Origin of the sequence: Paenibacillus oleatilyticus, assembly GCF_018998565.1 — a bacterium.
In the GTDB taxonomy this organism is placed as follows: Bacteria; Bacillota; Bacilli; order Paenibacillales; family NBRC-103111; genus Paenibacillus_G; species Paenibacillus_G oleatilyticus.
The window spans coordinates 1-46798 of record NZ_JAHNZO010000047.1; the positions used below are offsets into that span (position 1 = coordinate 1).

At 53.2% G+C, this 46798-nt stretch carries 50 protein-coding genes; 20 read left to right on the forward strand and 30 right to left on the reverse strand.

Annotated elements, in window-relative coordinates; all coding sequences use genetic code 11:
• The coding region (locus KQX66_RS34580; RefSeq protein ID WP_253957637.1) for a DNA polymerase III subunit alpha at positions 1-3398 on the reverse strand (3398 nt) is incomplete at its 3' end.
• Positions 3399-3540: 142 nt separating this feature from the next.
• Between KQX66_RS34580 and KQX66_RS34585 the strand changes: the two genes are divergently transcribed.
• The 3 genes from KQX66_RS34585 (at position 3541) to KQX66_RS34595 (ending at position 4747) form a co-directional block, all read left to right on the forward strand.
• A complete protein-coding gene (locus tag KQX66_RS34585; protein WP_025852692.1) occupies positions 3541-3873 on the forward strand; it encodes a YtrH family sporulation protein in 333 nt (110 codons plus the stop codon).
• Complete coding sequence (locus KQX66_RS34590; RefSeq protein ID WP_216798087.1) at positions 3870-4397, forward strand: sporulation membrane protein YtrI; 528 nt, start codon at positions 3870-3872, stop codon at positions 4395-4397. Before KQX66_RS34585 ends, KQX66_RS34590 begins: the two co-directional genes overlap by 4 nt.
• A gap of 62 nt (positions 4398-4459) precedes the next feature.
• Positions 4460-4747 carry a YtpI family protein gene (locus tag KQX66_RS34595; RefSeq protein ID WP_216798131.1) on the forward strand — a complete coding sequence of 96 codons (288 nt, stop codon included), beginning with the start codon at positions 4460-4462 and terminating at the stop codon, positions 4745-4747.
• Positions 4748-4843: 96 nt separating this feature from the next.
• Here the strand turns inward: KQX66_RS34595 and KQX66_RS34600 are convergent, their stop codons facing one another.
• From KQX66_RS34600 to KQX66_RS34610, 3 genes are all read right to left on the reverse strand, one after another.
• Entirely contained in the window at positions 4844-6190 is a 1347-nt protein-coding gene (locus tag KQX66_RS34600) for a DRTGG domain-containing protein (protein ID WP_216798088.1), read from the reverse strand.
• Positions 6191-6324: 134 nt separating this feature from the next.
• On the reverse strand, positions 6325-6606 hold the full coding sequence (locus KQX66_RS34605) for a hypothetical protein (protein ID WP_216798089.1): 282 nt from the start codon (positions 6604-6606) through the stop codon (positions 6325-6327).
• 83 nt (positions 6607-6689) lie between these two features.
• Entirely contained in the window at positions 6690-7796 is a 1107-nt protein-coding gene (locus KQX66_RS34610) for an acyltransferase (protein WP_308647314.1), read from the reverse strand.
• 211 nt (positions 7797-8007) lie between these two features.
• Between KQX66_RS34610 and KQX66_RS34615 the strand changes: the two genes are divergently transcribed.
• On the forward strand, positions 8008-8781 hold the full coding sequence (locus tag KQX66_RS34615; protein ID WP_216798091.1) for a DeoR/GlpR family DNA-binding transcription regulator: 774 nt from the start codon (positions 8008-8010) through the stop codon (positions 8779-8781).
• Complete coding sequence (locus KQX66_RS34620) at positions 8778-9590, forward strand: HAD family hydrolase (RefSeq protein WP_216798092.1); 813 nt, start codon at positions 8778-8780, stop codon at positions 9588-9590. The genes KQX66_RS34615 and KQX66_RS34620 overlap by 4 nt, the downstream gene beginning before the upstream one ends.
• Here the strand turns inward: KQX66_RS34620 and KQX66_RS34625 are convergent.
• From KQX66_RS34625 to KQX66_RS34635, 3 genes are read right to left on the reverse strand one after another with little or no spacing between them, the layout of a single operon-like run.
• Positions 9587-10723: a Ger(x)C family spore germination protein gene (locus KQX66_RS34625; protein WP_216798093.1), complete on the reverse strand. Its 1137-nt coding sequence runs from the start codon at positions 10721-10723 to the stop codon at positions 9587-9589. The genes KQX66_RS34620 and KQX66_RS34625 overlap by 4 nt on opposite strands.
• On the reverse strand, positions 10720-11823 hold the full coding sequence (locus KQX66_RS34630) for a GerAB/ArcD/ProY family transporter (RefSeq protein WP_216798094.1): 1104 nt from the start codon (positions 11821-11823) through the stop codon (positions 10720-10722). Before KQX66_RS34630 ends, KQX66_RS34625 begins: the two co-directional genes overlap by 4 nt.
• The gene (locus KQX66_RS34635; protein WP_216798095.1) at positions 11820-13235 is read right to left on the reverse strand and encodes a spore germination protein; all 1416 of its coding nucleotides are present in this window, start codon (positions 13233-13235) and stop codon (positions 11820-11822) included. Before KQX66_RS34635 ends, KQX66_RS34630 begins: the two co-directional genes overlap by 4 nt.
• Positions 13236-13462: 227 nt before the next feature.
• Here KQX66_RS34635 and KQX66_RS34640 point away from each other — a divergent pair, with 227 nt between their 5' ends.
• The 5 genes from KQX66_RS34640 to KQX66_RS34660 all read left to right on the forward strand — a co-directional run bounded on the left by KQX66_RS34640 (position 13463) and on the right by KQX66_RS34660 (position 20033).
• Entirely contained in the window at positions 13463-14833 is a 1371-nt protein-coding gene (locus tag KQX66_RS34640) for a YheC/YheD family endospore coat-associated protein (protein ID WP_216798096.1), read from the forward strand.
• 124 nt (positions 14834-14957) lie between these two features.
• Positions 14958-16136, forward strand: a complete 1179-nt coding sequence (locus tag KQX66_RS34645; RefSeq protein ID WP_216798097.1) for a YheC/YheD family endospore coat-associated protein — start codon at positions 14958-14960, stop codon at positions 16134-16136.
• Positions 16137-16295: 159 nt separating this feature from the next.
• Positions 16296-17663, forward strand: coding sequence for a YheC/YheD family endospore coat-associated protein (locus KQX66_RS34650; protein WP_216798098.1), 1368 nt, complete (start codon positions 16296-16298; stop codon positions 17661-17663).
• Positions 17664-18854, forward strand: coding sequence for a YheC/YheD family endospore coat-associated protein (locus KQX66_RS34655; RefSeq protein ID WP_216798099.1), 1191 nt, complete (start codon positions 17664-17666; stop codon positions 18852-18854).
• 24 nt (positions 18855-18878) lie between these two features.
• Entirely contained in the window at positions 18879-20033 is a 1155-nt protein-coding gene (locus tag KQX66_RS34660) for a YheC/YheD family endospore coat-associated protein (protein ID WP_216798100.1), read from the forward strand.
• Positions 20034-20374: 341 nt separating this feature from the next.
• Here KQX66_RS34660 and KQX66_RS34665 read toward each other — a convergent pair whose 3' ends face one another.
• From KQX66_RS34665 to KQX66_RS34725, 13 genes are all read right to left on the reverse strand, one after another.
• On the reverse strand, positions 20375-21055 hold the full coding sequence (locus KQX66_RS34665) for an HAD family hydrolase (RefSeq protein WP_216798101.1): 681 nt from the start codon (positions 21053-21055) through the stop codon (positions 20375-20377).
• A gap of 679 nt (positions 21056-21734) precedes the next feature.
• Positions 21735-22304 (reverse strand): manganese catalase family protein, encoded by a 570-nt coding sequence (locus KQX66_RS34670; protein ID WP_216798102.1) that lies wholly within the window; start codon positions 22302-22304, stop codon positions 21735-21737.
• Positions 22305-22337: 33 nt separating this feature from the next.
• Positions 22338-22601: a spore coat protein CotJB gene (locus KQX66_RS34675; RefSeq protein ID WP_216798103.1), complete on the reverse strand. Its 264-nt coding sequence runs from the start codon at positions 22599-22601 to the stop codon at positions 22338-22340.
• Between the two features lie 19 nt (positions 22602-22620).
• The gene (locus KQX66_RS34680; RefSeq protein ID WP_216798104.1) at positions 22621-22824 is read right to left on the reverse strand and encodes a spore coat associated protein CotJA; all 204 of its coding nucleotides are present in this window, start codon (positions 22822-22824) and stop codon (positions 22621-22623) included.
• 331 nt (positions 22825-23155) lie between these two features.
• Positions 23156-24040 (reverse strand): YitT family protein, encoded by an 885-nt coding sequence (locus tag KQX66_RS34685; RefSeq protein WP_216798105.1) that lies wholly within the window; start codon positions 24038-24040, stop codon positions 23156-23158.
• Between the two features lie 58 nt (positions 24041-24098).
• Complete coding sequence (gene ytvI, locus KQX66_RS34690) at positions 24099-25148, reverse strand: sporulation integral membrane protein YtvI (RefSeq protein WP_216798106.1); 1050 nt, start codon at positions 25146-25148, stop codon at positions 24099-24101.
• A gap of 15 nt (positions 25149-25163) precedes the next feature.
• Positions 25164-26531: a hemolysin family protein gene (locus KQX66_RS34695; RefSeq protein WP_216798107.1), complete on the reverse strand. Its 1368-nt coding sequence runs from the start codon at positions 26529-26531 to the stop codon at positions 25164-25166.
• 46 nt (positions 26532-26577) lie between these two features.
• The gene (yfkAB, locus tag KQX66_RS34700; RefSeq protein ID WP_216798108.1) at positions 26578-27714 is read right to left on the reverse strand and encodes a radical SAM/CxCxxxxC motif protein YfkAB; all 1137 of its coding nucleotides are present in this window, start codon (positions 27712-27714) and stop codon (positions 26578-26580) included.
• A gap of 110 nt (positions 27715-27824) precedes the next feature.
• Entirely contained in the window at positions 27825-28181 is a 357-nt protein-coding gene (locus KQX66_RS34705; protein WP_216798109.1) for a winged helix-turn-helix transcriptional regulator, read from the reverse strand.
• Positions 28182-28340: 159 nt separating this feature from the next.
• Complete coding sequence (locus tag KQX66_RS34710) at positions 28341-29435, reverse strand: HD-GYP domain-containing protein (RefSeq protein ID WP_216798132.1); 1095 nt, start codon at positions 29433-29435, stop codon at positions 28341-28343.
• A gap of 192 nt (positions 29436-29627) precedes the next feature.
• Positions 29628-30434 carry an undecaprenyl-diphosphate phosphatase gene (locus KQX66_RS34715; RefSeq protein WP_216798110.1) on the reverse strand — a complete coding sequence of 269 codons (807 nt, stop codon included), beginning with the start codon at positions 30432-30434 and terminating at the stop codon, positions 29628-29630.
• Positions 30435-30538: 104 nt separating this feature from the next.
• Positions 30539-31993: a bifunctional metallophosphatase/5'-nucleotidase gene (locus KQX66_RS34720; RefSeq protein WP_438804223.1), complete on the reverse strand. Its 1455-nt coding sequence runs from the start codon at positions 31991-31993 to the stop codon at positions 30539-30541.
• 49 nt (positions 31994-32042) lie between these two features.
• Positions 32043-32510 carry a molybdopterin-binding protein gene (locus tag KQX66_RS34725; RefSeq protein WP_216798111.1) on the reverse strand — a complete coding sequence of 156 codons (468 nt, stop codon included), beginning with the start codon at positions 32508-32510 and terminating at the stop codon, positions 32043-32045.
• A 197-nt stretch (positions 32511-32707) separates the two neighbouring features.
• Here KQX66_RS34725 and moaD point away from each other — a divergent pair, with 197 nt between their 5' ends.
• The 3 genes from moaD (at position 32708) to KQX66_RS34740 (ending at position 35723) form a co-directional block, all read left to right on the forward strand.
• Positions 32708-33424: a molybdopterin converting factor subunit 1 gene (gene moaD / locus KQX66_RS34730; RefSeq protein WP_216798112.1), complete on the forward strand. Its 717-nt coding sequence runs from the start codon at positions 32708-32710 to the stop codon at positions 33422-33424.
• The gene (locus KQX66_RS34735) at positions 33421-34497 is read left to right on the forward strand and encodes a ThiF family adenylyltransferase (protein ID WP_216798113.1); all 1077 of its coding nucleotides are present in this window, start codon (positions 33421-33423) and stop codon (positions 34495-34497) included. The genes moaD and KQX66_RS34735 overlap by 4 nt, the downstream gene beginning before the upstream one ends.
• A gap of 155 nt (positions 34498-34652) precedes the next feature.
• Positions 34653-35723: an HD-GYP domain-containing protein gene (locus tag KQX66_RS34740; protein WP_216798114.1), complete on the forward strand. Its 1071-nt coding sequence runs from the start codon at positions 34653-34655 to the stop codon at positions 35721-35723.
• A 62-nt stretch (positions 35724-35785) separates the two neighbouring features.
• Here the strand turns inward: KQX66_RS34740 and KQX66_RS34745 are convergent, their stop codons facing one another.
• Positions 35786-36949, reverse strand: coding sequence for a C40 family peptidase (locus KQX66_RS34745; RefSeq protein ID WP_216798115.1), 1164 nt, complete (start codon positions 36947-36949; stop codon positions 35786-35788).
• Positions 36950-37325: 376 nt separating this feature from the next.
• On the opposite strand from KQX66_RS34745, the gene KQX66_RS34750 reads away from it, so the two are divergent.
• A complete protein-coding gene (locus tag KQX66_RS34750; protein WP_216798116.1) occupies positions 37326-37700 on the forward strand; it encodes a hypothetical protein in 375 nt (124 codons plus the stop codon).
• A gap of 72 nt (positions 37701-37772) precedes the next feature.
• Here KQX66_RS34750 and KQX66_RS34755 read toward each other — a convergent pair whose 3' ends face one another.
• From KQX66_RS34755 to KQX66_RS34780, 6 genes are all read right to left on the reverse strand, one after another.
• On the reverse strand, positions 37773-38627 hold the full coding sequence (locus KQX66_RS34755) for a DNA alkylation repair protein (protein ID WP_216798117.1): 855 nt from the start codon (positions 38625-38627) through the stop codon (positions 37773-37775).
• Positions 38628-38639: 12 nt separating this feature from the next.
• Entirely contained in the window at positions 38640-39293 is a 654-nt protein-coding gene (locus KQX66_RS34760) for a peroxiredoxin-like family protein (protein ID WP_216798118.1), read from the reverse strand.
• Positions 39294-39392: 99 nt separating this feature from the next.
• Complete coding sequence (locus KQX66_RS34765; RefSeq protein WP_216798119.1) at positions 39393-40076, reverse strand: Crp/Fnr family transcriptional regulator; 684 nt, start codon at positions 40074-40076, stop codon at positions 39393-39395.
• Between the two features lie 304 nt (positions 40077-40380).
• Positions 40381-40689: a hypothetical protein gene (locus KQX66_RS34770; RefSeq protein WP_216798120.1), complete on the reverse strand. Its 309-nt coding sequence runs from the start codon at positions 40687-40689 to the stop codon at positions 40381-40383.
• A 9-nt stretch (positions 40690-40698) separates the two neighbouring features.
• Positions 40699-41082, reverse strand: coding sequence for a hypothetical protein (locus KQX66_RS34775; RefSeq protein ID WP_216798121.1), 384 nt, complete (start codon positions 41080-41082; stop codon positions 40699-40701).
• Positions 41083-41733: 651 nt separating this feature from the next.
• Complete coding sequence (locus KQX66_RS34780) at positions 41734-42240, reverse strand: accessory gene regulator B family protein (RefSeq protein ID WP_216798122.1); 507 nt, start codon at positions 42238-42240, stop codon at positions 41734-41736.
• 915 nt (positions 42241-43155) lie between these two features.
• Between KQX66_RS34780 and KQX66_RS37675 the strand changes: the two genes are divergently transcribed.
• From KQX66_RS37675 to KQX66_RS34790, 3 genes are all read left to right on the forward strand, one after another.
• A complete protein-coding gene (locus tag KQX66_RS37675) occupies positions 43156-43275 on the forward strand; it encodes a putative holin-like toxin (RefSeq protein WP_253957638.1) in 120 nt (39 codons plus the stop codon).
• Positions 43276-43584: 309 nt separating this feature from the next.
• Positions 43585-44139 (forward strand): lipoprotein, encoded by a 555-nt coding sequence (locus tag KQX66_RS34785; protein WP_216798123.1) that lies wholly within the window; start codon positions 43585-43587, stop codon positions 44137-44139.
• Positions 44140-44204: 65 nt separating this feature from the next.
• Positions 44205-44468, forward strand: a complete 264-nt coding sequence (locus KQX66_RS34790) for a hypothetical protein (RefSeq protein WP_216798124.1) — start codon at positions 44205-44207, stop codon at positions 44466-44468.
• A 31-nt stretch (positions 44469-44499) separates the two neighbouring features.
• On the opposite strand, the gene KQX66_RS34795 is transcribed toward KQX66_RS34790, so the two are convergent.
• The 3 genes from KQX66_RS34795 to KQX66_RS34805 are packed head-to-tail and all read right to left on the reverse strand — an operon-like array spanning position 44500 to position 45421.
• A complete protein-coding gene (locus tag KQX66_RS34795) occupies positions 44500-44919 on the reverse strand; it encodes a hypothetical protein (protein WP_216798125.1) in 420 nt (139 codons plus the stop codon).
• Positions 44920-44960: 41 nt separating this feature from the next.
• Positions 44961-45209, reverse strand: coding sequence for a hypothetical protein (locus KQX66_RS34800; protein ID WP_216798126.1), 249 nt, complete (start codon positions 45207-45209; stop codon positions 44961-44963).
• 5 nt (positions 45210-45214) lie between these two features.
• Positions 45215-45421, reverse strand: coding sequence for a transcriptional regulator (locus tag KQX66_RS34805; RefSeq protein WP_216798127.1), 207 nt, complete (start codon positions 45419-45421; stop codon positions 45215-45217).
• A 449-nt stretch (positions 45422-45870) separates the two neighbouring features.
• Here KQX66_RS34805 and KQX66_RS34810 point away from each other — a divergent pair, with 449 nt between their 5' ends.
• From KQX66_RS34810 to KQX66_RS34820, 3 genes are read left to right on the forward strand one after another with little or no spacing between them, the layout of a single operon-like run.
• Positions 45871-46077, forward strand: coding sequence for a hypothetical protein (locus KQX66_RS34810; RefSeq protein ID WP_216798128.1), 207 nt, complete (start codon positions 45871-45873; stop codon positions 46075-46077).
• A 44-nt stretch (positions 46078-46121) separates the two neighbouring features.
• The gene (locus tag KQX66_RS34815) at positions 46122-46292 is read left to right on the forward strand and encodes a hypothetical protein (protein ID WP_216798129.1); all 171 of its coding nucleotides are present in this window, start codon (positions 46122-46124) and stop codon (positions 46290-46292) included.
• Between the two features lie 18 nt (positions 46293-46310).
• Positions 46311-46517, forward strand: a complete 207-nt coding sequence (locus KQX66_RS34820; RefSeq protein ID WP_216798130.1) for a hypothetical protein — start codon at positions 46311-46313, stop codon at positions 46515-46517.
• Positions 46518-46798: the final 281 nt, after the last annotated feature.

Sequence of the window (46798 nt, forward strand, 5' to 3'; positions counted from 1 at the left end):
GCCTTGCGCTCCGCCCTGCCCGGCGAGGGCCCGGACGCTTGATCCGCCGTCGGGGAGGCCGCCGCCGCGTACCGGCTTTGCGTCTCGCGCGCAGCCGCCGCCGAAGCTGTGCCTCGGGGCGTGAAGCCGGAAGCGCGCCGCTGACCGCTTCGCGAGGAGCCTGCCGGGAGCGGAGCCGGCTTGACGGCCTTCTGCTCCAGATGCGGATCGTCCAGCGCAATAAGCTGATCGGCCAGCAGCTTGTAGTCTTCGTCCCCGAGCTGAAGCTTGGCGACGACCAGCACCGGCTTGCCCTTCTGCACCAGTGGGGCGTACTTTTTCCATGTTTCCGGAAACAGCACGACCTCCGCCTTGCCGACACGGTCCTCCAGCTCCATGAACGCCATCGGCTGGCCTTTTTTCGTGACAATCGTCTTGTTCGAGATGACCAGACCGGCAACCATGACGTCGCTGCCGTCCGGGTACTCCTGAAGCCGGGACAGCAGGTCCGTCTCCAGCTTCTGCAGCACCGCATCGAAGTCGTCGAGCGGGCTGCCGGAAATGTACAGGCCGAGCAGCTCCCGCTCCAGCTCCAGCTTTTGCGTCAGTGTGAACGGAGGGATCTCGGGGTACTCGACCTCCCAGCTGACCTCCTCCGTGAAGCCGTCGAGCACAAGCTGCAGATCTTCGCGGTCCTTGCGCCACTTGACCGCCGCATCGACGGCGTCTTCCAGCATCGCAAGCTGCTGGGACCGGTGGCCCGGCAGCGAATCGAGCGCTCCGCCTTGAATCAGCGACTCCATCACGCGCTTGTTGCAGACGCGCAGATCAACGCGCCTGCAAAAGTCGATCAAGCTGGCATAGGCGCCCGTACGTCGCTCCGCGATGATCGATTCGATCGCGTGCGTCCCGACGTTCTTGATCGCCGCGAGGCCGAAGCGAATCGCGCCGCCGCTCTCCGCCGCAACCGGCGTAAACAGAAAGCCGCTTTCGTTCACGTCGGGCGGAAGCACGGCGATGCCCATGCGGCGGCATTCGTCGGCGTATTCCGCGATTTTATGATGGCTGCCCGTCACAGCGGTCAGCATCGACGCCATGAACGGCACGGGGTAATGCGCCTTCAAATACGCCGTCTGGAACGCGAGCACGCCGTAAGCCGTCGCATGCGCCCGCGGATAACCATAGTCGGCGAAGCGCACGATCATGTCGTATACCCGGTTCGCCTCGGCTTCGCTGTAGCCCTGGCTGAGGCTCCCTTTCACGAAGTGGTCGCGCTCCTTGTCCAGCACTTCCCGCTTCTTCTTGCTGACCGCCCGGCGCAGCAAATCCGCTTCGCCGAGGCTGAATCCGGCCATCTTCGAAGCGATCTGCATAATCTGCTCCTGATAAATGATGATCCCGCACGTGTCCCGAAGAATCGGCTCCAGCGCTTCATGCGGGTATTCCACCGGCTGGTGCCCGTGCTTGCAGGCGATATATTTCGGGATGAATTCCATCGGGCCCGGCCGGTAGAGCGCGAGCACCGAGATGATGTCCTCGAAATTCGACGGCCGCAGCTCCTTCAGCACGCGGCGCATCCCGGCCGACTCCAGCTGGAAAATGCCCGTCGTATCGCCCCGGCTGAGCAGTTCGTACGTCGCCGGATCATCGTCCGGCACCTTCGTCCAGTCGAACGGCGCTCCCGTCTGCTCGCAAATCCATTCCAGCGTGCGCTCGATGATGGACAGCGTCCGCAGTCCGAGAAAATCCATCTTCAGCAGGCCGATCGCTTCCAGATGCTCCATCGTATACTGCGTCAGCGCCGTCTGCTCGGTTCCCTCCTGCAGCGGCACGTACTGCGTCAGCGGCTCGCGCGAAATGACGACGCCCGCGGCGTGGGTGGAAGCGTGGCGCGGCATCCCCTCCACCTTCATCGCCAGCTCCAGCAGCTCCGCCGTCTTCGGCTGCTTGGCGGCGAGCGCCTTCAGGTCGGGACTCGTGCGCAGCGCCTCCTCCAGCGTGATGCCAAGCTGATGCGGGATCAGCTTGGCGGCGCGGTCCACCTCGCCGTAAGGCAGGTTCAGCACCCGGCCGACGTCGCGTACCGCCCCTTTGGCGGCCATCGTTCCGAAGGTGATAATCTGCGCCACCCGGTCCCGGCCGTACTTGCGCACGACATAGTCGATCACCTCGTCGCGCCGGAGGTCGCTGAAGTCGATATCGATATCGGGCATCGATACCCGCTCGGGGTTCAGGAACCGTTCGAACAGCAGGTTGTAGCGGATCGGGTCCACATCGGTGATGCGGAGCACGTAAGCGACGATGCTCCCCGCCGACGACCCCCGTCCGGGTCCGGTCGCGATCCCCTGCTCGTGCGCGAAGCGGATGAAGTCCCATACGATCAGAAAATAATCTGAATATCCCATCCGCTCGATGACGGACAGCTCGTAATGCAGCCGTTCTTCCAATTTGTTCCGCCATTCGGCGTCGTTCCATTCCTCAGCCGCACCGTACCGCTGCTCAAGGCCCTGCCGGCAAAGCTGGGCAAGATACGTCCCGGCCGTCATGCCGTCCGGAATCGGGGCGAATTCCGGTAAAATCGACTGCCCGAAGTCGAGCTCGAGGTCGCACCGCCGAGCTACCTCCAGCGTATTGGCGAGCGCTTCCGGCGCATGGGCGAACAGCTCTGCCATCTCGTCCGGGCTTTTCAAATAAAGCTGCGACGTATGAAACTTAAGCCGCCCTTCGTCCTCGATCGTTTTGCCCGTACCTATGCAAATAAGGATGTCCTGCACCGCATGGTCCGGCTCGCGAACGTAATGCACGTCGTTGGTCGCGACCAGCGGAATGCCGGTGTCGCGGGCAAGCCGGAGCATGTCCTGCATCACTTTCTTTTGCTCCGTCAGGCCGTGATCCTGCAGCTCCAGAAAGAAGTCGTCTCCGAAGATCGCCCGGTAGCGCAGCGCCGCCTCCTTCGCCTCGTCGTAACGCCCGTGCAGCAGGTGCTGCGACACCTCGCTGCCAAGGCACGAGCTGGTGCAGATCAGCCCTTCCGCATAGCGCTCCAGATGCTCCGGATCGATTCGCGGCTTATAGTGATAGCCTTCCAAATGTCCGATGGAGCACAGCTTCATCAAATTTTGATAGCCGGTTTTATTTTTGGCGAGCAGAATCAGGTGATAGATCGGCTGCTCCTGACGGCTGCCTTTTTGCCGGATGGAGTCCGAAGTGAAATAAACCTCGCACCCGATAATCGGCTTGATCCCCCGCTGCTTGCACGCTTTATAAAAAGGAATGGCGCCGTACATCACCCCGTGATCCGTCAGCGCCAGCGCCTTCATGCCGAGCTCGGCCGCACGGCCGACCAAATCGTCGATGCGCGCGGCACCGTCGAGCAGACTGTATTCGCTGTGCACATGCAAATGTACGAAATCGCCCATCCGGGCCGCCTCCCCGCGTTTGAAATATTTATCCATAGTTTAGCATAATGCGAACAAGTGTGCCATATATTTAGTAAGGCGAAGTCGGCCAAGCCCCGAACGGCTGGGAACGGCTCAACAGGTCCGGAAAGGATGAGGAACGATGTCTCCATTTGTATCCAGATGCTTTCTTGATTTTTTCGTGGCGTTCGGAGTCGTGCTCGGGGGGACGATGCTGGCCGGCATCAGCGCCGTATTGACGCTCGAACCGCCGGTGTACCGGATGACGAGCGTCGCGGAGCAAATCAAAGTTTGGGCGATCGTCGCCGCCATCGGCGGGACGATCGATCCGATCCGCGCAATTGAGACGCATTTTATCGAGGGACACATCTCCCCGGCGATCAAACAAATCTTGTACATCGTCTGCGCCTTCGTCGGCGCGCATATGGGCTCGACCCTGATCCAGTGGATCTGCAAAGGAGGTAGCGAAGGGTGAAGGCGCCCGCTTCCGGTTCGTCCGGCGGTTTTTTGCGTGCGGCGGGCCTTCTTATGGCCGGAATGGTCATCGGCGCCGCCCTGTTTCTGAGCGTGTACAATCAACGCTTGAATATGATGATCGAGCAGAACCGGGAGCTTCTCGCCGCCAAGGTGGATCTGGAGGTCAAGATCGCCGATTTGACCAAAACGAAAAATCAGCAGACGACGATCAATCTCCTGAACATTTATATTGAGCCCGGTGAGCACACGACGCTCGACAAGGTGACGGAAAGCGAGCTGAAACGCCGCATTCACAGCGATTTGAAAAAAATCGTCGTCGGCCGCAAAATATCAGATTTTGCCGCCATGCCCGACGTGTACGAGCAAATTTTGACGGAGAAGCCCTACGTCGGCGTGCTGGATAAGGATTATATCGTACAGGCCGTCAAATGGATCGTGCTGACGCAAACGGAGCTCAAGGTATGGGTCACGGTCAAAGAGTGGAAGCGCATCCCGCTCTCGTATTCTCCCGCTGCCGGTTGATTTCCCGGGCGGAAATCGCTAAAGTGGAAGCAGAACCCGTACATAAGGATGTGCCGCTCAAGATGCAAACCATTCAATGGACGCTCAGCGTGCTGATCGTCATCTTCCTCGTATTGTCTTTATATTTCAGCGTGCGTTACCGCCGGGAAGCGGAACCGAAGCAGCGCGGCCTGTACTCGGCCCGGATGAACATCTGCATGGGACTTATGCTTGTCGTCATCGCCGTATCCCAACTGTTCTTTTTCGAAGATTCCGCAACCCGGCGCATCTTCGGAACCGTCTGCCTGCTGCTCGGCTTGTTCAATCTGTTTGCGGGCATCCGCAATCACAATCTGTTCAGCCGGAAATAAACCGGACGCCCGCAAAGCCCGTGAAACCCATGAAGCCGATTCAACTCAGCCGTGTTTTCGCGGGCCCGAACGGCTTCGCAGCCGCTCTCTCCCCCTCTAAGGCTCGAATACTTGCGCCGTCAGCATCGCCTTGGCCACCAAGACCCCGTCGAGATGCATCTCGACATCGATTTTTCCGAATTTGCGGCTCACCTCGATGATGCGAGGCCGAATTTCCACCGCGCTGTCAATCTGCACCGGCTTGATAAAATACGAAGCCATGTTGTCAAGCACCAGATCGCCCTTCTTGACATCCTGCACCGCGTGATAAGCAGCCTGTGTCATCAGCACCGTCAGCACGCCTTCGGAGACGGTGCCGAGCCGGTTCGTCATCTGCGGGGTAATCGTTCCGCGAAAAACGGTATGCCCGTCCCCATCCTTCTCCTCACAGAAGCCCGACCAGATCAAATCCTCGAACGTCTCCCCGTGCTGCGGCTGGCGCTGAATATGCTGCATCGCCTTCAACACGTCCTTGCGGCTGATGACGCCGGTCAGCTTGCGGCTCATGTCGATGATCGGCAGCAGCTCGATGCCCTCCCAGACCATCAGATGGGCCGCCGCGGCTACCGACGTGTTTGCGCTTGCCGTCACCGGTCCCCGGGTCATCCGCTTGTCGATCGTCTGATCCGGCTCGGCGCCGATCAAATCCTTCGACGTAATCATGCCGATGACGCGGTTCCACTCGTCCACCACCGGAAAACGGCTGTGTCCGGTTTCCTCGTGCAGCCGCTGCCAGTCTTTCAGCGTATGGTGTGCCTTCAGCGCGTATACCTGCATCGATTGGGGGACGATGTCCTCGATCAGCAAAATTTTCTTCTTGATCAGCCGGTCGTAAATCGCCCGGTTGATCAAGGATGCGACCGTAAACGTATCGTAGCTGCTGGAAATGATAGGAAGCTCCAGCCGGTCGGCAAGCTCCTTAACTTCCTCGCTCGTCCCGAAGCCGCCCGTAATCAGCACGCCCGCCCCTTGCTCCAACGCGCCCAGATGCGCCGTGCTTCGGTTTCCGACGATCAGCAGGCTGCCCGGATCGATATAGCGCATCATCGCATCCTGCTCCATCGCGCCGATGACGAACTTGTTCAAGGTCTTGTCCAGGCCCGCCATGCCGCCGAGCACTTCGCCGTCGACCATATTCACGACTTCCGCGAACGTCAGCTTATCCATTTGGTCGCGCAGCTTTTTCTCGACGCGGACCGTGCCTACCCGCTCCTTCGTCGCCACAAGTCCGATCGCATCCGCCTCCTTGATCGCGCGGTAAGCCGTCCCTTCGCTGACCCCCAGCATCTCGGCGATTTTGCGGACGGAGATTTTGCTGCCGATTTTCAAGCTCTCGATATATTTCAAAATTTGTTCGTGCTTCGTTGCGGCTTCCTGCACGTTGGTCGTTTCGGTTTCACTCATCTGTCTCACCAATCCATTCTATTTCTGTATCACTCTGTACTATATCTTATCATTTTTTTAGCACGAAAAAAACTGTGCTCAGGCATAAAAAAAGTCCGTTTCCCACCACACAAGGGTGAAAACGGACTTTTTCGCTATTTTTTGATCTGCAACAGGCTGCGCCTGCCCTGCAGCGATTGCTCCAGCCGCCATTTTTTCATTCGTTTGATCTTGAGCAGCTCCCGCTTCGTTTCCTCCTCCACGCCAAGCAGCTCGTGCAGATGCGCGGCAATGACGAGCAGCGCAAAGGCGATCCATCCTGCACCGAATACGGCAGCGAGCGTCCAGCCCCCGCCGAAATCGAGCCTCGGTACGGCGTAAAGCATCATGCCCAGCGCCAGGGCCAACCCCATGATATTTCGGGTCCCCTTCAACATTCCAGCCTCCCCTCGTACAACTTGTACGATACATTGTATGAGAGGTCCGGCCAAAATATCACCTTATCGGCTCCTTAACTTCGCTAAGCGCTCCCTGCGGGGCTAGGCTTCGGCTTCTTGCGCCGGAACGGCCGCATGGCTTGCCCGTACAGGAACGTAGCGATCCACGGAATCGTCAGGCTAAGCGCGAACGCCCCAAATACATAGGCATGATAAGCCGACATGGCGCCGCTGTACGGGAGGAGATGCGTTTTGTAATAGGTCAGCACCGCCGGATGCGCCAAATAAATGCCGAACGAGGCGGCTCCGAGCGCCATGAGCACGCGCGCCGCCGCTTTTGCCCGCTCCAGTAGCAGTTGGCCTAACCGGATAAAGCTCATGGCGGCAAAGGCTGCATATGCGAAAAACAAGAGCTGATACCACTGGTGGGACAGAACGATGTTCAGCCGCAACTCCATCTGGAACAGGCCCATGAAGCTGAAGCCCAACACCGCCGTCAGCGGCAGCACCCAGACGAAGTGCTTGCGAATCCAGGCCGAGAACGCTTCGTAATGGAGACCGATCCACCCGCCCAACGTAAACATGCTGAAATAGTTGATGCAGAGCGAAGGCATGTGGCCGAACGGCTCCACCCAGTTATGGTACGCATAAAACCCGGCCTGAATCAGCAGACCGATCCAGATCAAGCCGCTGCGGAACCAGCGAAATGCCCGGCACAGCCACATCAGCAGCGGGAACAGTAAATAAAACTGGACGATGATGACCATAAAGTACAAGTGATACGAAGCATCCGCCCACGGCAGCAAATCCAAAAATTCGCCCGTGTTCCAATGCAGATTCGCCCGGTAATAAATCCACTGGTTGTACAAGTAATAAAAGAGCGACCATACCAGATACGGGTACAGCACCTGCTTGACCCGCCTCAAATAAAACTGCAGCGCCTGCTTGCCGCCGAAGTCGTCCTGGTAGCGGTAAAACAGCACCAGACCGCTGAGCAGGATAAACACCGGCACAGCAAAATTGGCAAGCTTGTTGAGCGCCAGATACAACGCCTGGGAGCCGCTGCCCGGCGGCAGCTCGACCGTGGCGTCGGACGTCGAGTGAATGAGCACGACCGCGAGAATGGCGACGGCCCGGACGATGTCCAGCTCCAGCAGCTTCGGTTTCGATTTTGCTTTCGTTTCTGTCACGTGCGATTCTTTTCCCTTCTTGCGTAAGTTCATTGGCGTATGTACGCTTCAGCCATTGTAACATAACGCCCTCGCGGAATGCATCCGTTCGTTCAAATGATTACCAGCAAGCATTTCGCTTACATTCACTTATTATCGCTTGCATCATTTAAGCATTTCCACTTATAATGCGGTTAAAGCCATTGTCATCCTGCATCGGAAGGAGCCTGACATGTATCAGGAGGAACGCTTAATCGCCATTTTACAGCACATGCAAACGCATCAGCGCATTTCCGTGGAGGAGATCTGCGAGCTGTTTCAGGTTTCCCGGGATACGGCCCGCCGGGATATCGTCAAGCTGGAGGAGCAGGGAAAAATATTGCGCACGCGCGGGGGAGCGATCTGGCCTTCGCTGAATAAAGACATCTCGGGCTACCGCGACCGGCTGCAAGCGGAATCCGACGTGAAACGGGCCATCGGCCGGGTCGCCGCTTCGCTGATCCACAGCGGCGACTATTTGTTCATGGACGCTTCTACGACGGTGCTTCATGCGGCGGAGCAGCTTCGAACCGACGGCCACGTCATCGTGACCAACTCGATCGACATTGCCGGTCTCCTGTCCCCCAAGCAAGGCAGCACCGTGCATTTGCTAGGCGGAGTCGTTCACCCGCACCACCGTTTTATTTCCGGCGCAAGAACGCTTGAAATGCTTCGCGACTATCAGGCCGACAAGCTCATCCTCGGCACCAGCGGGCTGACGCCGGACGGGCTGACCAACCCCTTCGAGGAGGAAGGCTATGTCATCAAGGAGATGATTCGCCGCGCCGATCAGGTAATCGTGCTGGCGGATCATACGAAGTTCGGTCTCCGCCAGTTTTACCGGGTAGCGGGACTGGATTGCATCGACATTGTCATTACGGACCGGCCGCCTACGGAGCCGATGAGCGAAGCGCTGCGCCGGCACCATATCGAAATTCTTATCGCCGAAGGGGAGAACGAACGATGATTAGATTGATTGTCAGCGATTTGGACGGCACGCTGCTGCTTGGGCACCGGACAATCCGTCCCGAGGACCGGCAGGCGCTGCACGACGCGATCGGACGCGGGGTTGATGTCGCTTTCGCTTCCGGACGCATGCGTCCGGAAATTGTGAAGGTGATGGAATCGGTCGGAATCACCGCCCACTGCATCTCGCAAAATGGCGCATACGTGCACGCAGCCGACGGAGAGCCGATCCGCCACCACGCGTTCGAGCGCGAATTGATCGTCGAGCTCTCGCAAGCGGCGACAGGCCTGCCTTTTCTGACGCTGCTCGCCGGACCCGACCGCTATATGACGGAACGGTGGAGCGAGCATGCGCAGCGGCTCGCCCCGCGGCTGATGGCTCCTTTCGAGGCAGTGGAGGACCTCCGGGGGCGGCTCGGACGCGACCTCGTCTGCGGCAAAATTTCGTTCATGGGCGATGTCGGCCGGCTCCGCGAATTTCAGCAAACGCTGCTGGCGCAATACGGCGAAGCAATCGACGCGTATATTTCGGATATCGATTGTTTGGACGTCATGCCCAAGGGAAGCTCCAAAGGAAGCGGCCTGCTTGCCCTCCTGGAAAAGCTGAACATCCGCCCGGAAGAAACGGCCTGCTTCGGCGACGCCTTCAACGATTTGTCCATGTTTGCGGTAACGCCGCACAGCTTCGCCATGGCTTCGAGCCATCCGGACGTGCAAGCCCGCGCTTTTCGCACCGTGCCGTATATTTCCGAAGCGGTGCGGTGGATCGACGGCTACAACGCCGGAACGGTTGCCGCCGGCAACCGCTAATCCGTCTGGCCGGTCCGCAAAATTTTCGTGCTCACCTCGACGCGCACCTTGGCTTTCGGATACATCTGCTTCCATTTGTCCGGGGTCAAGCCGCTGCCCCGGTGCTGCGCCCGGTACTTCTCTCCGAAGCCGACGGGATCGACGTTCAGCCTCTGCGTTTTTTTGATAAACGCCATCGCGTTAGCCTGAATCGCCTTGCTCGCTTCGCGCTCCAATCGTTCGATCACCTGCCGGTTCCGCAGATTGACCGGAGACGAGATCTCCTGCAGCCTCCCGCTTATGCGAACCTGCACCGTGAATGCCAGCTGCTTCGCGTTGGTCAACCGGATCCGGCTTTCGCTTTTCACCGAATCGAGCACAAGATAGATCTGCTCCTGCCCTTTGGACGGGGCGCCGATCGACTCGAGCGCCTTCGGCGGTAGGGCAATCTCCGTCATCCCGGAGTGGAATCGATCCCGCAGCAACCGGAGATAAAAAATTTTGCGCAGCGGCAAAGTCGCGACCATCTGGTCCCCCCGAAACAACGCGGCTCCGTATAAAATAATCTCGTTATTCCGCTGAACGATGTACGGCAGCACCGGGTCTTTCCCAGGTGAGTACAGGTCGCGGATATATTCGTGAAGAATCGGCGAGATCATTTCCTCGCTTTCTACGTTTTGACGGATCGATTGAAACAAATATTCGCCGATATTGCTGATTTCGGGGTACCGTCTCGTCATCAGATCGTAGGCCCGTCCTTTGGAAACGGCCAAATAGACGCCCGAACCGACCTCCGGATCGCGCAGCATCGTATCGACGAGCTCGGTCAAGCCTTTGCGCGCCAAATCCTCATGGTACACGACGACCCGAAGCTGGCCCGAGGTCAGCTTTTTACGCGATTCGACGTTACTGTTGTACCTGAGCCCCTTGCTCGTATAAGCGGTCGACGTAATCACATTGGAGCGCTCCTTCGCTCCCGGATCGATCTCGTAGAGCACTGAGGTGCCAAGAATTTTGTCTCCCGGGGCTTCGTCGTATCCGGCGGCAATGACCAGCCCAAGCCTTTCCAGCACCCGAGTCTGCACACAGCCCGCCACGACGGAAGCCGCCAGCAGAAGCATGGCCGCCGTCTTGACCGTTCGTTTCAGCTTCATGCCCCCGCTCCTTTCTTCCTCCCGCGGCCGCGCTTCCACCGGACAAACGCAAACAGCGCGATGGGATACAGCCAAACGAGATAAATTCCGATTTCTCCGAGCAAATTGGACAGCCACTCTACATCCTCGTGCGTAAAAAGCAGCTCCGACGACAGGACGAAGATCAAGCAGCAGGCATAAAGAGCATACGTTTGCTTCAGCTTGAACACGGAGCGCACGCCGCGCGTTGAGGCCCACAGCAGCACGAGGTTGTTCGGCAGCACCAGAATCATCCAGTAGGCGGCCCCGACGATCTCAAACCGTTCGACGAACGGAATTTGCGCGATTTTGTACCAGGAGTAAGTGGCCCATACCGTATGCTTCAACTGCTCTCCCGCATAAAACACGATGGCATTGATCAGCAGCGTACAGTAAGTGAACACCGTAAAAACGATCGCCAGCTGGGAGTACTTCTGCACATTGTGCTTATCCCGGATGAACGGGTACAGGAAGCAGACAAGCTCATAGCCGAGCATCGGGTAGGTGGCTGCCCGCATACCGTTTACAATTTCCCCGGGCCCCGCCTCGAACAATGGCAGCAGTTGATCGACCTGCGCATATTTCCACGGAAAATAGTACAGCAGGAACACCCAAAGCCACAAAATAAACGACACGACCGCAAACCCCGCCACAACCTGTATTCCTCCGGTCACGCCGTACAGAAACAAAAGGCTCATCAGCGTATTGAACAACCAGCTGTTCATGTCCGGAAAAAGCCAGGTATGGACGACTTCGGCATACGAATGGAGCACGGTAAAGCAAAGCACAAAAAAATAGAGCACGAACGCGAAATTGAACAGCTTGCCCAGCCAGCGGCCGAACAGCTCCTGATGGATCTGATACAAATCGTTGTCCGGATAATACTCCATCGTCTTGATCATCGCATACAAGGCTGCGCTGACCAGCAACCCGTTTAAAATCATGCACATCCAAGCGTCGTGGCCGGCCGCGATGAAAACGTTTCGTTGAAAGTTTTGCGCGGGATCGCCAAGCTGCGTCCCCGAAATGATGAAGAAAAGGACGTAAGCGTTGAGCGGCTTCGTCCGTTTGCTGGTCCTCACCGGGAATCACCTGCCGGTTCTTCGTAAATGTCCTGACCCAGGCTCCGGAAGCCGATCGGCAGCTTGGCTCGCATTTTGCCGATATGAAACGGATAGAGCGGGTACAAGTAGGATTGGCCGATGGTCTTGACGCGCAGCAGATGAATCAGAACGAAGCTGACCCCCGTCATGATTCCGACCGCCCCCCATGCCCCGGCCAGCAGCAGCATCGGAAAGCGCAAGATGCGGATTGCTGCACCCATAATATAGACCGGTGTAATAAAGGACGAAAGCGCAGCCAGCGCGACGATGATGATCAGAATATTGCTGGTAAATCCGGCTTGAACCGCCGCCTGTCCGATCACGATACCTCCGACGATACCCATCGTCTGACCGACCTTGGTCGGAAGCCGCGCACCTGCCTCCCGCAGCAGTTCGATGATGAACTCCAGCAGCAGCGCCTCCATCAGCGGAGGAAAAGGCACCTTGGACCGCGATTGCGCCAGCGGTACCAGCATATTGGATGGAATCAGCTGGTAGTGGTACGTCAAGGCGGCCACGTACAGCGGCGTGAAAAAAACCGAGATGAAAATAGCGACCAAGCGGAGCAACCGCAAAAACAACGCCATATTCGTACGTAAATATCGGTCTTCAGCCGATTTGAAAAAGTCGAAAAAGCGCGACGGTCCCAGCAGCGCGAACGGACTGCCGTCGACGAGGATAACCAGACGGCCTTCGATCAAGTTCAATACGATCCGGTCGGGCCGTTCGCTGGAAATCATTTGCGGGAACAGCGACTCGGGATTGTCGTCGATTTTTTGCAAAAGCATCGAGCTGTCGGTAATGCCTTTGAATTTCACGTTCGCCAGCTTGTCTTTCATTAAGGAAATTTCGTCGGCCGGAGCAACGCCCTCCATGTAAAGCAGCATCACTTCGGTGTTCGTGCTTTCGCCGATCTGATAAGACGCATAGCGGAGCCGCGTGTCCGGCAAATATTGCCGAATCAAAGAGATGTTCGTTTGTAGCGACTCGGTCAGCGCCACCTGCGGGCCCATGATCTGCGATTCGACTTCGGGGCTCGTCGCGCTGCGGTCGATCTTCAGCGCCGTGTTGAGCAAATAGCCTCCGCGTTCCGCGTTGGAAAGGAGCAATGTCCAACCGGAAATCAACCGCTTTACCACCCGGTCGATATCTTCTGCCTTCTCCTGCTGGTCTACCGGCAAATGACGAATGAGCGTTTCCAAGGAGACTCCACCGGGCGCTTTTTCCTGCATGGGAGGAATCACTTGCGTCTGCAAAATTTTGGCGTCGGCCAAGTCTCCATAATACAGCAGCATCCATGTCCCTTGCGCATTCGGGATGCTCCGCGTCTGCAGTTGGCCGTGCCGCTCCAGAACGGAACGCAAAGTCTCAAATGGATCTTGTTCCGACATAAGTTTCCTCCTCCCGGCGGTGCATATCGCTTGTTAGGTTTTCCCTCCTCCGGTAATTGTATTCCAGTTTTGGCGGGAGTCTGCGGGCCTGCGGGCACTGGCCCGATATAGGTGGTTTCTTTCACCAAGGGTTAGACGCCCTCATATGATGAAGTAGTTCGCTTCTCAATGTTCAAAGCATGTTGCGGCATGTCTTGCGGCAAGCCGGTGCTGGGAAGGAGTTCCGCATGAAAAGAACAAAGGTGAAGATCCAGATCCAAAGCGCCGGCACTTCCTCGGACGGTTCCGTTTTGACGCTCAGCGAATCCGTAGTGAAAAGATGGAAGATTCCGCTGGAGCAGCCTCTTCAACTCCGTTTCGGCTCTGCCCGGGAGGAAATTTCGGTCATCTCTTCGTCCAAGGCCGGCGTGCTGCGCTTGAGCGGTTCGTTAGCTTCCAAATGGGGGCTTGCCCACGGGGATGAGCTCTGTCTTCAATACAAAACCGGAACCCGGACAATTCATCTCGGCCCGCTAATCGGAGTCATGGTCAGCCGCGTTTACGCCGATTCCGCCGACAAGCTGTTCGGGGCGAACACCGCCTTCAGCCTTGAGCTCTCCGAGGCATGCAGGCTGTATGGCGCATCGGTGTTTTTCAGCACGCCTGAGGATTTGCGCGGACAGAGCGACCAGGTTCGGGGATGGCGCGTCAAGGCTAACGGAGGCTGGGAAAAAACGACGTTTCCGGTGCCGCACGTGCTATATAACCGTCTGACCTCGCGCAAGCTGGAAAACCTGGCCAACGTGCAGCACTTTGTGACGCAAGCCAAGAGCCGCCATAATGCGGTGCTCTTCAATGAGAAGTATTTAAACAAGACGGAAGTGTTCGACGCCCTCCACAAGGAAGCGGGTCTGCAGCCGTACTTGCCGGAGTCGTATTTGCTGCGGAACCTCCAGCTTCTCAAATCGATGTGCGCCAAGCATTCGACCGTATTTCTCAAACCGATTACCGGCAGCCTTGGAAAAGGCATCATTCGGATTAAAAAACAGCCGGGCGGATACATTTGCCATTTTACGAATCTCGGCGGCGCCCGTAAGCAGTCCTTTTCCACCCTCGGCAAGTTGTACAGCAGCATCTCGGGCAAATTGAAAAGCCAGCGCTATCAAATTCAGCAAGGGCTCGACTTGCTGACCGTGAACGACCGGCCCGTCGATTTTCGGGCCTTGGTGCAGCGCGGAGAAACCGGACAATGGGGCATTACGTCCATCGTAGCCCGCATAGCCGGCACGCATCACTTCGTCTCCAATCTGGCGCGGGGCGGCACGCTGACGACGGCCAGGAACGCTTTGGAACGCTCGGGGGCCGCCGTGGCGGCCAGCCGCTTAGGCAAGCTGAGGCGGGCAGCCATCCAGATTGCCAAGGGCATCGAGGAGCAGGTCCCAGGCCATTATGCCGAGCTCGGAATCGATCTGGCGATTGATACGAACGGCCGGGTATGGCTGCTTGAAGTCAATTCGAAGCCGTCGAAGGAGGACAATACGCCGTTGGGGGCCGGGCGCAAGATCCGCCCCTCCGTCAAGAAGCTGGTGCAATATGCCCGCTTCGTGGCGAAGTTTTGACCGGTTCGCCAAGCCTCCGGTCGGTGGGCCGGAAAGCCGATCTCCCCCCGATAAACTGCCCCCGCATATGGGATATTTCGGGGTTTCTACAACGATGCAGCTTCAACGGATCGAGGTAAAGCGCATGATGAAACCAGATCGCCCGAACGAAACTACCGTCGGCATCATGACGACGCAAACCGATGAACATCCGCCTTTTGCCAACCGCGGTTTCTACCGCCGTTTGTGCATCCTTGGGAGCCGCAGCGGCTTGACGGTATTCGTATTTACTCCGCAGGGCATCGATTGGTCCCGGCCGCAAGTGACCGGCTATATCTATGATGCGGCCCTCAACGAGTGGGGCAGCCGGACCTTCGCCTTGCCGGCTATCGTATATGACCGCTGCTTTTTCACCGCCCGAAGGCAATTCGCCGATTATCAGAACGCATTGGACGGTCTTAAACGGCAGTCCTCCGTCCGATTGCTCGGCCACGGCTTGAAAGGCAAGTGGGACGTTCAGCAAGCGCTTCGGCGGGACGGCCGATTTGACCGCCACCTGCCGGAGACGCAACCGCTGCGCAGTATGCGCACGCTCGCGGATTGGCTCCGGCGGCGCGGCGAAGCGATTCTGAAGCCGCGCGGCGGCTCCCAGGGACGCGGCGTGCTGCTCGTGCGCCGCGAAGCCGCGTCCCCTGCGGGCACGGTGAATGCCGCTTCGGAGGCGTTCACCGTCCGCGGGCGCGACCCGCGCAACCGCGCCGTCGCGTGCGGCTTCGCCGACGCCGGGGCGCTGCTTCGCTGGCTGCGCCGCTTCGTCGCGCAGCGCAGCTATTTGCTGCAGCAGTATTTGCCGCTGCAGTCGCATAACGGCGACGCTTATGACGTGCGCGCGCTCGTGCAAAAAAACGGCGACGGCCGTTGGAACCTGACCGGCATGGCCGTCCGCCGGGGGCAGAACGGCAGCCTGACCTCCAATCTGCACGGCGGGGGCACGGTGGAACCCATCGGACCGTTCTTGGCCCGCGAGTTCGGGCCGGCACGGGCCGAGGAGCTCCTTCACGAGCTGAAGCAGCTCGCTATGGGGCTTCCGGAAGCGCTGGAATCTTGTCACGGGCGGCTCGCCGAGCTCGGCATCGATTTTGGTGTCGACACGGATGGCAATAGTTGGATTCTCGAAGTGAATTCCAAACCCGGCCGCTCCATCTTTACTTATTTACAGGACGATCAAGCCAAACTGGACGCACTGGCCAATCCGCTGCGCTACGCGCGGTATTTGCTGCGGCAACCGCGTGCGCAGGCGAACGTCAGGCGAATGCAGCCTTGACATGTGTGCCCGGCAAAGTTCTACCCAATACTTTCGAAGAAAGTTTTGCCTGCGGCAAAACTCAGCCCATGCTTTCGGAGAAAGTTTTGCCTGCGGCAAAACTCAGCCCATGCTTTCGGAGAAAGTTTTGCCTGCGGCAAAACTCTTAGGAGGTTCAACATGAGCTTGACAACTTGCACGATTCATGTCACCCAGCGTCAGGAGCGGGTCGTCTACCTCTCCGGCGAATTGGCGCGGGCGCTTAAAGTATCCAAAACACGAAACATACATCTGCACCTCGGCGGCAAAAGCGTATCCGCAGGTTTAAAGCTGCTGAAAAAGAGCGGCAACCATCTGTATTTGCCTTCATTCCTTTACACGCAGCTTCGCATTCCCCGGGCAGGCACCACCTTGATCACGTGCAGCAACGCTAAAGACATCCGCATCGGCCCGCTGATCGGGATCTTGACCAGCGTTACGGGCGGGGACAGCGCTCCGTTCGGCAATCGGACGGAGTTTATCCGGCAGTTTATGCGCACCGGCTCCGACAAAGCGTTCTACTACGGCTTTTCCCCCCAAAGCGTCAATTGGTCTCAAGCGACCGTCACCGCCCTTCTCCCGCGCGGCGAAAGCGGTTGGGTACGCAAGACGATGCCGTTGCCCGATGTCGTCTACAACCGGCTGCCCAGCCGGAAAGCGGAGCGGCTCGAGTCGATGAACGCTTTCAAGCAGCGGTTTATTCGCAGAGGGATTCCGCTCTTCAACTGGACTTTTTTCGACAAATGGGATGTGTACAATTTGCTGGAAGGCACCGACGCTTCCCGTTACGTTCCCGAGTCCCGGATCAACCCCACTCCTTCACAAATCGAGGAAATGCTGGAAAGGCATAAATTCATCTACTTGAAACCGACCGCCGGCAGCCTCGGCATCGGCATTTTCCGCCTGACGTACAACCCGAAACGCGGCTACTATGTCCGTTTCCGGCAAGGAGGGCGCAATGTGCTGCTCCGGTTCAGCCGGTTCGAGGCCCTCATGGCGCTGCTCAACCGGCAGAGCGGAAGACTGAACAACTACGTTGCCCAGCAGGGGATTCGTCTGATCGAAATCGACAGCTGTCCGATCGATTTCCGTTTCCACATGACCAAGAACAGCGCCAACCAATGGGTCGTTGCCGCCATCGGGGCCAAGAAAGCGGGCAAAGGCAGCGTCACGACCCATGTGCGTACCGGCGGGCAGCTCATGACGCCTGAACAGGTGCTCCGGCAAATTTTCGGCAACCGGGCGGATTCGGTACTTTCCAATGCCAAAGAAACCGCAATCAAGCTGGCGGAGGACATCGAGCGGAATTACCGGCATACCTTGGGCGAGCTCGGCTTCGATATCGGGATCGACCAGAACGAACGCCTCTGGATGTTCGAGGCGAATTCCAAACCGGGACGCTCCATTTTCAAGCATCCGGCGCTGAAGGAACAAGGAAAAGCCTCGCTGCAAAACATCCATGACTACTGCCTCTACTTGAGCCGATTTCGGTCAAGGAGGGATTCCTGAGTGGTTACCAACACCAAAGTACCGTCCAAGCGCGAAAATCCGACGCTGGCCATTCTTACTCACTCGGATGAAACGCGAATTTTTCGCGGGAATCAAGAAAATTTTATCGACCTGATCCGAACCGGTGCAGAGCGCGGCGTTCTCGTCTACGTCATGACGACGACCGATTTCAAGCTGTCCGGAGGCAAAGCTGTCGGATACACCTACAATGAGGCCGACAAAACGTGGAAAAGAGGGGTGTTTCCTGCCCCCCACGTCATATATAACCGGATTCCTTACCGCAAATTCGAGCTGCTCCCCGAGGTGCAGCAGGTGATTCAAACCTGCATGCGGCAGAGAAGGATCCGCTTTTTCAACCCGTCCTTCTTTAATAAATGGACTTTGTTCGAATGGCTCAATCATGCCAAGAAGACGCAGGGCTACATTCCCGCCACGAGACGGCTCTCCTCCGGTGAGGAGCTCGATAAGCTGCTTGCCGAGTATCCGTTTCTATATCTCAAGCCGATACGCGGCAAAGCCGGCAAGGGCATCATGAAAGTAAGCCGAAGCCCTCTCGATACGAAGTCCAAAATATTTGAGCTCAGTATTCAGGAAAAGACCAAAAGCCACATCTCCCGTTACCCGAGCGTCTCCCGGCTGTGGTCGGAAGTACAGGAGCTGATCGGGGGCAAGGACTACATCATCCAACAGGGAATTCCCCTCTCCAGCTATAAGCAGCGTCCGTTCGATCTGCGGGTACTCGTGCAGAAGAACGGCAAAGGCCAATGGAGCGTCGCGGGGGTCGGCGCCAGATTGGCCGGAAAGCTCAGCATCACGACTCACGTTCCACGGGGCGGCTCGATTGACGATCCCGCCAAGCTGCTTACGTATTCCTTCGGCGGGCTCGGCAGCAAACGCATCATCGCCCGCGCCAAAAAAGCGGCGCTCACCATCGCAAAGCAGATCGAGAAGTCCAGCGGCCATATGTTAGGCGAAATGTCCATGGACCTCGGCGTCGATCAAGAAGGGCACATTTGGTTTTTCGAGGCAAACTCCAAGCCGATGAAATTCGACGAGCCGCCCATCCGCAAAAAATCGCTCGAAAATCTGATCCTGTACTCCATCTATTTGGCCAAGCGCAAACCGAAACGTCCTCTCAAAAAAACGGATGCCTTTCCTCTGGCGCAAACCAACGCCGAGCGCGATAATTAAGAAAGATAGGCAGGTGAGCTGCACTTGAGTACCCAACTTGGCGTGCTGGCTATGTATATGCCTGGACGGAAGCTGGAAGAGCTTTCGTTTTACCGTAAACTGAGCGTCTATGGACAAAAACTCGGGGTGGATGTGTTTGTATTCACCCCGGACGATGTGGATGACAACCGATCGCGGATTCACGCGCTCGCCTATAACCAAGCGACCCGATCATGGACCCGCAGGTGGATCGGCTTTCCGCCGATCATCTATGACCGGTGCCGGTATCACGGGGCGGACAATTACCGCAAAATCACGCGCTTCCGCCAAAAATATACCAAGCTCCGCTACCTGAGCCGGCCGCTTGCCAACAAGTGGAACATTCACCGCCTGCTTTCGGAAAATGAAAACATCGCTCCGCACCTGCCTTCCACCGTTCATTACAAAAACCGGAAGCAGTTGGAACAGTTTCTGAAGAAACACCCGATCGTGTATATGAAACCGAAAAGCGGCACCGGGGGGCGCGGTATTGTCCGCTTGCAGCGGCTGCGGGGAGGCCGTGGCTATCTCATGCAGGGGAGGGATGCGGAACGCCGCATTTTGCCGGCGACCAAGGTGACCGCAGCGCGCATTCCGGTGCGGCTTGCCGGCTGGGGGCTGCAGAGCAAATATATCGTGCAGCAGGGCATTCCACTCGAGCTGAAGGATGGCCGGGTGCACGACTATCGGATGCTGGTGCAAAAAGACGGCCAAGGGAAGTGGCAGGTGACCGGATGCGCCGGCCGTATCGGACCGCCGTTTTCCGTCACTTCCAATCTGCACGGCGGCGGGACTGCGATCTCGATGGAAACGATGCTCAAAAACCGTTTCGGTACGGAGGAAAAAGTAAAGAGCATCAAGGAAGCGGCCTACACCCTCGGGCTCCATATTGCGCAGCATCTTGAAGCGAAGTTCGGCACGTTTTGCGAAGCCGGCATCGATCTGGCGGTCGATCCGTCGGGGCATGTTTGGCTGCTGGAAGTCAATCCGAAGCCTTCGCGCGACGTGTTCCGGCTAACCGGGGATCTGCAAACCTACCGCAAGGCAATTCGCCGGCCCATCGAATTCGCTCTCCATCTGCTCGAAAAGAAAGCAGCGCCTAAAACCGATACCAAACTGTTGAACCTTGCACCGCAATCCCAACAAAGCGAATCACACTGAGACCGGTCTGTTTGAAGCAGCGGTCTTTTCTTTTGGGCCGGGTTTCCGGTTTTGTCCATAAAAAAAAAACACCGATGCGTCATCGGTGAGCTTGTTGAGAAAGTGGTCCATTGAGGTAATAGAGGTTACGATGAGTGGGGTATCTGCTTCCGATCGCTCTTGTCATCGGGAAATTGGATTGGAAAGCCGCTTACTAGCGGACATTTCCCGATGACAAAGGCGGATGCTATCGCTTCTCCAGTAGATACCCCGCCTCCGTATGTTTCTCTACTTCAGTCAAAATCCTCTTTTTCAACACTCTGACCGATGCGTCATCGATGTTTTTGGTGCCCGCCAGCCCTTTATGCCTCAAGCAATGCCGGAAGGTCACGGAAATCCGCGATGCGGACGTCGGCCCGATCCAGTTCGCCCTCTTTGCGGAAGCCCGCATAGTCGCAGCCAACCACGAACAGTCCGTTCGCGTGTCCCGCCTCGACGTCCGAGGAACGGTCACCGACCATCCAGGCGTTTTCGATGCCGTACTTGTCCAGCAGTTGCCGCACGAGATCCACCTTGGAGCGGGTCGCATATTCCCCTGCGCTGTACAAGCCTCCGGCTTCAAAAAGCGGCTCCAGCCCTTGGTGGCGGATAACGCCTTTGACATAAGCCTCCAGACCGTTGCTGGCAATGAACAGCCGCACGCCCCTCCGGTGCAGCTCCCGCAGCGTGTCGGCAACGCCGTCATACAGCTTGCCTTCGCCGCGCGCCATTCCCTCTACTTGCAGCTCCAGCAATAGCTCGTCCGCACGGCGGTGAACCGCCGCATCGGCATCCGGCATCACGAGCTGCCATATGTGCTCCAGCAGCATGCCAAGCCCGCTCAAAATGTATTTCTCATCCGGTGTTTCCCCTTGAAACAGCCCTTCCGCACGCAGCTGTTCGAATGTGGCGTGATAAGCCGGCAGTAGCAGCGTTTCCGTCTGAAACAGCGTCCCGTCCAAATCGAAGATCATCGCTTCCGGTGTTGTCTTGTTGATCGGCATTCCCTTTCTCCTCCTGACATCCGCATAAACACATCACGTCTTATAGAACCATGATTGTCACAGATTGTCAAACGATGTCCTCACATACAAGATGAATATGTTTGTTTTTTACCCTTTTGGAACCGCAGCGGGTATGTTACCTTAGCAAGAAATTGGGAAGAAGGGGGGTGTTGCTTCTTTGAGGTCGGTAATTCGCCGAATTTACCATATGAACGGGAAGAGGTGTTCCTTTGGACAATTGTATGCGATTGGCTAATCGATTTGGGAGTATGCGGGACCGGTTGATCCGCTCGTCGAATTAGCGCGGGTTTGTTGGCTTTTTCCTCAAAGGGTGCCTTCCTCCGCTGGACGCGCGGGCCCGACAGCTTCGCCTTCTGGTCGATGCTTACGGCCTCCCCTCCAATCAGCGGCGCCTCTCTACGATCTCATTCTGGAGGTCGTTGTCCGCGAAACTGCTGAAGAAGCGATCGAAGCGCACATTACCCCGAATCGTCAAGGGCCTTTGTGGGGATTGGCTTGGCGATCCCGGTCAGCCGCTTGGATCCTTCGGCACCGCGCCGTTTTACAGCGAGCTTTAACTTAAAGCTGCGAACCGCCAAAATAAACGATGACGAACGGTATGATTTACCTGCTTCATTCCGTTCGCCCCTTCTGCCTGACCTCCGAGCCTGAATTTCCCTTAAAACACCTTTTTCGCCCCCTGCTCCGCCTTTAAAATCTCCACCGCCTCGCGGAAGCGAAGCGAATGAATGACCTCGCGCTCGCGCAAAAATTTCAGACCGTCCTGCAAATCCGGGTCGTCCGTCATATCGATCAGCCATTGATAGGTGGCACGCGCTTTTTCCTCCGCGGCGATGTCTTCGTACAGATCGGCGATCGGATCGCCTTTGGCCTGAATATAAGTCGCCGTCCATGGCACGCCCGCTGCGTTATTGTAATGCAGGGCTTTATCGTGATTCACGTAATGCGCATCTAGTCCCGCGGCCTTCAACTGTTCCGTCGTGGCGTCTTTGGTCAGCTTGTAAACCATCGTGGCAATCATTTCCAGATGGGCAAGCTCCTCCGTCCCGATGTCCGTCAGAAGCCCGATCACTTTATCCGGTATCGTATATCGCTGATTCAAATACCGCAGCGCCGCCGCCAGCTCACCGTCCGCACCGCCGTACTGCTCGATCAGCAGCTTTGCCATGTGCGGGTCGCACTTGCTGACCCTGACCGGGTACTGCAGCTTTTTCTCATAGATCCACATCGCACAAGTCTCCTCTCCTGGTTCGGCTTTGAATCAGACCTGCCACGGCCACGGCGGCTCCCACCATTGCCACGGATATCCCGAAAAGCTGTGACCATACTGCAGAAGCGGACCGAACTCGGACTCGTACCGTTGGGCCAGAAGCTGGCGCTGCTGCGCAAATTGATTAAATTGCTCCAACGCCTGGGCGTCCCCGGGATGCGTATCCAGATAGAGTGTCAGCTCTACCAGCACGAAATCGATCGCTTGCAGCTCCTCCAGCAGCGTGTAGTAATGAGGAGGCAGTGGTTGTTTCATGCCGTTCACCTCCTATCCTTTAACAATGTTTGGATTCGTACGGACTATACAGCGCAGGCCAGAGCGTACCGCAATGGAGCGCCTGAAGCGGGGGATATTGAGGAAGCCCCGGCGGTTGAAACTGAATATACAGATTTGGCGGAATAACAAAGGTCTTCACCGTAATCGGCGGACAAGGGTCGAAGGGGCTGACATACGGATACCATTCTTTCTCAAGATCCATGGCCGGAAATGCCTCCTTTTGTAATCTACCAATATTTATACATTGCCGCTCGTCCATTATGCGTATAAAATGACAACAACTTCATCTGCCCCCTGCAGAAGGAAAAAAGGAGCTGAAGCGACTTGTTTAGGAAAGCGTTTACAAAAAAGTTGCTGCTAACGGCCGCCGCTTCTTGCCTGATCGCGGTGCCCTCCGTTTTCCCGGATTCGACGGTTTGAACGAGCCCGGCGTCGATCGCCGTTTACGAAAAAAACCGTCCGCAGCTCTCGTTCCAAACAGGGTGCATAATGCGCTCCCTACCTTCGAACGAATGGCCGTGACGGTTTTCTCTTTAGTGAATATCCTTTTTCTTAAAGCGTCCGCCCTTTACGTCGTGGATATTGCCCACTGCAAGAAATGCGGCTTGATCGAGCTCCTCGACGATCGACTTCAGCTTCGCTTCTTCCAACCGGTTAATGACGCAGAAGATGACCAGCTTGTTCCCGCCGGTAAATCCGCCCTCGCCTTGCAAATACGTGACGCCGCGGCCCAAACGGTTCATAATGGCGTCACCGAGCTCGCGGCTGTTCTCACTGATGATCCAGACGGATTTGGATTCGTCGAAGCCTTCGATCGTAATATCAATCAGCTTGAAGGCTATGTAGTAAGCGATAAGCGAATACATCGCGTGATCCCATCCGAACACGAAACCGGCGCTGCTCAGGATGAACAGATTAAAAAACATGACTACTTCGCCGACCGAAAAAGGCGTCTTCTTGCTGAATAAAATCGCCATAATTTCCGTGCCGTCAAGCGAGCCGCCTGAACGGATGACCATGCCGACGCCGATGCCCAGAATAATGCCGCCGAACACGGCCGCAAGCAGCGGATCGGTTGTCAGCGGAGGAACCGGATGAAGCAGCCATGTACCGACGGACATGAGGGAAACCGCGAATAAGGTAGATAATGCGAACGTTTTACCGATTTGCTTATACCCGATAAACAGAAACGGAAGGTTGAATAATAAGAGAAATACGCCGATCGGAATACCCGACAAATGCGAGGTAATAATCGAGATGCCCACGATTCCCCCGTCAATGATGTTGTTGGGCACCAAAAAGTTTTCCAGTCCGACCGAGACGAGCGCCGCCCCTAACAAAATAATGACGGCGCGTTTCACCAGTTTGGGCAACGATAATTTGGAATGCTGCTTGGCTTTTTCTAGACCTGCCTGCATTGCTTCTCCCCCTTAGATTGCCGTAAGACCGTATGAACGACAAGAATTTTTGTTATAGTTACTGTTCCAATTTAATGTTGATTTTAAGCAAACCGACCCGGCGAAGCGCCTGATACACGATAATTAGCACCGGCCCCAGAATAAGGCCGATTACTCCGGCAAGCTGAAAGCCTACATACATGCTGACCAACGCCGCCAAAGCATTGATCCCGACGGCGTCGCCGATAATTTTCGGCTCGATCAGACGGCGGAACACCATGATGACGAGCAGCAGAATGATCAACCCGATACCGAGCCGCATATCTCCCGCGAGCATGCTGTACCCCGCCCACGGAACGAGCACGGCGCTTGTGCCAAGCACTGGTAAAATATCCACGAGCACGATAAGCAATGCAACGGCAAGCGGATAATCGACATTCAGGACAAGCAGGCCGATCAGCGTCACCACATACGTTAGCAGACTGATCAGCACCTGCGCGAACAGGAAGCCTAGAATAGCACGGCGCAGATCGCTCAGCACCGCAGCCACCTTCGGTCTCGACTGTGTCTCGAACAGGTTCAGAAACGACTGATGCAGCTTCGGCAAGCTGAACGAAATCAAGTAAAGACCGATCACGAATACGAAAAAAAACACGAACAAATTCGGAATCGTTTTGGCCACATCGAGAAAATAGCCGGAGATGGCGGCCACGATGCTTTTTAAATTTTCCGTAAGCATCCCGGCTCCCGTTTCCACGTAGCGCTGTACCTGTTCGGCAACGTCGTACGGCAGCAGCTTATAGAACAATTTGGTTCTTACCGACGAATCCTCAATAAACAGCTTGGCATCGCTCAAATACACCGAAGCGTTCTTCCAGAATTGAATGAGCTCCGTGACGATTTTGAAGCCGATCAGGTAAACGAAACCAAGCAGCGAGCCGGTAAAAAGAGTACAGACTACGGCGGAAACCGTCACACGTCCGCCGCGGAACATTCGGGTTAGCAGCAGAACGATCGGTTCGAGCAACAGGGCAATCAACATGGCGAGCAAAAACGGGAAGCCGATGGTGAACATTCCGTACAAAAGCACGGCGCCAAGCACGCAAAATACGATCGTTCTAAGCGACATCGAACGGGTACCCCCTTATTCGTCGGGATGGTTTTGACCGGCTAGCGGACCCGAAACGGGCTGTTTCTGAACGGGTTGAATTTTCACACGCAAAATACGCAATCGCTCGACCTCCGTAATTTCGAACAGGAAGCCGTTCTGCTCCAGCCGTCTGCCTTTGGAGACGGAGCCTTCCAACTGCTTGAACAGCCAGCCTCCGATCGAATCCACCTCGTCGTCTTCGATGCCGAGGGCCAACTTGTCGTCAAGATCCTCCAGCAGCACGCGTCCGTCAACGGAGTAAGCATCTCCGATCTTCTCTACCTCGGGCCGCTCCGTTTCGTCGAACTCGTCATGAATCTCGCCGACGATCTCCTCCAGAATGTCTTCGGTGGTAATCAGCCCGGCCGTTCCGCCGTATTCGTCGATCACGACGGCAAGCTGGGAACGCTTCTTCTGCATCAGCCGCAGCACATGGCTGATTTCCATCGATTCGGGTACCATGAGCACCGGACGCAAGAAATCTTTGATATCGTGCTTCTTCTCCGGATCGCAGGTGAGCAAGTCCGACATATGGACAAATCCGATGATTTCGTCTTTATCGTCCGTAGCCACCGGGTAGCGCGTATGCTTCGTTTCGTAAACGATTTTTAAGTTTTCCTCATAGCTGAGCTCGGTAAACAAACAATCCATATCGGTCCGCGGCAGCATAATTTCCCTCGCGACCCGATCGGAAAACTCAAATATATTATCGAATAGCGCCAGCTCGTCCTTGTCGATATGACCGCTCCGGGCGCTCTGATCCATCAAAATTCGTATTTCTTCTTCCGTATGGGCTTCCTGCTCGGTCGCTGGCTGAATCCCGACCAGCTTCAAGAGCCTGTTCGCGGCGCCGTTCAGCAGCCAGATCGCCGGATAAAAGATTTTGTAAAACAGCATTAAAGGAGCCGACAGCCATAGAGAGGTTGCTTCCGATTTCTGAATAGCCATGGATTTGGGTGCAAGCTCGCCGAGTACGATATGCATGAAGGTGATCACGGCGAATCCGATCGCAAACGACAAGGCATTGGCATACCAGGCTCCTCCGAGTCCGAAAGCTGCCAGAGTCGGTTCAACGATCAGATGCGAGACGGCCGGTTCTCCTACCCAGCCCAATCCCAGCGACGCCAGCGTAATGCCGAGCTGCGTGGAGGACAGGTAAGCGTCCAGCTTTTTGGTTACGGCAAGCGCATACTTGGCTTTCGGGTTACCCTCGCTCTCCAGTTGCTGCAAGCGCGTAGCCCGGACTTTCACCAATGCAAACTCCGCTGCGACAAAAAAACCGTTCAGCAGCACCAAAAACACGACCAGTAAAAGATTAAGCGAAATTAATCCGAAATCGAACCCTGTACTGTGACTTTCCAAGAAGGATCAGTCTCCTTTGCAAAAGTAAAATGGAATAATGGCTGAACTACACAAGAGCTTTCCGTTGGCCGAAATCGACTTCTTTATAATACGTATCGACGACCAAAAGATTCGGTCCGCAGCAGTTGGCCGCCGGACAATGGCAGCTTACGGTTTTGCTCAGGCGATGATCTTTCCAGCGCGCGAATACTTGATCGAGCCGGTCCGCATGAATGTTGCCGAGCGCCGGCACATCCGCAAAGTCGGTGACGAAAACGTCGCCCGTGAACAGGTTCACGTTGAGGCGGTTTCGTCCGTCCGGGTCGTTGCGCACGGTCACGTTCGGCTCGCGGCGAAGTCGGGTTACCATCTCCCGGTCCTCCTCCAGCGGGCTGCAAGCGTAAAAGGGCAGCGTGCCGAACAGCATCCACAGATCGCGGTCACGGTCGTCGAGCAGCCGATGAATCGCAGCCCGCGTCTGATCCAGCGTCAGCACCGGCAAATTGGAGGCGAAAGCGCTTGGATACATCGGGTGCACCTCGTGGCGGCGGCATCCCATTTCTCGAATCAGCTTATGGATTCCGCTCAGCTTTCCATGTGTCCGGTAATTGATCATCGACTCCGCCGAAACGAACATCCCGCCGCTAGCGAGCGCTTTCGCATTCTCGACCATCCGTTCATATAACTTAGCCGCCGTCGTGGCGGATACTCTTCGGTCTGTCCGGACGAACCCGACTTCGTAGAAATCGTCGGCGTTCAAATAGTTGAACGAAATATGCATGACGTCAAGATAAGGAGCCATCGCCTCGTACCGTGAAAGGTCCAGCGTCACGTTGGAATTGATCTGCGAACGAACTCCCCGCTCCCTGGCGTAACGCAGCAGGGGAACGATATATTCGCGCACCGTCTGCTCGTGATAGCTCGGTTCCCCGCCGGTGATGCTGATCGTCTCCAAGTCCTCGACTTCGTCCAGCCGCTTCAAGATGACATCCAGCGGGATGCGCGGCCCTTCCGATACCAGAAGCGATTCGCCCACGGCGCAATGCTCACAGCGCATGTTGCATAAATTCGTCACGGTCAGCTCGACGCTCGTCAACCGGTGTTCGCCATGCGTTTGCAAAGAGCGCAGCGGGTCCCACGGGTCGTACTCGGGCGTTATCTGGGGCAATACGGGCAAATCGTTGACGATTAAGCGATCGGACATGTTGTTTTTTCACACCTGACTTCTTTAAAAAGTAAAATCTAACAATAATATATTACCCATTGTATCGTAATACGATTGAAAAGAAAACCGACGTCCTGTCGCGCCGCACCTTACTCCCGCTGTCCGGAAAGGTCGATGCCGCGCGGCTTTCCCCATTTTCTTGCCCAATTTCCCATTTCCACAAGTATGGTTTGAAAGTCTTTGCCTTTATCCGTTAAGGAATATTCGACGGTTACCGGTACCGTAGGAAACACTTGACGACGGATAATCTCATGCTCCTCCAGATGACGCAAAATATCGGTCAATGATTTGGTGCTGATATGGTCCAGATTGCGGCGCAGTTGATTGAACCGCTGCGGACCTTTGAACAGTTGACGGAGGACCAGGAACGACCATTTGCCTCCGAAAATTTGGAGCGCCTCCTCCACGGAAGCCATGCATTCCTCTTCGTTTGAAATTGGGTCCACTCGATCACCTCCTTACGAAAGAGAAGTTAGTTTATAATTTAACATTATACTAAAAAATCAGCTATGCTTCAAATTAAAATCCAATAGCTTAGCCCTTCAAAGCGCCCCCCAATGCCAAAAAAGACAGCTTCCGGGAAGCTGCCTCTACATGACTTGATACTAGATAGGTTTATGGTTGACGCCGGTAATCATGACCGACAGCATTTTGGACAAATCGATTTCAGGCGTATCCTTCAATTCCTGTCCCTCCGCATCCAGCAGCAGACGTACGACCGGGCGCTGCGGCACGTTCGCATTCAAATCGACGACCACTCCCGTTTCGCCCGTATTTAAAGTGACCGTGACTCCGATTGGATAGATGGCGATTTTATCGCGAAACAGCGCGATCTGCCGGGGCTCGTACAAGGTGCCCGATCCGGCAAACAAAATTTCCATTGCTTGATGCGGCAGCATAGCGCTGCGGTACACGCGGTGGGTCGTCATGGCGTCGTAAGAATCGACCAGGCCGATCCAGCGGGCGTATTCGTGAATTTCCGAGCCCTTGAGTCCGCGCGGGTACCCGCTGCCGTCCAGTCTTTCGTGATGCTGAAAAGCGCAGTGCGCGGCGAGCAGCGGAATGTTGGGCTCGTCCTTCAGAAACTGAAAGCCGAATACCGTATGATGCTTGATCCGCTCATATTCGATGTCCGACAGCTTTCCTTTTTTGCGCAGCAGCTCAAGCGGGATTTGGGTTTTGCCCACATCGTGGAGCAGCGCCCCCAGACCGAGCGTCATCAGCTCTTCCCGGTCGTAGCCGTGCGCCATGCCGAGCATCGTCGCATAGATGCACACATTGAGCGAATGTTGAAACAAATATTCGTCCATGAGGCTGATATTGGTCAGCATAATCATGGCATCCTTGTGCTGGCTCAAGTCGTCCAAAATCATGCTCATCATCCCGCGAAACGCCTTGCCGACCTGCAGCTGACCCACCAATTTGCGTTTAACCTGATCCTCCATCATTTTGCGGAAGGAGGTCCGGATCTCGGTCATCGCTTGGAGCCGCGTCTCCTCGGTAAGGACATCGTGAACAATCAGATCCCGGGTTCGGGGATCGTCGATATATACAAAGTCCACACCATGCTCGCCCAGACGGGTAATAAGCGCCTGCGTCAATTCCACTCGCTCGCCAAGCAGCGTCAACCCGTCCGAGTTGTATATTTTTTTCCCAAGGCGCATGCCGGGTTTGACCATGCTTAGCGGAAGCAAACGCATCAACGAACCACGTCTTCTTTCTAAAGAAAAATTTAGAAAAATATCGATATGATTAAGCGTATCGAATTCGACTAAAAAGAGCAATATGTTTTTTCACGTTTTGACAAAATTTATATGAACATCGGACGAAAAAAGCCGGAAACAAGGGAATATCCCCTATTTCCGGCAAAATATCGTCGAATTCCGAACAAACTACCGCAGCACGAAGATCCAGAACAGCGCGGCAGCGGCAAAGCGGTAATATGCAAAATACGACATGCTGAACTTTTGTACGAATTTAATGAACGTGACAACCGCGAGCAGCGCTACGACGAACGACACGATAAAGCCGGTGGCAAAAAATCCGACATCTCCGGAAGAGAACGTATCCAGGTTTTTTAGGAGCTCGTATCCGGTAGCCACGACCATGACAGGGATGGCGATAATAAACGTAAAGTCGGCGGCCGCCTTGCGGCTCGCCCCGGCCAGCATTCCTCCGGCAATCGTCGAGCCCGAACGGGAGAAGCCCGGCCAAATCGAAATGATCTGCCACAGACCGATGAAGAACGCCTGCTTGTATGTCAGCTCGTCGACATCGTGCGCGGTTACCTTCGGCTGGAATTTCTCCCCGACGATGAGCAGCACACCGCCAAGGATCAAGCCTATAAGGACGGTGGACGGCGAGAAGAGGTGAGCCTTAATAAAGCCTTTCGTCAAATACGCGATCGCCAGCGTCGGCACGATAGCCAGCATAATATGCAGCAAGTTCATCCCTTTGCCTGTTTTGGGCTTCTCCTTGCTGAGGCCGAACAGCCGCAATATCCGCTTCCAGTATACGACGACCCCGGCTAGTATGGCGCCGAGCTGGATGACGATCTCGAACGTTTTGATCAATTCATCCGTATCCGGAATTCCCAGCAGCGTGCTCGTCAAAATCATGTGGCCCGTAGACGAAACCGGCAAAAACTCCGTCAAGCCTTCCACGATGCCGATAATCACCGCTACCCACCAATCGTGCATGCGCTCCTCCTACTCTCTCCCTCGAATTGATCCATTTCGTATCATGTATCGCTTTTTATATTCTAGCTTGTTTGCTGCGGTTTGTACACAAAGAAGCGCATATTTTAGGTTGTATGCCGCGATTCTCCCACCGCGTGCCACCGTCGGGAAAAGCTGTGCTGAAGCGACGATTCGTCGCGAAGCTCCCGAAGCAGCACATCGCGCAAAAATTCCGGCAGGAAGAACTGCGGCTCCGTCCCTTCTCCGAGCGACGTAAAGCCGACCCGGAACGTAAACATGTCGATGGAGCCGACCCAATATTGCCGCTCCGCCTCCAGCGGCTGTCCGCCGACGTCCACGGCGCGAATCTTCGCATAATCGGCCCCTTCCGGGTCGTACTCAACGATGAGTCCGTCTATGCACAGCGTGCCGAGCACCTTGCCGCGAAAGCCGTAGCCGTACAGCGGTTTGTCCATGAACTCGGTAAGCAGCGATTCCTCCAGAGCGCGAAGCAGCTGCGCCCCGGTCAGCTTCATCCGGCACGGGTTGATCGGCGACGGGCACAATTGAAGCAGCATACCGGCCGATACCGGGCCTTGCGGCAGCCCGCCGAGAAGCTGCCCGGCGTTGACCAGGCCGATCTCGGCTCCCATCCACCGGCGCAATCCCCCGGCCAGCAAATTCCCGAGCGGCGATTCGCCATACCAATCGTATGGCATCTCGACCGAAAGGCGGGCAACCTCTCGGTCCAATTCGGTGGCGGCACGAAGGGCATACTGCCCGATCAAGCTGCGGATCTCCTCGTCCTCCGGCTCGGCTGCCACCGCATGAACGGACCCCACCGCACGTACCAGCTTCTGCTCGGCGGGGTCCCATTCCAGATCGACGACTCCGACGTATTGTCCGAACTTGCCCGTCGCGCAGACGAGCGTCCCGCCGATGCGCAGCGGCTCTTCGAGCAAGTGATGCGTATGCCCGCCCAAAATCAGATCGATGCCCGGCACTTCGGCCGCCATGCGCTCGTCGTTGCGAAGCCCGAGATGGGACATGACAATAAGGATGTCCACCTGCGGACGAAGCTGCCGGACAAGGGGCGGCACGACGTCGAACGGCTCCCGCACGTCCCATCCGAGCAGGTTGTAAAACTCGGGAAAGCAGGCGGTGACTCCGATCAGCCCGATGCGCACTCCCGCTTTGCTGATGATATAATACGGCACCGCCCACGGCGGCAGCGCTCCCGTTGCGGTTGCAGGCAAGTTGCAGATCACCGTGGCAAAGCTTGCTTGTCGGCCATACAGCTCCGCAAGGACGTCCTCCGTGTAGGACAATCCCTCGTTGTTGCCGAGGGTCACCGCTTCATACCCGGATGCATTCAGCACCGCGACGTTCGTCCGGCCGTCCGTCCCTTCGGTTTCCGGGCGCATCCGGTCGATATGATCCCCGATATCGAGCGTAAGCGTCCGCTCTTCTCCGGCTTCCGCGCGCAGTCTCCGCAGAACGGAGGCAATACGGGGCATTTGTTCAAAGTGGCTGTGAATATCGTTCGTATGAAGGACGCGCAGCCTCATTCGTTCGATCACAAAGGCACCTTCCTTCAAGTAGCGAGTGGATGAACGGAACAGCGTGCCGTCAAGAACGTGGCTTGAGCAGCTGCTCCGGTGTTATCGTATTTTTGAACCCGTACGTCGCCGCTTTTTCCGCAGCCTCTTCATCGTAGAGCATCCGGATTCGCACGACGCTTTTTACATTAAGGCATTCGCTGCTACCGCCCGGGACGTACAAGCGGATCGGATACCCTTTGGCCAATGGACTGCCGTCCTCCTGCTCGTAAAGCACCAAGGCTTGCTTCAATTCGCTCCAAGGAATGCCCGCCTGAAATTCGTCCGCCCCTTCGACCTCCAAGCGGGTCGGGGTCCGTCCCGGTTCCGCCTGCTGCGCCCGAATCCAGGCTTCGTACCACGCCGGCCAGTCGAACGCGTTACCCGTGACGCCGCTTACCCGCTCCTGCACCGGAAACCTTCGCGGAGCGATGGCCGCCAGCTCGCTTACGGTATACCGGACTCGGCCGACGTACTCATCTATGATTTCTATAGTCATGCTACGCCTCCATCTCCCTTGAAACATCACCAACCATTATATCATTTTTCGCTAAAAATATGGTATGCTGAAACTTAAAAGAACAGCCCGCAAAAGCCGGTGAATCGCGAGCTTAACGCGGCCGGAGAACCATCTGCCGCACAAAGACCCCATTCGCCGGACTTCGAAAGGCCGCTGGAACAAAGGAGTAGACAACCATGAAGCTGAAGCTGCTGCTTTTCGCCGGATTGGCCGAGCATTTCGGTTCCCCGGTACTGGAGCTGGACATAGAACAAGACGGGCTGACGCCGCAGGAGCTCAAAGCGCTGCTGGCCGCCCGCTACCCCGCCGCATCGGACGTGCTTAAGCAAGCGTTCGTCGCGGTGAATCAGCAATATGCGGACGATGCGGTGCGCATCACCGGGCAGGATGAAGTCGCGCTCATCCCTCCGGTCTCCGGCGGCGAGCCGGAGCCTTACACCATCACCCGCGATCCGATTCGTGCCGATGAGGTGACGGCTAAAGTGCTGCACCCGGACCATGGCGCGACACTGGCGTTTGTGGGCACCACCCGGGAGTTTACCCATGGCAAAAGGACCACGATGCTGGAATACGAAGCCTACGAGCCCATGGCGCTGAAAACGATGCGTCAAATCGGCGACGAGCTGTCCTCGCGCTGGCCGGGTACGCGGCTCGCGATTACGCATCGGCTCGGTACGGTGCCGGTAGGCGAAACGAGCGTCGTCATTGCCGTATCTTCCCCGCACCGCGACTCCGCCTATGAGGCGAGCCGTTATGCCATTGAGCGGCTGAAGCAGATCGTGCCGATCTGGAAGAAGGAAATATGGGAGGACGGCTCGGAGTGGAAGGGACATCAGCAAGGCCCCTGGAATCCGGCAGCCGGTCTGCCGCAGGAAGGAGAAACGCGGGCATGAACGTATCCGACAGCATGACGGAGCAGGAGAACGTACAAGTCGCGGACCGGGAACGGTATTCGCGCCAGATGCTGTTCGCCCCTATCGGCGAAGCCGGGCAAGCCAAGCTGCTGCAAGCCCGAGTCGCTATCGTAGGCATGGGCGCGCTCGGCACGGTGCTCGCCAATCATATGGTGCGCGCCGGCATCGGCTTCGTGCGCCTGATCGACCGCGACTTCGTCGAGCGCAGCAATCTGCAGCGGCAGATGCTTTACGACGAAGCCGATGCGGCCGGCTCCGCGCCCAAAGCGGAAGCGGCTGCCGCCCGGCTTGGCGCTGCGAACTCCGGCGTGGTCATCGAACCGGTCGTAGCCGACTTGAACTTCGCCAATGCCGAGCAATTGCTGGCCGACGTGCAGCTTATCCTGGACGGTACGGATAACTTTGCGGTGCGCTTTTTAATTAACGACGTCAGCGTTAAACGCGGAATTCCGTGGATCTACGGCGGCGCCGTAAGCTCCCGCGGCGTCTCGCACACCGTCATTCCCGGCGAAACGCCTTGTCTGCGGTGCTTGTTCGACCAGCCGCCGGCCCGGGGTACGACGGAGACATGCGATACGGCAGGCGTGATCGGATCGATCATTCATACGGTCGCCTCCCATCAAGCGGCCGAAGCGCTTAAGCTGCTTGTAGGGGCCCGTCAGCATTTAAACCGCAAGATGGTTCATTGGGATCTCTGGTACAACCAATACGCCGCCATCGACGTGTCGAAAGCGCGCAAAGCGGATTGCCCTTGCTGCGCGAAACGTCAATTCGAATACCTGGATGCCTCGCTGGAGGAAGATACGATCCAGACGCTGTGCGGCCGGAATTCCGTCCAAATTCAGCCCGTTGCACCTGCCTCGCTCTCTTTGGAAGAATGGGCGGAACGGCTTCAGCCGCTCGGACGAGTAGAGAAAAATCCTTTTCTCCTGAAGCTTCATTTGGACGAAGCGTTGACATTGGTGCTTTTCCCGGACGGCAGGATGATCGTACAAGGCACCGAAGACCCTACCGTGGCCAAAAGCTTGTACAGCCGCTATATCGGAATGTAATTGTTACAAAATAGATTAAATATTAATTAATTTTTACCTTTTATTCGACAAAATTCGAGTGCCTCGGGTTCATTTTCCTGTTATCATGAGACAAAAGGGACAACTTGTTTATTCCGGCAAATGTCCCGTGACCCCAGGACAGAGGTGAACCCGTTGTGCTCATATCGATCCATCAAGTCAAAGTTGGCGATCGGCTCGGCTCAGATACGTTTAACGGGTACGGACTGCTGGTCCTATCCGCCCATACCGAGCTTTCCGTCGATGACATTGAGAAGCTGAAGCTGCACCATATCGACGAAGTGGACATCGCCGTTCGTGCGGATAACCCGGTGCCCGACGCAGCAAGAGACGAACCTTCACCCGTGCAGACGGAGCATGCTGCTTCTGCTGCCGCAGTAGCAGCCTACCATGAAGCAGTGGACGGAATGAAAAGCATATTTGAGCAAGCGACCCAAAAAGGCATCGTGTACCAGGATCAAATTGACAACGGTTTCAACCCGCTTGTTGAGCAAGTTCATCAGGAGAGGGACGTCGTTTCGCTCCTGCTCGTGTTAAACAGTGCGGACGATTATACGTATCAGCACAGCGTTCAAGTAGGCATGATCTCCTACTATATCGCCAAATGGCTCGGGCAATCGGAAGCGGATGCTGAGCTCGCCGGCAAAGCGGGTTATTTACACGACATCGGCAAAGGCTTTATCGATCCGGCGATTCTTCAGAAGCCTGGAAAATTGACGGCGGAAGAATATGAACGCGTGAAAAAGCATTCGATCTACGGCTACGAGCTGCTCCAGCGTTCGGGACTGCCCGCGGAAGTATGCTTGACTGCTTTACAGCACCATGAACGGCTCGATGGGTCCGGCTACCCGTACGGCCTGCGCGGCGATGAAATTCATCCGCTGGCCAAGATCGTCGCTGTCGCGGACATTTACAGCGCGATGATCTCAAGCCGGGTATACCAGAAAAAACGCGATCTGCTGTTCGTCCTGCGCGAGCTTCACCGGTGCAGCTTCGGACAAATTGATCCTCATATTACACAATTGTTTATCCAGCACATGGTCCCGAATTTTATCGGTAAAAAAATTCAACTGGCCTCCGGCGAAACGGGTAGGATCGTACTCACCCATCCGACCGATGTGTTTCGGCCGCTCGTCAATTTTGACGGTATGTTCATCGATTTGTCGGAACGAACGGATTTGGAAGTCGAACACATTTTCGCGGATTAATATACGTTGCCTTACATACGAAGAACAGCCCTGACCGACAATTTCGGCCGGGCTGTTTTTTCTTAAGAGGATACCCGTTTGGCGGCCAAAAACGTCTGCTTCCAATACGCATTGTTGATGTGGGTAATCTGCACGCCGTCTTTCGGCTCCGGAGCCGAGTGAATCATTCTCTGGTTCCCCAGATAAATGCCGACATGACCGACCGTCTTCTGGCTGCGAAACTTACCGGGAACGTAAAAGAACAACAGATCGCCCTTCCGCAATTGTTTTCGGTTGATAGCGGTCCCTTGCTTGGCTTGGGCCCGGGCCGTCCGGTTCAGCGTGATACCGGATTTGGCGAACACATATTGCGTAAATGTGGAGCAGTCGAACTTGCCGGAGGTCGAATAAGGTGCGGCGCCGAACGAATAGTTCACGCCGACGTATCGCTGTGCCCGGGTCAGCAAAGCGTTCATATCGACCTGCCTCAGAACGGGGACTGCCATGTCATCCTTGCCGAAAAAACCGTCCAGCCCCTTCATGGCCTCGACAGCATCGGAAGCCTCCAGCAGCGGGTCGCGCCCCAGCCTCATCGTCGAAGTCCCTCCCGCTGTTGGAAACGGGTCCTTCGGATCGTCGCCGAAGTCAAGCTCCGCTCCCGTACTCGCCTCCAACGGGCCATCGATCGCCCCGCTCACCGCCCAATCCGTCGCTTGGACGACCGCCGCCTGTTCCTTGATCTCGAATGAAAAATCTTTCGCAAACACGGGATTTAACGCCGACACGGGGATATGTATCTGGGAATTAAAAAGAACAGGCGCTTCCTTAAGCGCCACCGTCTCATCGTCTCTCAGCGCTGACGTCTGGCCCGGCTTCAGCTCGTAAGACGCATCGTGCTCCCCTAACTGAAATACTCCCCTGGTTTGATCCCAATTAAACCGGAACCCGACAATTTTGGCAAAATCGGAACCTACCACATAAGAAGTCCCGCCTATAGTGACAGTGGGAATCGTCATTTCCACCCGGCCTTGCGTCAGCATGCGAATAAATCCGCCGTTCAGGCCGATCGTTGTCGTTTTTCCGTTGATTTCTTCGCTTTTTAACCGGTTTGCGGCTTGACCGTGGTTGCTCGGAATCCCCTGTTGATTCGAAAGCCGCTGTTCCTTCGATAATTGAGGCCCGCAGCCTGCCGCCAGCAAGCATGCAACCAACGAGGCCGCCACCGGACGCCGCCATGATCCGATCATCGCACCATGCTCCTCTCATTCGTGAATTCGCCGGAATTCGGTCCCTTTATAGGATGAAGCAGGAGTCAGAGGGCTATGCATCCGGTTGGCTGGAAACAAATAAGCGCAATCCTCCTGCATAAATTGCCGGAAGATTGCAGTCTATAGAAAAACTTCATATAAAATTAAGGTAAACTTTATAGACACTAGGATTAACGGTAATGTATGTTTATTGCAACAGCCCAGAATATCCCAATGACTCTACTATTGGGAGGTGTTCGGCTAACCGATAAAACCCAAATTGAAAGCGAATTCAAAACGTTGAGGACCATCCGCCTGGAACAAAAGAACCACCGCATGTGGAATTCATTCTATGAAAAAAGGAGCTTGAGATGGTATGAAAAGAAAAATCGCGTCTATCGCTTTCGTACTTGTCCTGCTGTTCAGTTTTGCTTCCTCTGGTCTGGCGGCCTCGAGCGGACCGGGTACTGGCAACGATACTTGGGCGCCGGTCCAAGCCCATGGCGATATTTATATCGAAGGCAACTTCATAAACGTCGGGCAGATCAGCCTCGGGGTTAATTTTAAGCTGTACCGGGTTACCCCGACCGGAGATGTGCTGGTAGGCAGCAACTCGACAGGAACCATTGTGGCCGGTCAATATGCGCGTCTCAAGATTCCTTTGGCTTCGAATCAGCCCGACGGACAGTATAGACTTGTCTTAGACTCACCGGGTGATTTCACTGTCGTTGCCTATCTGGGCTATAATTAAACATCAAAACCTCCATAGCCGCTTTGCTCGTTAAGGTGCGATGGAGGTTTTTCATTTTCAGGTTTAAAGCAGTTACTCCTTCGATTTTCTCAGTAAGCTTCTTGTCGCCCTGGCCACGATTCGTTTCGTCTCTTTCGTATCCGAAGCTTCCAGCCATGCATCGCATATTCGACGCACCCAGTCCGGATTCGTTTTACCGGCATCGTTCAGCCAATTTCCCACCGAATCTTGAACATATTTGACCGGGTCTGACTTGACCTCCTCCAAAAGCGAAAGCGCCAATTGAGGCTGCTCTTTCAATACGGAAAGGTGCTTGGCCCAAACACCTTGCGGACGGAGCGATTCTACGGCAAACCTTCGGATATTCGAATCCTCATCGCGCACCCACTCATGCAGAATATCGATGGCTTGCAATAATTCGTTAGAAATCGATTCCCTGACCGCCATCCAGGCCATCTCGCGCACGCCAAAATGGGAATCGGCAGCAAACGGACGAATGCCTGTTAGTTTCTGCATGACCGTTAATCGTTCGTCCAATCCGATCATATAAGCCGCCCAACAGCGCACGCTGTCTGAACGATGGTCAGCTAATGTATGGAAGATTCGAAAGCCTTCCTTTTCCGGTACATGGTCCAACAGGCTAAGCCACTTTCTCGCAATGGCGGGGATTATACTCATAATCTTCTTTTGGTTCAATCGTTCCAAACCGGATAACATCTCATCCGATTCTTTATGCAATTCGAGCGTGCAGAGTATATGCCGCAACAGCTTGAGATGATCGATAGCCAGCCACTCCGTAAGATTGACGGTCTGCAGCTCCCCCCTTTGCAGCAGTTGAATCACGGCTTTCGGGATATCGGTAGCCTTTCGAGCTCCCTTCCGCTGTAAAATCACGTCGGATATAATAACTGTCTTTTCCTGATCCATCGCTGCCCCCTGCTACGACGAAATCGAGTTCAAAATCTGTATGATTTCGGCAGGCTCCATGCGTTTTTTGTAATCTGCATCCACCTGCACCGCACGGATGATTCGATTTTTAGTAGCCGGTACAGGAAGTTCCCATGAATGATCTCCGTTAAAGGCATCCAGTGTAATGCCGAGCGACCTGTAAATGTCGTGCAAATGATCGGGCATTTTAAATTTCAGATTGTATTTCTCCACTGCTTGATTACGCACATCGCTTAAGAGCAGGAAGCTGAATCGGTGCTTTTCGTTGAGGAGTATGGATTGATCCGGAGTTTGGGGACTGACTGCAATGAGCTGAGCGCCGGCTGCTTGAATGTCTTTCCATATTCGCTGATAGGCCAGCAGCTGCAAGTTGCAGAAGGGACACCATCCGCCGCGGTAAAAGATAAGAACAACGGGACCTTTAGCCGTTTCCTCGGACAACGTGATCTCGTTCCCTATGTGATCGATCAAAGTAAAGTCAGGCGCTTGAATTCCAAGCTCCAATCCTGTACCAACACCGGATTCCCGAAGCTCCCGGATCGACATTTCGAACGCATCCAGCACTTCTTGTGGGAGCATCTGCTTCATTTGTACCGTCGCTGCTTCTAATTCAGATTGCAATGTTTGAAACGGCATCTTTTCCATGAGATCATCTCTCCATATCGTATAGGTTTTAGCCTTTATACGATACTTCTTTTTCTTAAGGGAAAGATGTAATCCGGTTTACAACTGCAGCCGGAAGCCTTACATGATACTCCTTTCCGAAAGCTTGCCTCGATGAATGTAGATTGTTTTGAATCCGGTTTTAATCACTTGTTCTTTCACAAGATCCTGCAAGGCTGCCGTGACGGCCTCTCGGGTTGCGCCGACGAAATTGGCGACTTCTTGATGGGAAAGAGGAATATCGATTTTGTAAAACTCGCAATCCTCCGTGACTCCAAACTGATCGGAAAGCTTAACAAGAATAAACAAAATTTTATCATGCAGCTTCGCAAGTGCCAGATTTTGAGCCAAATTGCTCATATCGATCATCCGTTCGCTCAATACTTTCATTAAGTTCATCATAAAGCGGGGATGATGAACTAAAAAACTCTCGAACCTATCCTTATTCATCAAGCAAATATGACATTCTTCTACCGTTTCTATGTATAGCTCCCGTGTGCCAAATGAAATTCCGGCCATTTCACCGAATACGTTCCCTTCGCTTAAGATGTCCAGAGTGAACTGCTTGCCTTCAGCGTTAAGCTTGTACAGGCGGACCTTCCCTTTCTTCACAAAGTAAAGCCCCTCGGCAAAAGAATCCGGTGTTTGGATATACTGACTTTTCGCAACTGTTGTTATTGAAGTTAATTGATCCATTTCGACCAAATCATCCATCGACAGCGAGTTCAGCAGATTGAATTGTGACAGGTATTGAATTTTGTCCATTTCTCTCCCTCATTCGTCCTAAAAAAAAATACGTACCCGGGCGACGTTACACCTAAGCGTAAACGTCGCTGCGGACACGTATTTTGTATGTTTCCCCGAAAATGAAAACTTAGCCGATCGAGCCTTCCATCTCGAACTTAATTATTTTTGCTTTTCATAGAGCTTCATTTAATTCCAAAATCCTTGATTTTCGCGGCATTTCTTAAACTATCATTTCATTATACATCAGTTCTTTTCGGATTAAAATGGGCAAACAATGGGCAGCCAACGCGCCTCCTTTCTATTATATGGAGGCGCGAATTTTTTATGAAATCTTGAATGAATATTGCTTATCCGGTGTAACAACTTTTACTTTCGCCGGTAGCTTGGCATCCAGGGAAAGCAGTATTACCTTGATTCTTGTAATAAGGTATTTTCTGCTTATATTTTTATCAAAAACAATCTCGTGATCATTCATACAGTGCACGCTCCTTGTTGTTTGCTTTGCTGAATAATTGCTCTCAAGCATTAAATAAAAATGGGACGGCACAAAACCGCTGTTTTCAAACAGCAACTTTTGCATCGTCCCGATAGGGCATTGTGTTTCTCTTTCCCGTCCCAGTTTCAGCTCCATCATTCTGTTTTAAGTTAGGTTTACTTGTTCATTTATGATTAACTTTTCGAAATCTTTATCCAGCTCTATAATCGTCGTTTGAACATCATAATCCTCTGACATTTTGGAGTCGAAACTTACAATTCTGACCTCGCCAGCTACAGAGTTTAATAATTTCTCGAAGTCTGACTTCATTATCATTTTGATCTCGAAAAACCAAGTCTCAAAAAGATGATGCTTTCTCAAGAAGTTGAATGCATGAAGCTCAAGAGGGGTAAAAGTCGCGTAATATTCCAAACTTATCTTCCTCCCCTTGATCGAGACTATAGTTCGATAAGGTCCTTGTTTTGACCATTGAGCTTTTAACTCTGCAAATTTTGACTCTAGTTTCTTCTCAGCTGCCCTTAAATTCAATAGAATTCCCCCTTTTTCTTCTCCTAAAATAAGTATTTAAAAAAACTTTATGGATAATATAGCACATTTAGATCGAGTCGAAAATAAACGATTACGACACAAAAACGTTATTTAAAGATATGATTTTGTCGAATTATGATGTTGCTCACAAAATAAAAAAAATCCCGTATTAACAGGATTTTTAGTTAAATATTAGGTATGTGTTTTACCTTTCTAAGGTTTCTGACAGAGACAGTTGTTTGTAAATTATTGTCGAAATGCGCGATGCGTTCTTTTCGATCAATCCCAATAATTCTGTTCATCTTGCAAGAGTTATAGTTGTCAAGTTCCTCGAACCCGTATGGCAACATCATTTTAACCAACGTTTCGTGCGTGAACCTGGCGAAGCAAGTAAATACCCCTTGTGAATTATAAAGGTAGAGGGTCTTTGATTGAATCTCAAAAAAACTCGCATCTAATCCTTCTACCCAGCCCTCATTCCCGTTTGCATCAACGCAGTAAAATGGGATTGTCATCGTTGTCTTTTGCATTGAGGCAAAACACCGACCTAATTACTCTTTTTAGGAGTTTGTGGAATACCGATAACTTCTTTGCCCTCTTTCGTTTGGATCTCTTTTGCGGAGGAAGCAATAAGGTTTGCGATAATCTTTTTCATGGCTGTTTCACCCCCTTCCCAAGTCGAATAAGTAACACAGATTGGGCAAGAAAAGACATCGCAATTACATCGGAATTCAGAATGAAGTTGGAGCCGATCAGCATGCAAGCACCCATTAGGTTATGTCTCTGCCTTCTTTCAGATAAAAACAAAACAAGGACCAATGAAATGATATTAAGCACGATCGATATGTTTTGAGCCAGAGAAATGTGTGGTATGCCGCTCATTAAAGCTATACTAACAAAAAAACACAATGTTAATGTAGGCATATGCAGCCCGCCTGTAAATCTCCTGAGAAGAATGAAACTAATCATCGAAACTATAGTTTCCAGCACTTTCCCGGTAACAAATCCAATAATCAGGCAACCCAATACAACTGAATAGTAATTAATTCGGAGGGCCACGCCGTATCTAATATCTTCAACATGATCCGTAATTTCCGGGTTCCACTTTTTGGACAAATGGGCCAATTTGCTTGCTACTATTTCAATTGGGTCGTTCACAGGGTCATATCCCTTCTGTATGCTAGAAAAACCAATACAATATATGTAATGATCATTATCGGAACACTTATAAAAGTGGTATCGCGAAAAATGGAGAACAAGGTTAAAAACGCTATGATCGCAACGAATATAACAGAAAATATGACTACCAGATCGTGTTTCTTTATTTTATTTTTCATCATAAAATCATGGGGTGGAACGCTTATAAAACTAAATCCAGAGTTCATTCTATAAACTATGTACGATATGAGAAATGCTATAGAAGCAGAGGTGAATTGAACAATATACGCAGAATATCCATTTGGCTGTTCCAAAACCTCTTTTGTGATAATATTTGTTGATGTAAAGAACATAAACACGAGAACGACCAACACTATATAACCGTAATATGTAAATGAAATTATAATAGCTCTCCAGTATTTTATTTTAAATATGTACCTGAAAAATAAGATATATAGGATCATATGAGCCAAAATATCGTATACTTGAAATATGTCGAAATAAACTCTAATTAAATATGATAAAAAAGTAACTACAAAGGCAATGACGGTGATCTCCTTTATATACTCAAAATAAGGAAATCTAAAAGTTTTAAACATCAGGGCAAATAAAGCGTAAATTTCAAGAACGCCAAACAGCATATAATACACAAAATGCATAACCTCTCCCCTTATCTCATCTTTTAGGGTTATCTCTTCTAGGTTTAATATACTGTATTGGAGTATCTTAGTAAATTGCCTTTTGACAAGAAAAACACTTTTACGAAACTACAAAAAAACAGCCCACTATGTAAAATAACAGTAGTTCCAAATATAAATTGAAATGGTAGATAATCGGAGAATGTTTGATGTATAATATTTCCTGTACAATAGAACGGCTTTATGGGCGGTCGGCTAGCCTCTCGGAAGGGAGGTGATGCCTGTGGAGGTTAAGGACACTTTGACACTCATGATCAATTTCGGTTCGCTTATTATCGCGCTGCTGACGTTGGTCGTGACTATCGTCTTGGTGCTTATCCAAAACAAAAAGAAATAGACCGCCCCCGGTAAGGTACGGTCTATTCTGACTCACTTTACTTGAAAGCCGACTGCCTTTGAAGCAGCCTACTGTACTGGGGAGTCGTGTTGTGAGCACGGCTCCTTTTTAGTATATACATACCAGTTAATACAAATACTTAACTTTACTTTATTTTACCAACTGCAAATTTATAAATCAATATAGAATTTATATGCGAACAAAATACGAACGCGAAACCGGAAAATATCTTGACCCAATCAATGCCAAATCTTATTATCAAACATGTAAGTATTTACGAAAATACCAAGTTAAAGGAGACGCAAAAAAATGAGGAAATTGGGACTTTGTTGTTTAATGGCCGCAATGACAATATCCATTACCGCTTGTGGGAAATCCGAACCGGCAAGTACGTCACCTGCACCAATAACCCAATCTGAACCAAAAAAAGAGCATGAACAAAAGGCCCCAGTACCGCAAAAGGAGCCCGAGCAAAAAGTTCCAGATTGGAAAAGCAGCATTGACGAAATTGCAAAGTCTGACAAGACTCCAACGGAAAAATTCGACGAAGTCACCATTTTAGCAAGGAAGTACAAACCAGATGATAAAGAATTAAAAGAATTTGAAGCTTATATCATCAATGAATATAAGAACAAAAAATATTTAAATGACATAACCAACCATTCCTACATGTTGTCGAATATCTTCCGCGCTACAGTTGTCGAAAGACATTATAACGATAAAGAAAAGAAACCGATCGATTCGTTTTCTTTCGACTTTATTCAAAACTCTAAGTACACATATCGCGGTGTTGATAAAGTTGACAGTGAATCAGTAAAATCAAATGAGAAGCAAATGGATAAGGCGCTCAAACAAATAAAATAGCCAATATCTAAGGGATAGTTACAATTTTTAACCAAAATTTACATCTTAGAAGGTGGCTTAGACACATGAACCGATACCGTTTTGAAATCAGTGCGAATGGATTCCCATTAAAGAATCATTTTAGTTATCATGAAAATAGCGGACTTGAATACTGCAAAAAATGGATGACTAGATTTCAAAAGCAGGTCGCAAATGTGCCAATCAAAATTGTTATATATGAACGGGAGAAGAAAAAGAACATTTGGGAATATTCTGGAGAACCTTATTTGTATAAAAAGACTTTGATTAGAAAGCCTTTGGTCAAGAAAGACAATACAGAAGAAAAATAGCAGCGAGGGTATCCCTCCTGCTATTTTTGGGCTATTCTCTGTAAAATTGAATAAAGTCAGCCTGCTTAATTTCTTGATAGAGACTGTTCAAGTTAGAGGCGGTTTCTCTTACATAAACCGCTATTTTTTCTATTTCATTTCCGGCATTAGTAACGATACGCATCACCTTATCTTCGATTTCATCACCTGTAAAGGAATACACATCAAGAAAATCGTCGGTATTGTACAAAAGGACTGTGTATTGGATACCGCTAAGAGGCCGGAATGTAAGTAGCCCATCTTTAGGCGGTATCTTTGTGCAATATTCGCATACGATTGTATGTTCGTTGCCAGTATCATCCAACAGCAACCCTTTATTTTTATCCAACGCGAACAGTTTTACGATAGTTCCCTCTATTTCTTCATAAACAACTCTGTCCCCGAGGTATAATCCGTACCATCCTCTACCCATCAGTTTATCCCCCCTGCTCTTTTTTTGTGCTCCATCTTTTATTATGAGCGAATTGACTTTAGCGCTTCGGCAGCCAGCCGCTCACGATGCAAGACAAGTTCGTTATCTCGCGATCCGGGCATTTGAACAGATAACTTATCAAGTGCTTTTTCTGCAATTTCAAGTTTAGAAAGAAGGTATTGAACCTCTATTTCTGATTCAGGAACTATCTCGCGTATCGGGATTTCTCCGTTTAATTCCCTTTCCGTTTGTATACGGTATTTATTCCGAATCATTTCTAACATGTTCATTTCCGTCATCCCTCCCGCTCTTTTTTGTCGCGCTCAACCTTCTCGTCTAACGCCTTGATGATGTAATCGTTCAAACTGACTCCTGCCTTTGTTGCAGCTTCTTCGTACACCGCTTTCCTGCCCTTTGGTACGTATGGATACAACCTATCGTAATTTGCCGCATTGTACTTGTTCTTGGCTCGCGTAGCTGCACTACCCTTTTTCTCGTCCAAATTGATCAGCCTCCTATAGATTATAGGATACATGCAGAAATATACTAGCGCAAGTATATTTTCGTTGACATTATACTCACGCGAGTATATAATAAGGATAGAAAGTTAAAGATAAGCTTTCTGAAAGGGTGATTAAATGAAAGATTGGGTACTTCTTCTTACGGCTTTCGTACAATTACTTACCGCAATGATCACACTACAAAATGGCCGAAAGAAAAGCAAAAAAGGAACCCCACGCCGCGCAGCCCGCAAACGTAAATAGGTTCCTCGGAGAGGTCGCTAGCGACGGCCTCTCCACCCAATCTTAACATATCGCAAGATTAAAATAAATGGAGGGATCAGGAATGGACAAGCTCTTTTGGATCGTTTGGGTCCCGGTTTTAGCTCTCTCGTTGCTTGGATTTGTACAGGCTTGGAGGAATCGAAAATAGTTGCTGGAGGTACGGATGATGAATCAAATTCAGCAATCTTATGCGGCAGAGAAGATCAAGGTCGAGGAAATACATTCACTCAAAAACGATTTTAAGGAGCTTCAAAAGTTTTGGAGCACCGAATCCCTCGAACGCCAGGACGAAGCCGGACAGCAATACGCCAAGGGCGTGAGCTACGGGTTTAAGCTTGCGGCGGCGGTCATTGAAGCGAAGGAACCAAAATAGCTAGGGGGCTTCGGCCCCCCGGATAAATACGGGAGGTATGCAGGGTGAGGGCATACGTGATCCGTTACAACGATCCGCAGCATGGAACATGTTCAGCAGAAGTAACAGCCGGTACCGAAGCCGATGCACGGGCGGACTTTAAAAGGCGCTTCCCGCAGGCTGACATTTTAGCATCATATGAAAAACCGGTGAAAAACATCGTCGTCGGACGGTAAACGCGAGGAGGATCGGACATGAAATGGAAACAGTATGTAATTTATATCGCGGGCAGCGAACGGATCGGTACAATACGCGAAACGTGCATAACCAAAGCCGTTAAGCAATTCGTCAGTACACTCGACCGGCCCGCAAAGTATGAACTGTACAACAGGCACCACGCAACCGTTCGATACAACGATAATATTGGTCTCATGAATGACTTCTTGGTTATGGAAGCGTAAATAGTTCCGCCTGACGAGGCCCGCGCGGAACGGGCCGAAACCTACCGGCACAAGCCGCTGAACGTAGAAAATCCCCGCCAGCCTTACGAAGCTGGCGGGGATTTCGGTTTGATACACCCTTGCAGACTGTATCATTTCAATGTGCGTAAGTAGCCTGAGCCGCGACATTCGTCGACTTCACTCCAATTCCAACATTGTATAGTGAGATAATAACCGTTCGATTTCGGCGCAGCAATCACCTCTCCTCCGGCTTCGCCACCTCTACGGCGGACTTCATGGTA

What these genes read in the sequence shown, in the direction of transcription:
- KQX66_RS34635 (WP_216798095.1), bottom strand. Translation starts at nt 13,235, where the DNA reads ATGTCGGAACAAGATCCATTTGAGACTTTGCGTTCCGTTCTGGAGCGG.
- KQX66_RS34650 (WP_216798098.1), top strand. Translation starts at nt 16,296, where the DNA reads ATGAGCTTGACAACTTGCACGATTCATGTCACCCAGCGTCAGGAGCGG.
- yfkAB (WP_216798108.1), bottom strand. Translation starts at nt 27,714, where the DNA reads ATGTCCGATCGCTTAATCGTCAACGATTTGCCCGTATTGCCCCAGATA.
- KQX66_RS34710 (WP_216798132.1), bottom strand. Translation starts at nt 29,435, where the DNA reads ATGCGTTTGCTTCCGCTAAGCATGGTCAAACCCGGCATGCGCCTTGGG.
- KQX66_RS34680 (WP_216798104.1), bottom strand. Translation starts at nt 22,824, where the DNA reads ATGGATCTTGAGAAAGAATGGTATCCGTATGTCAGCCCCTTCGACCCT.
- KQX66_RS34645 (WP_216798097.1), top strand. Translation starts at nt 14,958, where the DNA reads ATGATGAAACCAGATCGCCCGAACGAAACTACCGTCGGCATCATGACG.
- KQX66_RS34790 (WP_216798124.1), top strand. Translation starts at nt 44,205, where the DNA reads ATGAACCGATACCGTTTTGAAATCAGTGCGAATGGATTCCCATTAAAG.
- KQX66_RS34715 (WP_216798110.1), bottom strand. Translation starts at nt 30,434, where the DNA reads ATGCACGATTGGTGGGTAGCGGTGATTATCGGCATCGTGGAAGGCTTG.
- KQX66_RS34800 (WP_216798126.1), bottom strand. Translation starts at nt 45,209, where the DNA reads ATGAACATGTTAGAAATGATTCGGAATAAATACCGTATACAAACGGAA.
- KQX66_RS34750 (WP_216798116.1), top strand. Translation starts at nt 37,326, where the DNA reads ATGAAAAGAAAAATCGCGTCTATCGCTTTCGTACTTGTCCTGCTGTTC.
- moaD (WP_216798112.1), top strand. Translation starts at nt 32,708, where the DNA reads ATGAAGCTGAAGCTGCTGCTTTTCGCCGGATTGGCCGAGCATTTCGGT.
- KQX66_RS34615 (WP_216798091.1), top strand. Translation starts at nt 8,008, where the DNA reads ATGTATCAGGAGGAACGCTTAATCGCCATTTTACAGCACATGCAAACG.
- KQX66_RS34675 (WP_216798103.1), bottom strand. Translation starts at nt 22,601, where the DNA reads ATGAAACAACCACTGCCTCCTCATTACTACACGCTGCTGGAGGAGCTG.
- KQX66_RS34685 (WP_216798105.1), bottom strand. Translation starts at nt 24,040, where the DNA reads ATGCAGGCAGGTCTAGAAAAAGCCAAGCAGCATTCCAAATTATCGTTG.
- ytvI (WP_216798106.1), bottom strand. Translation starts at nt 25,148, where the DNA reads ATGTCGCTTAGAACGATCGTATTTTGCGTGCTTGGCGCCGTGCTTTTG.
- KQX66_RS34605 (WP_216798089.1), bottom strand. Translation starts at nt 6,606, where the DNA reads ATGTTGAAGGGGACCCGAAATATCATGGGGTTGGCCCTGGCGCTGGGC.
- KQX66_RS34820 (WP_216798130.1), top strand. Translation starts at nt 46,311, where the DNA reads ATGAAATGGAAACAGTATGTAATTTATATCGCGGGCAGCGAACGGATC.
- KQX66_RS34665 (WP_216798101.1), bottom strand. Translation starts at nt 21,055, where the DNA reads ATGCCGATCAACAAGACAACACCGGAAGCGATGATCTTCGATTTGGAC.
- KQX66_RS34735 (WP_216798113.1), top strand. Translation starts at nt 33,421, where the DNA reads ATGAACGTATCCGACAGCATGACGGAGCAGGAGAACGTACAAGTCGCG.
- KQX66_RS34755 (WP_216798117.1), bottom strand. Translation starts at nt 38,627, where the DNA reads ATGGATCAGGAAAAGACAGTTATTATATCCGACGTGATTTTACAGCGG.
- KQX66_RS34765 (WP_216798119.1), bottom strand. Translation starts at nt 40,076, where the DNA reads ATGGACAAAATTCAATACCTGTCACAATTCAATCTGCTGAACTCGCTG.
- KQX66_RS34670 (WP_216798102.1), bottom strand. Translation starts at nt 22,304, where the DNA reads ATGTGGATCTATGAGAAAAAGCTGCAGTACCCGGTCAGGGTCAGCAAG.
- KQX66_RS34620 (WP_216798092.1), top strand. Translation starts at nt 8,778, where the DNA reads ATGATTAGATTGATTGTCAGCGATTTGGACGGCACGCTGCTGCTTGGG.
- KQX66_RS34795 (WP_216798125.1), bottom strand. Translation starts at nt 44,919, where the DNA reads ATGGGTAGAGGATGGTACGGATTATACCTCGGGGACAGAGTTGTTTAT.
- KQX66_RS34760 (WP_216798118.1), bottom strand. Translation starts at nt 39,293, where the DNA reads ATGGAAAAGATGCCGTTTCAAACATTGCAATCTGAATTAGAAGCAGCG.
- KQX66_RS34770 (WP_216798120.1), bottom strand. Translation starts at nt 40,689, where the DNA reads ATGGAGCTGAAACTGGGACGGGAAAGAGAAACACAATGCCCTATCGGG.
- KQX66_RS34745 (WP_216798115.1), bottom strand. Translation starts at nt 36,949, where the DNA reads ATGATCGGATCATGGCGGCGTCCGGTGGCGGCCTCGTTGGTTGCATGC.
- KQX66_RS34640 (WP_216798096.1), top strand. Translation starts at nt 13,463, where the DNA reads ATGAAAAGAACAAAGGTGAAGATCCAGATCCAAAGCGCCGGCACTTCC.
- KQX66_RS37675 (WP_253957638.1), top strand. Translation starts at nt 43,156, where the DNA reads ATGCCTGTGGAGGTTAAGGACACTTTGACACTCATGATCAATTTCGGT.
- KQX66_RS34600 (WP_216798088.1), bottom strand. Translation starts at nt 6,190, where the DNA reads ATGAGTGAAACCGAAACGACCAACGTGCAGGAAGCCGCAACGAAGCAC.
- KQX66_RS34785 (WP_216798123.1), top strand. Translation starts at nt 43,585, where the DNA reads ATGAGGAAATTGGGACTTTGTTGTTTAATGGCCGCAATGACAATATCC.
- KQX66_RS34625 (WP_216798093.1), bottom strand. Translation starts at nt 10,723, where the DNA reads ATGAAGCTGAAACGAACGGTCAAGACGGCGGCCATGCTTCTGCTGGCG.
- KQX66_RS34595 (WP_216798131.1), top strand. Translation starts at nt 4,460, where the DNA reads ATGCAAACCATTCAATGGACGCTCAGCGTGCTGATCGTCATCTTCCTC.
- KQX66_RS34585 (WP_025852692.1), top strand. Translation starts at nt 3,541, where the DNA reads ATGTCTCCATTTGTATCCAGATGCTTTCTTGATTTTTTCGTGGCGTTC.
- KQX66_RS34810 (WP_216798128.1), top strand. Translation starts at nt 45,871, where the DNA reads ATGAATCAAATTCAGCAATCTTATGCGGCAGAGAAGATCAAGGTCGAG.
- KQX66_RS34725 (WP_216798111.1), bottom strand. Translation starts at nt 32,510, where the DNA reads ATGACTATAGAAATCATAGATGAGTACGTCGGCCGAGTCCGGTATACC.